Annotated in this window: 38 protein-coding genes and 3 tRNA genes (2 of these 41 running past the window's edge); 11 read left to right on the top strand and 30 right to left on the bottom strand. The window is 67.5% G+C overall.

From position 1 onward, the window contains the following. From V9L20_RS12185 to V9L20_RS12225, 9 genes are all read right to left on the bottom strand, one after another. A protein-coding gene (locus tag V9L20_RS12185; RefSeq protein WP_337296793.1) for an amino acid adenylation domain-containing protein crosses the window boundary here: on the bottom strand, window positions 1-1,973 show its beginning. It extends 5,896 nt beyond the left edge of the window; the window shows 1,973 of its 7,869 coding nt (coding positions 1-1,973); it begins with the start codon at window positions 1,971-1,973; its stop codon lies beyond the left edge, outside the window. After that, window positions 1,973-5,305 (bottom strand): amino acid adenylation domain-containing protein, encoded by a 3,333-nt coding sequence (locus V9L20_RS12190; RefSeq protein WP_337296794.1) that lies wholly within the window; start codon window positions 5,303-5,305, stop codon window positions 1,973-1,975. The genes V9L20_RS12185 and V9L20_RS12190 overlap by 1 nt, the downstream gene beginning before the upstream one ends. Continuing rightward, on the bottom strand, window positions 5,302-9,909 hold the full coding sequence (locus V9L20_RS12195; RefSeq protein WP_337296795.1) for a type I polyketide synthase: 4,608 nt from the start codon (window positions 9,907-9,909) through the stop codon (window positions 5,302-5,304). The genes V9L20_RS12190 and V9L20_RS12195 overlap by 4 nt, the downstream gene beginning before the upstream one ends. Beyond that, the gene (locus V9L20_RS12200; RefSeq protein WP_337296796.1) at window positions 9,909-15,203 is read right to left on the bottom strand and encodes an amino acid adenylation domain-containing protein; all 5,295 of its coding nucleotides are present in this window, start codon (window positions 15,201-15,203) and stop codon (window positions 9,909-9,911) included. Before V9L20_RS12200 ends, V9L20_RS12195 begins: the two co-directional genes overlap by 1 nt. Continuing rightward, a complete protein-coding gene (locus tag V9L20_RS12205) occupies window positions 15,200-15,862 on the bottom strand; it encodes a 4'-phosphopantetheinyl transferase family protein (protein ID WP_337296797.1) in 663 nt (220 codons plus the stop codon). The genes V9L20_RS12200 and V9L20_RS12205 overlap by 4 nt, the downstream gene beginning before the upstream one ends. A 4-nt stretch (window positions 15,863-15,866) precedes the next feature. After that, window positions 15,867-16,604 (bottom strand): thioesterase II family protein, encoded by a 738-nt coding sequence (locus tag V9L20_RS12210; RefSeq protein ID WP_337296798.1) that lies wholly within the window; start codon window positions 16,602-16,604, stop codon window positions 15,867-15,869. 5 nt (window positions 16,605-16,609) lie between these two features. Then, window positions 16,610-16,861, bottom strand: coding sequence for an MbtH family protein (locus V9L20_RS12215; RefSeq protein WP_258501613.1), 252 nt, complete (start codon window positions 16,859-16,861; stop codon window positions 16,610-16,612). Window positions 16,862-16,963: 102 nt separating this feature from the next. Further along, window positions 16,964-17,191 carry a DUF4880 domain-containing protein gene (locus V9L20_RS12220; RefSeq protein WP_337296799.1) on the bottom strand — a complete coding sequence of 76 codons (228 nt, stop codon included), beginning with the start codon at window positions 17,189-17,191 and terminating at the stop codon, window positions 16,964-16,966. A gap of 105 nt (window positions 17,192-17,296) precedes the next feature. Beyond that, window positions 17,297-17,842, bottom strand: coding sequence for a sigma-70 family RNA polymerase sigma factor (locus tag V9L20_RS12225; protein WP_432445558.1), 546 nt, complete (start codon window positions 17,840-17,842; stop codon window positions 17,297-17,299). A gap of 307 nt (window positions 17,843-18,149) precedes the next feature. Here V9L20_RS12225 and V9L20_RS12230 point away from each other — a divergent pair, with 307 nt between their 5' ends. After that, the gene (locus V9L20_RS12230) at window positions 18,150-19,004 is read left to right on the top strand and encodes a plasmid replication/partition related protein (RefSeq protein ID WP_337296800.1); all 855 of its coding nucleotides are present in this window, start codon (window positions 18,150-18,152) and stop codon (window positions 19,002-19,004) included. A 33-nt stretch (window positions 19,005-19,037) separates the two neighbouring features. On the opposite strand, the gene V9L20_RS12235 is transcribed toward V9L20_RS12230, so the two are convergent. Next, window positions 19,038-19,991 carry a LysR family transcriptional regulator gene (locus tag V9L20_RS12235; protein ID WP_337296801.1) on the bottom strand — a complete coding sequence of 318 codons (954 nt, stop codon included), beginning with the start codon at window positions 19,989-19,991 and terminating at the stop codon, window positions 19,038-19,040. 71 nt (window positions 19,992-20,062) lie between these two features. Between V9L20_RS12235 and V9L20_RS12240 the strand changes: the two genes are divergently transcribed. From V9L20_RS12240 to V9L20_RS12255, 4 genes are all read left to right on the top strand, one after another. Beyond that, window positions 20,063-21,205 (top strand): DSD1 family PLP-dependent enzyme, encoded by a 1,143-nt coding sequence (locus V9L20_RS12240; RefSeq protein ID WP_337296802.1) that lies wholly within the window; start codon window positions 20,063-20,065, stop codon window positions 21,203-21,205. Between the two features lie 11 nt (window positions 21,206-21,216). After that, window positions 21,217-21,603 carry a RidA family protein gene (locus V9L20_RS12245; protein ID WP_337296803.1) on the top strand — a complete coding sequence of 129 codons (387 nt, stop codon included), beginning with the start codon at window positions 21,217-21,219 and terminating at the stop codon, window positions 21,601-21,603. Between the two features lie 205 nt (window positions 21,604-21,808). After that, a complete protein-coding gene (locus V9L20_RS12250; RefSeq protein WP_337296804.1) occupies window positions 21,809-22,780 on the top strand; it encodes a hypothetical protein in 972 nt (323 codons plus the stop codon). 5 nt (window positions 22,781-22,785) lie between these two features. Further along, window positions 22,786-24,492, top strand: coding sequence for a hypothetical protein (locus tag V9L20_RS12255; RefSeq protein ID WP_337296805.1), 1,707 nt, complete (start codon window positions 22,786-22,788; stop codon window positions 24,490-24,492). 23 nt (window positions 24,493-24,515) lie between these two features. On the opposite strand, the gene V9L20_RS12260 is transcribed toward V9L20_RS12255, so the two are convergent. From V9L20_RS12260 to V9L20_RS12270, 3 genes are all read right to left on the bottom strand, one after another. After that, window positions 24,516-24,758 (bottom strand): hypothetical protein, encoded by a 243-nt coding sequence (locus V9L20_RS12260; protein WP_337296806.1) that lies wholly within the window; start codon window positions 24,756-24,758, stop codon window positions 24,516-24,518. Between the two features lie 26 nt (window positions 24,759-24,784). Continuing rightward, a complete protein-coding gene (locus V9L20_RS12265; RefSeq protein ID WP_337296807.1) occupies window positions 24,785-29,038 on the bottom strand; it encodes an OmpA family protein in 4,254 nt (1,417 codons plus the stop codon). A gap of 65 nt (window positions 29,039-29,103) precedes the next feature. After that, entirely contained in the window at window positions 29,104-37,065 is a 7,962-nt protein-coding gene (locus V9L20_RS12270; protein ID WP_337296808.1) for an SdrD B-like domain-containing protein, read from the bottom strand. A gap of 307 nt (window positions 37,066-37,372) precedes the next feature. Between V9L20_RS12270 and V9L20_RS12275 the strand changes: the two genes are divergently transcribed. From V9L20_RS12275 to V9L20_RS12290, 4 genes are all read left to right on the top strand, one after another. Further along, window positions 37,373-38,200: a helix-turn-helix domain-containing protein gene (locus V9L20_RS12275; RefSeq protein WP_337296809.1), complete on the top strand. Its 828-nt coding sequence runs from the start codon at window positions 37,373-37,375 to the stop codon at window positions 38,198-38,200. A 7-nt stretch (window positions 38,201-38,207) separates the two neighbouring features. Further along, window positions 38,208-40,535, top strand: coding sequence for a sensor histidine kinase (locus V9L20_RS12280; protein WP_337296810.1), 2,328 nt, complete (start codon window positions 38,208-38,210; stop codon window positions 40,533-40,535). Window positions 40,536-40,634: 99 nt separating this feature from the next. Continuing rightward, window positions 40,635-41,831 (top strand): phosphatase PAP2 family protein, encoded by a 1,197-nt coding sequence (locus tag V9L20_RS12285; protein ID WP_337296811.1) that lies wholly within the window; start codon window positions 40,635-40,637, stop codon window positions 41,829-41,831. Between the two features lie 8 nt (window positions 41,832-41,839). Then, window positions 41,840-42,721: a LysR family transcriptional regulator gene (locus V9L20_RS12290; RefSeq protein WP_337296812.1), complete on the top strand. Its 882-nt coding sequence runs from the start codon at window positions 41,840-41,842 to the stop codon at window positions 42,719-42,721. On the opposite strand, the gene V9L20_RS12295 is transcribed toward V9L20_RS12290, so the two are convergent. The 8 genes from V9L20_RS12295 to V9L20_RS12330 all read right to left on the bottom strand — a co-directional run bounded on the left by V9L20_RS12295 (window position 42,718) and on the right by V9L20_RS12330 (window position 49,083). Continuing rightward, window positions 42,718-43,704, bottom strand: coding sequence for a tripartite tricarboxylate transporter substrate binding protein (locus V9L20_RS12295; RefSeq protein ID WP_337296813.1), 987 nt, complete (start codon window positions 43,702-43,704; stop codon window positions 42,718-42,720). The genes V9L20_RS12290 and V9L20_RS12295 overlap by 4 nt on opposite strands. Further along, window positions 43,701-44,612, bottom strand: a complete 912-nt coding sequence (locus tag V9L20_RS12300; protein WP_443098572.1) for an amidohydrolase family protein — start codon at window positions 44,610-44,612, stop codon at window positions 43,701-43,703. Before V9L20_RS12300 ends, V9L20_RS12295 begins: the two co-directional genes overlap by 4 nt. 91 nt (window positions 44,613-44,703) lie before the next feature. Next, window positions 44,704-44,904, bottom strand: a complete 201-nt coding sequence (locus V9L20_RS12305) for a hypothetical protein (RefSeq protein WP_157614971.1) — start codon at window positions 44,902-44,904, stop codon at window positions 44,704-44,706. A gap of 20 nt (window positions 44,905-44,924) precedes the next feature. Next, complete coding sequence (locus V9L20_RS12310; RefSeq protein WP_258501632.1) at window positions 44,925-45,482, bottom strand: type 1 glutamine amidotransferase domain-containing protein; 558 nt, start codon at window positions 45,480-45,482, stop codon at window positions 44,925-44,927. Between the two features lie 99 nt (window positions 45,483-45,581). Further along, window positions 45,582-46,883: an NAD(P)/FAD-dependent oxidoreductase gene (locus tag V9L20_RS12315; RefSeq protein WP_337296814.1), complete on the bottom strand. Its 1,302-nt coding sequence runs from the start codon at window positions 46,881-46,883 to the stop codon at window positions 45,582-45,584. Beyond that, on the bottom strand, window positions 46,880-47,635 hold the full coding sequence (locus tag V9L20_RS12320) for an amino acid ABC transporter ATP-binding protein (protein WP_337296815.1): 756 nt from the start codon (window positions 47,633-47,635) through the stop codon (window positions 46,880-46,882). Before V9L20_RS12320 ends, V9L20_RS12315 begins: the two co-directional genes overlap by 4 nt. After that, entirely contained in the window at window positions 47,632-48,300 is a 669-nt protein-coding gene (ehuD, locus tag V9L20_RS12325; protein ID WP_337296816.1) for an ectoine/hydroxyectoine ABC transporter permease subunit EhuD, read from the bottom strand. Before ehuD ends, V9L20_RS12320 begins: the two co-directional genes overlap by 4 nt. Before the next feature lie 12 nt (window positions 48,301-48,312). Beyond that, window positions 48,313-49,083 (bottom strand): ABC transporter substrate-binding protein, encoded by a 771-nt coding sequence (locus tag V9L20_RS12330; RefSeq protein WP_337296817.1) that lies wholly within the window; start codon window positions 49,081-49,083, stop codon window positions 48,313-48,315. A 181-nt stretch (window positions 49,084-49,264) separates the two neighbouring features. Here V9L20_RS12330 and V9L20_RS12335 point away from each other — a divergent pair, with 181 nt between their 5' ends. Next, a complete protein-coding gene (locus V9L20_RS12335; RefSeq protein ID WP_337296818.1) occupies window positions 49,265-50,068 on the top strand; it encodes an IclR family transcriptional regulator in 804 nt (267 codons plus the stop codon). Between the two features lie 52 nt (window positions 50,069-50,120). Here the strand turns inward: V9L20_RS12335 and V9L20_RS12340 are convergent. From V9L20_RS12340 to folC, 9 genes are all read right to left on the bottom strand, one after another. Next, window positions 50,121-50,197 (bottom strand) — tRNA-Asp (locus tag V9L20_RS12340). 69 nt (window positions 50,198-50,266) lie between these two features. Further along, window positions 50,267-50,342, bottom strand: a tRNA-Glu gene (locus V9L20_RS12345). A 54-nt stretch (window positions 50,343-50,396) separates the two neighbouring features. After that, a tRNA-Ala gene (locus tag V9L20_RS12350) sits at window positions 50,397-50,472 on the bottom strand. A 36-nt stretch (window positions 50,473-50,508) separates the two neighbouring features. Further along, entirely contained in the window at window positions 50,509-51,897 is a 1,389-nt protein-coding gene (gene gltX, locus V9L20_RS12355) for a glutamate--tRNA ligase (RefSeq protein ID WP_157614973.1), read from the bottom strand. Window positions 51,898-51,905: 8 nt separating this feature from the next. Continuing rightward, on the bottom strand, window positions 51,906-53,126 hold the full coding sequence (locus V9L20_RS12360) for an O-succinylhomoserine sulfhydrylase (protein WP_337296819.1): 1,221 nt from the start codon (window positions 53,124-53,126) through the stop codon (window positions 51,906-51,908). A gap of 8 nt (window positions 53,127-53,134) precedes the next feature. Further along, window positions 53,135-54,637, bottom strand: a complete 1,503-nt coding sequence (gene purF / locus V9L20_RS12365) for an amidophosphoribosyltransferase (protein ID WP_337296820.1) — start codon at window positions 54,635-54,637, stop codon at window positions 53,135-53,137. Window positions 54,638-54,649: 12 nt separating this feature from the next. After that, window positions 54,650-55,135, bottom strand: a complete 486-nt coding sequence (locus tag V9L20_RS12370; RefSeq protein ID WP_281148075.1) for a CvpA family protein — start codon at window positions 55,133-55,135, stop codon at window positions 54,650-54,652. An 18-nt stretch (window positions 55,136-55,153) separates the two neighbouring features. Further along, a complete protein-coding gene (locus V9L20_RS12375) occupies window positions 55,154-56,059 on the bottom strand; it encodes an SPOR domain-containing protein (protein ID WP_337296821.1) in 906 nt (301 codons plus the stop codon). Window positions 56,060-56,120: 61 nt separating this feature from the next. Continuing rightward, on the bottom strand, window positions 56,121-57,428 hold the full coding sequence (folC, locus tag V9L20_RS12380) for a bifunctional tetrahydrofolate synthase/dihydrofolate synthase (protein ID WP_337296822.1): 1,308 nt from the start codon (window positions 57,426-57,428) through the stop codon (window positions 56,121-56,123). A gap of 57 nt (window positions 57,429-57,485) precedes the next feature. On the opposite strand from folC, the gene V9L20_RS12385 reads away from it, so the two are divergent. Then, window positions 57,486-57,671: the 5' portion of an ArsC family reductase gene (locus tag V9L20_RS12385; protein ID WP_157614979.1), read on the top strand. Its footprint extends 174 nt past the window's final position; 186 of the gene's 360 nt are visible here — the first part of the coding sequence; its start codon is at window positions 57,486-57,488; its stop codon lies beyond the right edge, outside the window.

The following is a 57,671-nucleotide window of genomic DNA, read 5'->3' on the forward strand; positions in this document are numbered from 1 at the left end:
TAGGCGAGATTGCCGGCATGCACCGCAACGGCGGGCGAATGCACGGGCTCGGCTTGCAGATCGAGCGTGTCGAGCTGCAGAACGCGCACGTGCTCGCCGGACGGAATCCGTGCCCTCACATCGCTTTGCGTCACGAGCAGGTCGATGCCGCTGTCGGAAGCCATGTACGCCAGCCGGTCCGCGGGGTATTCCGGGTCCAGTGGCACGTAGGCACCGCCGGCTTTCAGGATGCCGAGCAGGCCGACCACCATGTCGAAGGAGCGCTCCACGGCAATGCCGACGCGCGTGTCGGGCTTCACGCCCAACGCGATGAGCCGGTGGGCCAGGCGATTGGCGCGGCGGTCGAGCTCGCCGTAGCTCAATGCTTCGTCGCCGAACAACAGCGCCGCGGCATCGGGGCGCTCATGGGCCCACCGCTCCATGAGCCGGTGCACCGGCTCGCTGCCCTGGGTTGCGGGTGCGTTGACGCCCCACTGCGCGAGCCGTTCTTTCTCGGCGGGCGCGAGCAGGTCGATGTCGCCCACCGCCTGTGCGGGGTTTGCGGCCAGCGCGCCGAGCACGGCCAGGTAGTGCCCCGCCATGTGCGCCACGGTCTTTGGATCGAACAGCTCTTGCGCGTAATGGAAGCTGGCCTGCGCACGGCCTTGCGCGTCTTCGATGACACTCAACGTGAGTTCGAACTGCGCAGCCTGGCCGCCCAGTTCATGGTCTTGCAGGCTCAGCCCGGGCAGCTCTTGCAGCGCGCGAAGGTCGCGCCGCTGGTGGTTGAACATCACCTGGAACAGCGGCGCGGTGCCAAGGCTGCGCTCGGGCTGCAGGGCTTCCACCAACTGCTCGAAAGGCAGGTCCTGGTGCGACTGGGCACCGAGCGCTGCATTGCGCGTGGCTTCCAATGCCTGCAGCAGGCTCGTTCGGCTGTTCAGCACATTGCGCAGGACCTGCGTGTTGACGAAGAAGCCGATGACCTTTTCAGCCTCCACACGATGGCGGTTGGCAATGGGCACGCCAATGCGAATGTCTTGCTGCGTGGTGTAGCGGTGCAGCAGCACCTGCAGTCCCGTGAGCAGCACCATGAAGAGCGTCGCGCCCTGGGCCTGCGCGCGCTTGTGCAGCGCGTCGGCCAGTGGCTGCGGCAACGCCACGTCATGGCGCGCCGCGCGGTACCGGCCGTCCGGGCGCCGCGGGTGATCCGTCGGCAGCTGCAGCACCGGGTGCTCGGTGCCGAGATGCGCCTTCCAGTAATCGAGTTGCCGCTCTTTCTCGCCGGCCTCCAGCCAGTGACGCTGCCATACGGCGTAGTCGGCGTACTGGATTGGCAACGCCGGCAAGCGCGGCGGCTGCTCGTTGGCGCGCGCGCGGTAGTGGGCCGCAAACTCGTCCACGAGGATCTTGAGCGACCATCCGTCGGACACGATGTGATGCATCACGACGACGAGCAAATGTTCCTTGTCACGAAGCCGGATCAACGCCACGCGAAGCAGCTGGTCGGCGGTCAGGTCGAACGGAGTTTCGGCGATGCGCCGCGCTTCTTCATCCGCCCTTGCATCGCGCTCGCCGGCCGGAAGCGCCGCCAGGTCGATGAGCGGAATGTCCAGCCCCGCACGCTGCTGCACCACCTGCTCGACCAGGCCTTCGGCATTCGCGCGGAACACCGTGCGCAGCGATTCATGCCGCTCGACCAGGGCATCGAAGCTCGCCTGCAGCGCGTCCCGGTCGAGCGTGCCCTGGAGCCGCAGCGCGCCCGAGATATGGTAGGCCGAGCTGCCCGGCTCCAGTTGCCAGAGAAACCATTGGCGCATTTGCGCATACGAGGGCGCGCAGGCAATGCGCGCTGCATCGTCGCGCTGGAGAATCGGAAACTGCCCGATGGTCAGCCCCTCGGCGCGGATCTTCTGGTACACCGCCCGGCGCTGCGCCGGGTTGAGGCGCGAAAAGCGCTTGCCGATCTGGTCGTGCGTGGCCGCGATGTCCATCAAGCGATCTCCAGGCTGTCCATGAAGGCGTCGATGTCCGAAAGAGACTGGGCCACGGGTTTCCTTTCGCCGGCATCGGCAATGAGCGCAGCCATGTCCATGAGAACCGGCTGCCTGAAAATATCGGAGACCGTCAGGTCCGCATGCATGGCGCCCTGCACCCGGGCGACCACCTGCACGGACATGAGCGAATGCCCGCCGAGTTCGAAGAAGTTGTCGTGGCGGCCCACGCGCTGCACGCCGAGCACCTCGGCCCATATGGCTGCGAGCGCTTCTTCCCTGGCACCCTGCGGCGGCTCGTAGGCCTGGGCGCTCGCGCGCTCGGGTTCGGGCAGCGCCTTGCGGTCGACCTTGCCGTTGGCGTTCAGCGGCAGGGTCTCCAGCACCATGAAGAGCGCCGGCACCATGTAGTCGGGCAATGCGCGGCCGAGTTGCTCGCGCAGGCACGCCGCATCGATGGCGGGCTCCGCCTGCGCCGATACATAGGCCACGAGCCGCGCGCCGCCCGCGCCCTGGCTTGCCACGACGACGGCCTCGCGCACCTCGGGTTGCGCAAGCAGCTGCGCCTCGATCTCGCCCAGCTCGATGCGGAATCCGCGGATCTTCACCTGGTGATCGATGCGGCCCAGATAGTCGAGCTGCCCCTCGCTGTTCCAGCGGACCAGGTCGCCGGTGCGGTAGAGCCTTGCACCGCCTTCGCTGTCGAACGGGTCGGCCACGAAGCGCTCGGAAGTGAGCGCGGCACGGCGCACGTAGCCGCGCCCAAGCCCGGCGCCGCCCAGGTAAAGCTCGCCCGCGGCGCCCGGTGGCACCAGGTTCATTTCGGCATCGAGCACATAGGTTTGGGTGTCGTCGATCGGCCGGCCGATGGGCACCTGGGTGCGCCCGTCGTCACGGCAACTCCAGTGCGTCACGTCGATGGCGGCCTCGGTGGGGCCGTACAGGTTGTAGAGCGCGGCTTGCGGCAATCGCCTGAAGACCTCGTTCTGCGCTTCTGCGGCCAATGCCTCGCCGCTGCAGACGATGCGCCGCAGGCTGGTGCAAGCCTCCACGCCCTGGTGCGCAAGAAAGGCCTGCAGCATCGAGGGCACGAAGTGCAGCGTGGTCACGTCATGCGCGCGAATCAGCTGCATGAGCCGCGCCGGTTCGCGATGGTCGCCGGGGTTGGCGACGGCCAGCCTGGCGCCGAACATCAGCGGCCAGAAGAATTCCCACACCGACACGTCGAAGCTGAACGGCGTTTTCTGCAGCACGGTGTCCGCTTCGCCGAGCGCATAGGCCTGCTGCATCCACACCAGCCGGTTGTAGAGCGAGCCATGGCGGTTGGCCGCACCCTTGGGCTTGCCAGTCGAACCCGAGGTGTAGATCACATAGGCCAGGTTGTCGCTGCCGAGCGCCACCGCCGGGTCGTCTTGGGGGTAGCCGCCTAGGTCCAGCGTGTCGAGCGCAAGCATGGGTACGCCGGCCTGCAATTGCAGCCGCTCTTTCAGGCGCTCTTGCGTCAGTACCAGCGCAAGGCCGCTGTCCTCGGCCATGTAGGCAATGCGATCGGCTGGGTACTCCGGGTCGAGCGGCACATAGGCGCCGCCCGCCTTCAGGATTGCGAGCAGGCCGACCACCAGTTCGATGCTGCGCTCCAGCGCCACTCCGACCTTCACTTCAGGGCGCACGCCGGCTTGCAACAGCCGGTGTGCCAGTTGGTTGGCCCGGCGGTTCAGTTCGCCGTAGCTCAGCACTTCATCGTTGAAAACCAGGGCGACGGCATCGGGAATTTCAGCCGCCTGCTGTTCGATGATGCGGTGCACCGTTTGCGCTTCGCCGCGGCGATGCGTGTTGACGCCCCACTGCGCGAGTTGGGCGCGATCTGCGTCGGAGAGCAGCTTCAGCTCACCGAGCTTCGCTGCAGGCAACTTCACCAGCGCTTCGAGCACGCGCTGGTAATGGCCCGCCATGCGCGCGATGGTGCTCGGCTCGAACAGTTCGGCCGCGTAGCGAAAGTTGGCCCGAATGCCGCCGTCTTCGCGCTCGATGGTTTCCAGCGTCAACTCGAACGGGGCGGCGCGCTGCTCCAGGTCGATGCGCCGCACGCTCAGGTCGGGCCAGCCCCGCAGCGGCTGGTCCCCTTGCCCCAGGTGGTTGAACATCACCTGGAACAGCGATGCGGCGCCGTGCCCATGCTCCGCGCGCAGGGCCTGCACCAGGCGTTCGAACGGCAGGTCCTGGTGGGCTTGCGCTTCGATCGAGGCGTCGCGAACCTGCGCCAGGAGCTCCGCCAGGCTGGTGTGCGCGGCAAGGCGCGCATCGAGCACAAGTGTGTTGATGAAGACGCCGATGACGCCCCCAGTTTCCGGCCGGCCGCGGCCCGAGGCGGGCACGCCGACGCGAATTTCGTTCTGGCCCGTGTAGCGGAACAGCAGCGCATGAAAGGCCGCGAGCAGCGCCATGAACAAGGTGCCACCCTGCGCACGCGAAAGCTGCCTGAGCCCCTCTGCAAGGCCGGCCGGTATGTCGAGCGAGTACTGCGCAGCGCTGTAGCGGGCTTCGGCGGAACGCGGCCGGTCGGTGGTCAGCGCCAGCACCGGCTGGCTCGCGCCGAGGCGCTTGCGCCAGTAGGCGAGCTGCCGTTCGCCTTCGCCTTCTTCGAGCCACTTGCGCTGCCACAGCGCGAAGTCGACATAGCCGATTTCGGGCTGGGCTCGGGTGTCCGGCAGGCCCTGCACTCGCAAGGCGTAAGCCTGCGCAAGGTCGTCCAGCATGAGCTGGACGGACCATGCATCGGAAATGATGTGATGCATCATGAGCAGCAGCTGGTGCTCGCCCTGCGCCATCTTCAGCAAGGCGCAGCGCAGCAAGGGGCCGGCCGTCAGGTCGAAAGGCGTGCGGCAGACCCGGGCCACCGCTTCGTCGTAGCGGAATTCGCGCTCGGCCGCATCGAGCAGGCTGAGATCGGCGAAAGGAATGTCGATGTGAACGTGTTCCAGAACGCGCTGCTCCGGCAGGCCTTCAGGGTCGGAAGCGAACACGGTTCGCAATGCGTCGTGGCGTTCGGCGAGCGACTGCATTGCAGCCTGCAGCGCCCCGACATCGAGCGGGCCTGAAAAACCAAGCCCGCCGCCGACGTGGTACGCCGTATTGGCGGGGTTCAGCTGCCACAGGAACCATTGGCCCTGCTGCGCGAAGGAGACGGGCACGGGGCCGGCGTTGTGGCCGCGCACGATGCTCTCGCGCGCGGGTGCCGCATTGCCGCCCTGCTTCACCCGGCTTTGCAGCAGTCTCAGCTGCTCGGGCGACAGGCGCGCGCGACGTTCGGAAAGGTGAGATGTCTCGCTCATGATGAAAAACTTGCGGTGATGCGATCGGTTGCCGGTTGTGGGTCTGCAGTGGCCTCGGCCTCGCGCTCGATCTCTTCGATCAGCCGCAGCTCGATCAATGCGGCCAGCTCGGCCACGGTCGGCGCCTTGAAGAAATCGGCAGGCTGCAGCTCGACGCCATAGGCCTTGCGCACGCGGGACAGCAGTCGAATGGCCAGCAGCGAATCGCCGCCGAGTTCGAACAGGTTGTCGTGCGCGCCCACGGGCGAGATGCCAAGTGCCTCGGTCCACAGCGCAGCCAGGCCTTCTTCCAGTTCGCCTTCAGGGGCGGCATACGCGGTGGGCAGCGCGGGGCGTGAATGGCTGGCACGGGCTTCGCCCACCGATACCACCGATGGGGCGCCCGCTGCATCCTGGGCCTCCACCGCATCCAGGAGGTTGCCCAACGGACGAAGGCGCGGTGCGAGAGCCGAAACGGACACCACCGTCTGCGGCAGGTCGGGGCCGTTGACGATGCGTTCGAAGGCGAGCACGCCGGTGCGCTCGTCCAGGCCGACGCCCTCCGGCAGGTCCATGTCGGCCGCTGAGCCGACATCGCGCCACGCATCCCAGTTGATCGAAAACACCGGCAGCGCCGATGTGCGGCGGTGCGCCGCCGCGAGTGCATCGAGATAGGCATTGGCAGCCGCATAGTCGCTGCGGCCCAGCCCGCCGGCGAGCGTGGCAATGGAAGAACAGAAGAGCACGAAGTCCAGCGGCTCTTCGCGCAGGGCTGCAAGCAGCTCGCGCGTGCCCGCCACCTTGGGAGCGAACGCCGCTTCCACCTGGGCGCGGGTGCGCTGGGCGATCATGCCCAGCCCCGGGTCCATCACCGCGTGAACCACTCCGTTGACGGCGCCGAAGCGCGCATGCGCCGCCGCGAGGGCATCGCGCAGCTGCGCGGCGTCGGTCACGTCCGCCGTGACCGTCAGCACTTGCGCGCCGGTCGTCTCGAGTTCGATCAGCTGCCGCAGCTTGCGCCGCAGTGCAGCGGGCTCACTGGACGATGAGGCAATGCGCTCCCAGTCGCCGCGCGCGGGCATCGGCGTGCGGCCGAGCAGCACGAGGCGTGCCTTCCATGCGCGGCTCAGGTGCCGCGCGAGCGCAAGACCGACACCGCCCATTCCGCCGGTGATGAGGTACACACCGCCTTCGCGCAGGCGCTGCGTGGCGGCCTGCTTGGGCAACGGCTCGTAGCTCTTGAGCCAACGGTGGGGCCCGCGATAGGCCACCACGAAATCGTCTTGCGCAGACTCCGCCTCGTCGGCGACGCGGCGCACCAGATCGCTTTCGGCCGCGCTTTCCGGTGCGGGCACCACCACGTCGATCACGCGGCAGGAGACCGACGGATATTCCTGGCCCATGACCTTGGCGAGGCCCAGCAGGGTTGCCTTCTCGGGCACCAGCGCCTCGGTGCCGGAGACGTCCTCCAGGCCATCGGTGACGATGGTCAGAGCCGTTGGAGCACGGCCCGGCAAGCCCAGGGCGTCGAACGCATGCACGAGCGCGAGCAGGCTGAAGTAGCCATTCTCCAAAGCGTCCGCATGCGGCGGCGCGAGCCGGCCGCCGTCAAGGCTCCACAGATGGTGGATGTGCCGCACCGGGCCTGCCTCGGCTTCCACTTCGCGCAGCAGCGCTTCATGGTCGGCGCGCTCGGTTTGCCGCAGGGTGTATTGCCGCGGCGCGGTGCGCGCGAAGCGCGGGCCTCGCAATGCCAGCACCACCTGTTCGCCGCGCTCGCGCAGCGTGCGTGCGAGCCGGTCGGTGAAGCTGTCGGCATCGCCCAGGATGAGCGTGCTGCCTGTTCGCTCCGCAGGTTTTTCGGAGGGCGCTGGCGGTGTGCTTCGCTGCCAGTGGGGTGCATAAAGAATGTCGGCGTCTGCGCTTGGCGAAGAAGGCGGTGCGGTCTTGCCCGGCTCCACCCAGTAGCGCTGGCGCTGGAAGGCATAGGTCGGCAGAGGCAGGCGGCGGCGTTGGCCTCCCTCCTGATTCGCAGCCCAGTCGATGTCGACTCCGGCCGTCCACAGGCCCGCAACCGCATTTGCTAATTGCTGGCTGTTGCGCGCGGTCTGCTGCGCATGGGCCTGGCTGGCCCAGATGCCTGCGGCTGCGCTGGCGCCCGGATGCTGGCGGGCGAGCCCGGCCAGCGTTTCGCCGGGGCCGACTTCGAGCACCGCACGTCCGGGCTTGCTGAAGATATGGCCCAGGCCTTCGGAAAAGCGAACCGTGTTGCGCAGATGCCTGCCCCAGTACGCGGGGCTGGTGGCCTCTTGTGCGGTGATCGGCAGGCCGGTGAGGTTGGAGATGAACGGAATGCGCGGTGCATGGCGCGGCACCGATGCAATCAGCTGTTCCAGTGCGGCGACGGCCGGATCGACGAGCCGCGAATGGAACGCCACGGCAACATGCAGGCGGCGCGCCGAATGCTGGCGCGCGCGCAGTTCTTCCTCCGCGCGCGCAATGGCTTCGGGCGTGCCCGCCAGCACGCAGAGCTGCTCTCCGTTCACCGCCGCAAGGTCGCACCCCATCTCGAGGAAAGGCGCGAGCGCGGATTCGGCCAGCGGCACCGAGAGCATGGCACCGGCCGGCAACGCCTGCACAAGGCGCGCACGCTGCGCGACGATGCGCAGCGCATCTTCCAGCGAGAACACGCCGGCCACGCAGGCCGCGACGTATTCGCCAAGGCTGTGCCCCATCATCAGCGCCGGCTTCACGCCGCAGTGCAGCCACCATTGGGCCAGTGCATATTCGACGGCAAAAAGCGCTGGCTGCGCGACCTCGATGTGGAACAGGCGCTCGTTCGCCGATGCTTCTTCATCCGCTGCCGCGAAGAGCAGCGGCTGCAGGTCGATGCCGCTCTGCGTGCGCAGCAAGTCGATGCAGCGATCGAGTGCCACGCGGAACACGGCGCTTTCGCTGTGGAGCGCAGCGCCCATGAAGGCATGCTGGCTGCCGCTGCCCGGAAAGAGAAACACCACCTCGGGCGCGGTGGCCGGTGCCTTGCGGAACGTGCCGCCTGGCGAAGACAGCATTTGCACGGCCATCTGCGTATCGCTTGCGACCACGGCGCTGCGCCATGCGAAGGTGCGGCGCCCGGTTTGCAGGGTGTGCGCCACGTCGTGCAGGGCCAGTGCGGGCTGTGCCTGCAGGTGCGCCGCAAGTTGGGTTCGGCCTTGCGCCAACGCCGTTTGATTTTTTGCCGACAGGGGCAGGACCTGCCAGGCCGGCACCCTTGCCGCATGCGCTGCGACGGCCGGCGCTTCTTCGAGCACCACGTGCACATTGGTACCGCCGATGCCGAAGGAGCTCACGCCCGCACGGCGAGGCACGCGGCCCTCGGCCCAGGCGCGCGCTTGGGTGTTCACGTAGAACGGGCTCGCCGCGAAATCGATCTGCGGATTGGGCTGTTCGAAATTGAGGCTTGGCGGCAGCACGCGGTGCTTGAGCGCCATCGTCGCCTTGATGAGCCCTGCCACGCCGGCGGCTGCGTCGAGATGGCCGATGTTGGTCTTTACCGAGCCTATGGCGCAGAAGCCGTGCCGCTCGGTATCGGCGCGAAACGCCTGGGTCAGTGCGGCCATCTCGATCGGGTCGCCCAGCGTGGTGCCGGTGCCGTGCGCTTCCACATAGCCGATGGTGTCTGCCGCCACGCCGGCGATGAGCTGGGCCGCGCGAATGACTTCGGCCTGCCCGTCCACGCTGGGCGCTGTAAAGCCCACCTTGCCCGCACCGTCGTTGTTGGCGGCCGAGCCCTTGATCACCGCATGGATGGTGTCGCCGTCGCGAAGCGCATCGTCCAGCCGCTTGAGCACCACCACGCCCGCGCCGCTGCCGATGAGCGTGCCCGCGGCTTTTGCGTCGAAGGCGCGGCAGTGGCCGTCGGGCGAGAGGATGGCGCCGGACTGATAGCGGTAGCCGCCTTCCTGCAGCAGGTTGAGCCACACGCCGCCGGCCAAGGCCATGTCGCAATCGTGGCCCAACAGGGCCTGGCACGCGGTGTGTACTGCGACAAGCGATGTCGAGCAGGCGGTCTGCACGGTAACCGCGGGGCCGCGCAGGTCGAGCTTGTAGGCCACGCGCGTGCAGAGCGACCCGCCGGAGTTGCCGTTCATCAGCCCCAGCAGGTCTGCAATGCCGCTCTCCGCGCCAAGGCCGAACGACGGAAGCAGGTTGCGGATGAGGTACAGGTTGGTGCCCTCGCCCGCATACACGCCGACCTTGCCGGGCCAGCGCGCGGTGTCGCAGCCTGCGTGCTCGAGCGACGCCCAGGCGCATTCCAGGAAGATGCGCTGCTGCGGATCGAGAGTCTCGGCTTCGCGCGGCGTGTAGCCGAAGAAGCCGGCGTCGAACTGGTCCACGCCGTCGAACTTGACGCCGGCCTTCACGTACTCGGGGTCGTCCAGCAGGGTCTGCGGCACGCCGCGCGCTCGCAACTCATCGTCCGTGAAGCGGGACACCGACTCCACACCGCCCTGCACGTTGCGCCAGAAAGCATCCACATCGTCGGCGCCCGGAAAGCGACCGGCCATGCCGACGATGGCGATCTCGATGCCTGTAGCTTCGGAGCGTTCTTGAAAGGCAGACATCAGTTGACTCTCTCTGTGGCCTTGCGGCGTTGAAGCATGGCGGCGCGTTGGCGCAGCGCCCTGTCGTCGCCAGCTGCGGCAGCGGCCGCGGACGACGCGGCACCGGCCGGTGCCTGCTCGATCCAACGGGCGAGCGATTCGATGGTGGGGTACTTGAAAAGGTTGACAACCGGAATTGCAATCTGCAGCCGGTCTTCCAGCAGGCGATGCGCGCGAATCAGCAGCAGCGAATGGCCGCCGAGATCGAAGAAGTTGTCGTGCTGCCCGACCTGCCCGACCTTCAGCACCTCGGACCACACGCCAGCCAGGGTCTGCGCCACATGGCCTTGCGGTGCTTCATAGGCCAGCTCGCCGGCGAACACAGGCTCCGGCAGCGCCTTGCGATCGACCTTGCCGTTGGCGTTGAGCGGCAGGCTGTCGAGCACCGCGAAGGCACGCGGGACCATGTAGTCCGGCAGCACCTGTGCAAGGCGCTCCTTGAGCCCGGCGGTGTCGATGATGTGGTCCGCATGCGCCGCGAGGTAGGCCACGAGGCGCAAGCCGGCAGGGCCTTCCTTCGCCACGACCACGGCTTCGCGCACGGCAGTCTGCGCGAGAAGCTGTGCCTCGATCTCGCCGAGTTCGATGCGCAAGCCGCGGATCTTCACCTGATGGTCGATGCGGCCGAGGTACTCCAGCTGCCCTTCGGCGTTCCATCGCACGAGATCGCCGGTGCGGTAGAGCCTTCCGCCGCCTTCGCTGTCGAAGGGATCGGCCACGAAGCGCTCCGCACTCAAGCCGGCCCGCTTCAGGTAGCCCCGGGCCAGGCTGATGCCGCCCAGGTACAGCTCGCCTGCAACGCCCTGCGGCACGAGGTTCAGGCTGGCATCCAGCACATGGGTGCTGGTGTGGCTGATCGGCCGGCCGATGGGTACCTGGCTCTGGCCATCATTGCGGCAGGCCCAGTGCGTGACATGGATGGTGGTCTCGGTCGGGCCGTAGAGGTTTTGCAGGCCCGCGCCGTGCAAGCGCTCAAGCGTTTCCTTCTGCGTTTCGGCCGGCATCGCCTCGCCGCCGCAGATGATGTGGCGCAGGCGCGTGCTGGCTTCGATGCCCTCGTGCGCCAAAAAGGCCTGCAGCATCGACGGCACGAAGTTGAGCGTAGTGACCTGGTGGCGCTGGATCAGTTCGACCAGCCGGGACGGGTCGCGATGGTCGCCGGGGTTGGCCACCACCAGCCGCGCGCCGGAGGTCATCGGCCAGAACAGCTCCCACACCGACACGTCGAAGCCGAACGGTGCCTTGTGCAGCACGGTGTCATCGCGCGTCAGCCGGTAGATGTCCTGCATCCACATCATGCAGCTGTGCAGCGCGCCGTGGCGTATGGCCGCACCCTTGGGCTTGCCGGTGGAGCCCGAGGTGTAGATGACGTAGGCAAGGTTCTCGATGTGCAGGGCAACGTGCGGATCGCTGTCGGGCTCGCCGCCGAGGATGGCAGCATCGACTTCCAGCACGGTCAATGCGCGACGGTCGGGCACGCAATCGGCAAGGCTGCACTGCGTGAGCAGCAGCCCGATGCCGCTGTCCTGCACCATGTAGGCCAGGCGTTCCGCCGGGTATTCCGGATCGAGCGGCACATAGGCGCCGCCGGCCTTGAGCACGCCGAGGATCGCCACCACCATCTCGACGGAACGCTCCATCGCAATGCCCACCAACACTTCGGGCTTGACGCCGAGCGTGATCAACCGATGCGCGAGGCGGTTGGCCCGGCGGTTCAGCTCGGCGAAGTTCAGCGACTCGTCGGCGAAGAGCAGTGCGGTGGCCTCGGGCTGCGTTCGCGCCTGCCGCTCGATCATGCGGTGCACGGGCTCGGGTTGCGGCTCGCGGTGCGTGTTCACACCCCATTGCGCCAACCGCACCTGCTCGGGTGCACCGAGCAGTTCGATGTCGCCTACCGGCTGATCGGGGCGGTCGGCCAGCGCTTGCAAGATGGCGACATAGTGGCCGGCCATGCGCTCGATGGTGTCCGGCTCGAACAACTCAGCCGCATAGATCACCGACAGCGACAGCTGGCCTTCGGGCCTTTCGCGCGCTTCTAGCGTGAGATCGAACTGGGCCGCGAGATCGGGCAATGCATGGTCCTCTGCCGCGATGCCGGGCAGTTTCGAGAATGCGCGGAAGTCCTCGAACAGGTGATTGAACATCACCTGGAACAAGGGCGTCTGGCTCAGGCTGCGCTCCGGTTGCAGCGCCTGCACCAGCTGTTCGAAAGGCAGGTCCTGGTTGGCCTGCGCGCCCAGCACGGCCTCGCGGGCCTGCGCCAGCACGCGCGATGCGCTCAGGCGCCCGTGAATGGAATTGCGCAGCACCAGGGTGTTGACGAACAGCCCGACCACGCCTTCGGCTTCCATGCGGTTGCGGTTGGCAATCGGCGCGCCGATGCGGATGTCCTGCTGCCCCGTGTAGCGGTGCAGCAGCGACTGGAAGCCCGCGAGCAGCACCACGAAGAGCGTGGCACCCTGCGCGTCGGCCAGCCCGCGAAGCTTGGCCAGCAGGCTGCCCGGCAACTCGAAGGCATGCCGCGCGGCGCTGTAGCCGGCCTGCGGCTTGCGCGGATGGTCGGTGCGCAGGTCCAGCACTTCATGCGCGTCGCCGAGTTGCGCGCGCCACCAGGCCAGCTGCCGTTCGCCCTCGCCGGCCGCAAGCCAGTCGCGCTGCCAGAGCGCGTAGTCGGCGTACTGGACGCGCGGCGCGGGCAGGCGCCTGGCCTCTGCGCCCAGATGCGCGGCGTAGCCCGCGGCCAGCTCATCAATGAGCAACTGCATCGAGGCGCCGTCGGAAATGATGTGGTGCATCACCACTGCGAGCACATGGGTCTCGTCGGCAGTGCGGATCAGCGCGGCGCGCAGCAGCGGGCCCTGCGTGAGGTCGAAAGGCTCGGCCTTGAGGCGCCGTGTTTGTTCTGCCAATTGCCTGTCGCGCTCGCCGACATCGAGGCGGCGCAAGTCGAGGAGCGTCATCGGCAACTCACCGGCAGGTCTTATCCATTGCTCCGGGTTGCCGTCGGCGGCAGCGCTGAACACCGTGCGCAGCGATTCGTGGCGTGCAACGAGGTCGTCCGCCGCGGCGCGCAAGGCATCGGCGTTGAGCGCTCCCGTGAGGCGAAGCGCGCCGCTCACGTGGTACGCCGCACTTTGCGGGTCCATCCGCCAAAGGAACCACTGGCGCTCTTGTGCGTGCGAAAGCGGCATGGGCAACAGCCGGCGCTCTGCCGAAAGCACCGGCAGCGGCGCGTGCTTCGGGCGCAGGCCCTGCGCCTGCAGTTGGCGAATGGCCGCTGCGCACGCCTGCAGGCGCGGCTGCTCGAACAGCATTCGCGCCGGAAAGTCGATCTGCCAATGCGCCGAGATCCGCGATGCTGCCTGCGTGGCGGTGAGCGAGCTCCCGCCCCGGTTGAAAAAGTGCGCATCGCGCCCGAGCGGGCGATCGTCGCCATGCTTCCAGACCTCCCGCCAGATGGCGGCGAGCACCATTTCGACCTCGTCGAGCGGCGCTTCGATGGCTGCTTCGGTGGGGCCGCCTCGCACGAAGGCTCCGAACTGGTAAACGGCGTAGGCATCGGCCGTGCCGTCCTTCCAGCCCGCGCGGCACGCGCTGCGCTGCAGCTTGCCGCTGGTGGTCTTGGGCAGGCCGCCCGGGTTGAGCAGCAGCACCACCGACAGAGGTTCGCCGAACACTTCGCTGACCGCGGCGCCCAGCGCATCGACCAGCGCCTGCGGCGGCACCAGCTTCTGCATGCTGCGGGACACTTCGGCCGCGACGCCGATACCTTCGCCGTCCGCGCCCTGCACCGCAAAGACGGCGACGCGGCTCTTGCGCACCGCGTCGACCTCGGCTTCTATGAGCCGCTCGATATCTTGCGGATAGATGTTGTGGCCGCGGACGATGATCAGGTCCTTGATCCGCCCCGTGACGTAGAGCTGGCCCTCGTGCATGAAGCCGAGGTCGCCGGTGCGCAGCCAGCGATCGCCGTCACGCTCCACGAAGGTTTCGCGCGTTTCGCGCTCCTTGCCCCAGTAGCCGAGGCAGATGCTCGGGCCGCTGGTCCAGATTTCGCCGATCTTTCCAGGTGCCGCGGGCAAGAGCGTTTCTACATCGACGATCTCGACGCGATGGCCTGGCGCCGCCACGCCGCAGCCGACCAGCACCGTGCCTTCCCCGGCCGGCATGCCGGCTCCTTGTGCCAGGGCATCGGAAGAGAAGGTGCGTGCCACCATGCCGCCGCCGCGCACGCTGCCGGTCACGTACAAGGTGCCTTCGGCGAGGCCGTAGCAAGGGTAAGCCGCGTTCGGGTCGAATCCTGCGGGCGCGAAGCGTTCGATGAACTCCGTCTCGGTGTCCGCGCGCACCGGCTCCGCGCCCGTGTAGGCCACGCGCCAGCTCGAAAGGTCCAGCTGCGCAAGCCGCGCATCGTTCACGCGCTCCAGGCACAGGCGAAACGAAAAGTCGGGCCCGCCGCTGTGAGTGGCGCGGTGGCGCGAGATGAGCTCGAGCCATCGCACCGGGCGCTCGAGAAAGTAGCCGGGCGAGGTGAGCACCAGCGGAATGCCGTTGAAGAGCGGCAGCAGCAGCCCGCCGATCAACCCCATGTCGTGATAGAGCGGCGCCCAGCAGACGAACTTGTCTCCCGGCCTCACGTCCATGCCGTGCGTCATGGCGATTTCGTTGGCAACCAGGTTGCCGTGCGTCACCATCACGCCCTTGGGCGCAGAGGTCGAGCCCGAGGTGTATTGCAGGAATGCAATGTCGCTGTCGGCGGGGTCGAAGGGTGTCCATGCATCGGCGAGCGCCGCGTCCACCGCGTCGACGGCGATGACTTGCGCATCGGCAAATTCGCTGGCTGCATTCATCGCGTGCGAAATGGCGGTCGAGGTCAGCACGCAGCGGGCCTGCGAATCCGCGGCAATGCCGGTGAGCCGCGCAAGATGCTGGGGCCGCATCGACTCGGGCGGGAACACCGGCACCGCGATCACGCCGCTGTAGAAGCAGGCCAGCATGCACACCGCGTAGTGGTCGCCGTTGTCGAGCATGATGAGCGCGCGCTCGCCCTTGGCCAGCTGCTGCTGGAGCCGCGCCGCAAGTGCGCGCACGCGGCGCTCGAACACGCCATAGCTGATCGGCTCTTCATGCAATTCGCCGTTCACCGTGCCGGCCACGGTCAGCCAGATGTCGTCCGGCCGCGTGCTCGCGAGCGTGCGCAAATGCGTCACGAAATTCTTCGGCAGCGTGTTTGCCTTTTGCGGTATTTCAGTCATCTCGATTCCTTTGCGCGCCACGCGAGGGCGGCTGCATAGCCGGGCGGCGCCTGGAGCGCCACGGCTTGAAAATTTGTCCATCCGGGAACAGCAGATTCGAGGGCGATCCGCCCCTCCGCATCAAAGTGGATGCCGATGGATTTCAGGTGCTCGGCCACGCCAACGCCAATGGCCTTCAGCACCGCCTCCTTCGCGACCCAACGGCTGTAGAGCGCGCGCGGCCGATCGGCGGCATTGCGCACTTGATTGAATTCGCGATCGCTGAAAGCCAGCGATGCAATAGCCTCCATGTCGACTTCGGCCCTGCACTCTTCGATGTCGACACCCACCTCGCTCACCGTCCGCGCATCGCCCAGAGCGATGAGCGCGTGAGCACCCGAATGCGAGATATTGAATGGCGGCGCAGCACCGGGTGCGAGCTCGATAAACGGTTTGCCGTGCGCGCTCGATGCGAGCGGCACATCGGCGGGCTCGCAGCCCACGCGCTCCGCAAGCAGGCTTCGGAGTGCGGCCCGGCCTTCCGTGAAGCGCACCCGGTCGGCGGTTCTTGCGAACCTGTCAGCCTTGGCGCGCTCGGCGGGGGTCAGCAGTTGCCGCGCCGCCTCAGGCTCGGCGGCCAGGTCGAAGTCGAGGCGATAGACCTCGATGCCCTCGGCCAACGGATCAGGCCAGGGCATGAGTCGCATGGCGATCTCCCGCGACGGCCTGACCGAGGCGCTGCGAGAGCGCAGCCAGAAAGGCCGCCTCTTGCTGCCGGATGAAGAAGTGGCCGCCGTCGAACCACTCGAGCGTGAAGACGCCGCCCGCCTCGGCCGACCAGGCGTGAATGCGCTCGGCTTCGATGTCGTCGTGATGACCCGCAAACACATGCAGCGGCACCGGCAGCGGCGCTTCGTCCGCATGGCGAAAGCCTTCGCACACGCGGTAGTCGGCACCGAGCACGTCGAGGGTGATGCGCATCAACTCCGCGCTGGCAAACACTTCTTCGGGCGTTCCGCCCTGCTTGCGCAGGTCGGCAATCAGCGCCGCGTCGTCGGTCTTTCCGGCAAAGCGCGCAGGGTCACGCCGGCTCGGCGCCGAGCTGCCCGAGGCAAGCAGCGCCAGGGGCAATTCGCGCCCCATCGTGCGCAGCCGGCATGCGATGCCGTAGGCCAGCAGCGCACCCATGCTGTGGCCGAAGATTGCGAAGTTGCCGCGCATGGCGTCGGCTTGCTCCGCGCAGACATGCGCAACGAGGCCGTCGAAATCGCGGAGCGCGCTTTCTGCCGAACGGCTCCCGCGGCCGGGCAACTCCACCGGCACGACGCGGATCCAGCTCGGCAGCAGGCGGCGCCAGCGCAGGTACATCGTGGCGCTGGCACCCGCGCACGGCAGGCACAACAGCGAGACGCTCGTCTCCACGCGCGTCAACCGGCCGCAGGTTCGGTGGTCGGGTTTTGTTCTTGCCGCGCCATCCATTCGCGCAGCGACCGGGGCCGCATGTCGGTCCAGGCTTCTTCGACATAGGCAAGCGCGGTCTTCTTGTCGCCCTTGATGCCCTCGACCGCAGTCCATCCCTTTGGCACGGCCTTCCAGTGGGGCCAGATGGAATACTGGTCTTCGTGGTTGACCAGAACAATGAAGGTCTCGTCTTCGCGATCGAAGCAGCTCGTCGACATGGATGCGTCCTTATGCGGTTGAACAGGTTCTGGCGATCAGGCGGCCCGGCGGGCCTTCTGTTCGCTCCTCTGTTCAACAAGACGTTTCAGGACGCGATCTGTTCACTCCGAAGAAGCCGGGGGAAAAGCAGGCGGAGACTCAGGCGGTACAAGGCCCGCGAGCAGCCACAGGCGGGCCGCCTTGTCGTAGGCCCTGCGATTCAGGGGGTCGGCAAGAAGCCAGGCAGTCATCTCGCTGCGCGCAGCGGCATCGAAGCTCTCGCGGTCGTACTCGCGCTGAACCCATTGCCATGCGGCGTTCCAGATGGGATCGTCCTGTTCTTGTGTCATGTGCGTGAAGATGTGTGGCATTGCGCGGCAGCACAATGCATCGGCGCTAAGGCTTTTACCTTACACCAATCTCGCACGCGTTCAGGGGCCTCGGATGCCCAGGGCTCAATCGTCGTCGAGCAGCCGGCCGCATTCCTTGATTGCTTGTGCCGCCTCGGCGATCAAACCGTTCACCAGCCCAAGCGCGCAACCCAGGCGCAATGCAATTTCGCGCTGTGTGAGGCCCTCGAGGCGATAGAGCTCGAACACCAGGCGCGTTCGCGCGGGCAGTGCGGCCAGCACCTTGTCGATCGCGTGAATGGCCTGGCGCTCGCGCATCAGGCGATCGGGCGAAGGCGGGCCCGCCACGTCCAGCGCCTCGACATCGACGTCGAAGGTGCGGTAGTTGGCTTCCACGGTATGCCGCCGGCAGCAGTCGAGCGCCACGTTGCGCACCACCTGGCAGCAATAGCCGATCGGCCTGTCGGCCTTGCGCACGCAGGGGCCGTCGGTGATCTTCAGGTAGGCGTCCTGCAGCACGTCGTCGGCGAGTTCCGCGGTGCGCACGATCCGCCGTGCCACGCGCAAAAGCTGCGGACGGTTCGCGATAAAGACTTCGGCGAGCGTGGGCTCGGAAAGAGGCAACGCCATGTCGATGGGCTCTCTCATCATGCGAGGCGCAGCGCAAACGGCGCGAAAGAACGTTGACGAGGTTGAAGACACATGAACATGAGGGAGGTACTCCTGAAGTGCTCAATACAAATGAGAATTATTACTACTTGTGGATACAAAAATGCCCCATTTCCCGATCCCTTCATGCTCCATACCCAGTAGACGTTCGAGCGCACCAAAGCGAGACAGCCGCGCGCCGGATTTAGCGCAACCAAACGTTCGGCGATGGTGGGCCGCTTGCATGACAGCCAGATGATCGCGTGCGGCCGCCAACTAGAATTCCGCCCCTTTCCCCGATCCCTGCCTCATGAACATCGTCGTCAACGAAGAACTCAAAGCCTATATAGATCCATTGACTCCGGAGGAGCACGAGGCGCTGGAGCGCAGCATCCTCACCGAGGGCTGCCGCGATGCGCTGGTGCTGTGGGGCGACGTGCTGGTGGACGGCCACAACCGCTACGGCATTTGCCAGAAGCACGGCCTGCCTTTTCAAACGGTGCAGAACACGCGCTTCAAGACGATCGAGGACGTGCACCTCTGGATGATCGACCAGCACCTGGGCCGGCGCAGCATCTCCGACTTTCTTCGCGGCGTGCTGGCACTGCGAAAGAAAGACATCGTCGACGAGCGCCGCGCGCGCGCAATGGCCGACACGGCGCCGTCCGACGACGGCGCGCCGTTCGATGCCGACCCACCCGCCGCCGGAACGTCCGCTGACGACACCCCTGCGCTGCCCCCTCCCGCACCGCTGAGCAGCCGCGAAGCCATTGCACGCGCAGCGCGGCTCAGCAGCAACCAGGTGGTGATGATCGAGAAGATCCAGAAACAGGCCGCGCCCGAATTGGTCGCAGCCGTGAAGTCGGGCGTGATTTCCATCAACACCGCGGCGGCGGTGGCCAGTCTGCCCGCCGAAGAACAGGTTTCCGCGGCAAACGCGGGCAAGGACGAACTCAAGCAGGCCGCCAAGCGGGTTCGCGAAGCCAAACGCAAGCCGCGCGAGGAAGCGGCCGAGGCTGCTGAGTCGGCTGAATCGAACACGGCCGACCAGCCGGCAAAGGCCGACGCGCTCCTGCTGCTGGAGCAGCGCGTGGCAGAACTCACGGCCGAGAACGACGCCTTGCGCAAGCAGGTCGCCGAACTGCAGGCGCAACTGGCGAGCTGATCAGAACGTGCCGGCTGCCTGCAGCCGGATCTCTCAGCGCCGCTGAGCCGGCAGTTTTCCGAGCGATTCCTCAAAGAACTGGAGCAGCGCCTGGACGCGCGCGGTGCGGCCCTGCCGCGTGGGCACCAGCGCCGTCACGGGCGCACTGTCGAGCGCCCAATCGGGCAGCACCCGCACCAGGGTTCCGCGGGCAATCGACTCCGCGGCATCCCACTCGGAGCGCAGCACCAGGCCAAGGCCCTGCTCGGCCCACTCGCGCGCCACGGTGCCGTCGTTCGAGGTGTAGCTGGGCACGATGCGCACGGTCTCGCGCGGCTTCTGCCGCCGCGCGGCATCGAGCACCTTTGCCTTTCCCGTCGCCTTCGCAGCGGGCCGCTGGAAATGCCACAGTGTCACGTCTTCCTCGTTCTCGCGGATGCTGATGCAACAATGCTTCAGCAGGTCGCGCGGCTCGCTGGGCGTGCCGTGCGTGCGCAAGTAACCCGGGCTCGCGCATAGCCAGCGCTCATTGAATGCGAGCGTGCGCGCAACCCACGACGAATCGCGCACCGTGCCGATGTGGATCACCACATCCGAATCGTGCCTGTCGGGCCACGGCGTTTCCCTCAGGTCGAGCTGAAGGCCCAGCGAGGGATGCAGCCGCGCAAAGCGCGCGAGCATCGGCGCGATGCGCTGCCTTCCATAACCGAAGGGCGCCGCGATGCGCAGCGTGCCGGTCAAGCGGCGGTCGTTGCGCTGGAACGATTGCGGCAACGCCTCGAGCCCGGCCAGCAACGCCGCCGCCTCGCGCGCAAAGCGCTCGCCCTCCGGCGTCAGGCTCAGGCGCCTTGCGGTGCGAACCGCCAGAGCCACATCCAGGGTGGCTTCCAGCTTGCGCAGCCGCATCGACAGCGCGGGCGGCGTGACGTTCAACGCGCGCGCCGCGGCACTCAGCGAAGGCGCCTGCGCGAGCGCCGCGGCAAGTTGCAGGTCTTCGATGCGGAGCATTCAGCTGGGCTTAACGATAGTTGTAGTTTCATTAAACCACGCACGCCCCTCGGATGACTACAGTCAGGCCCATGAACCCACCTTCGCACCTGGCCGCGCTCGACACGCCGGCCGCGCTCATCGACCTGCCGCGCATGCAGCACAACATCGACCGGATGCAGGCGCACATGAACGCGTTGTCCACGCGGTTTCGCCCGCATGTGAAGACCACCAAATGCACGCCGGTCGTGCGCGCCCAGCTGGCCGCGGGTGCGCAGGGCATCACCGTTTCCACGCTCAAGGAGGCGGAACAATTTTTTGCCGACGGCATCACGGACATCCTCTATGCGGTCGGCATGGCGCAGCACCGGCTGCCGCAGGCACTCGCGCTGCGCCGCAAGGGCTGCGAGCTGAAGATCATTACCGACAGCGCGGCTTCGGCGACGGCAATTGCCGAGTTCGGCCGCGCGCATGGCGAGGTGTTCGAAGTTTGGATCGAGATCGATACCGACGGCCACCGCTCCGGCATCAAGCCCGGCGAGGCGGCGCTGCTCGAAGCGGGAAGCGCCTTGCACGCGGGCGGCATGCGGCTTGGCGGTGTGCTCACGCATGCGGGCTCCAGCTACGAGCTCGACACGCCCGAGGCACTGGCGGCCATGGCCGAGCAGGAACGCGCGGGCTGCGTGCGCGCGGCCGAGCGCCTGCGCGCCGCGGGCCTGCCCTGCCCGGTGGTCAGCGTCGGCTCCACGCCTACTGCGCTGCATGCGCAACAACTCGACGGCGTGACTGAAGTGCGTGCCGGCGTGTATGTGTTCTTCGACCTCGTGATGAAGAACATCGGCGTCTGCACCACTTCGAACATTGCGCTGAGCGTACTCACGACGGTGATCGGCCACCAGCCGGACAAGGGCTGGGCGGTCGTCGATGCGGGCTGGATGGCGATGAGCCGCGACCGCGGCACGCAGAAGCAGAAGCGCGACTACGGCTACGGCCAGGTCTGCGGCCTGGACGGTGAGCCGATCGAAGGCTATGTGCTGAGCGGCGCCAACCAGGAGCACGGCATCCTGTCACGCGAAGGCACGCCCGACACGGACATTGCAGCGCGCTTTCCCATCGGCACGCAACTTCGCATACTGCCCAACCACGCCTGCGCCACCGGCGCGCAGTTTCCGCAGTACCACGCGCTGGCGCAAGATGGAACACTCGCAACCTGGAGCCGGTTCCACGGCTGGTGAGAAAGAAGCGCATGACAAACACCGTTCAACACATCGCGCCCGAAGGCCTGGCCGCACCGGGCGGGCACTACAGCCACGCCACCGTGGCCAACGGCTTTGTCTTCGTTTCCGGCCAACTGCCCATTGCGCCCGGCGGTGCCAAGCTGACCGAGGCCTCGTTCGAAGAACAGACGCGCCAGGTGCTCGACAACCTGAAGGCTGCATTGGTTGCGGCCGGTAGCGGCATCGATCGCCTGGTGCAGGTTCGCGTCTACCTTGACGCCATCGAGAACTGGCCGGCCTTCAACACCCTCTACGCGGAATGGGCCGGCGATGCGCGGCCGGCCCGTGCCATCGTGCCGACGGGGCCGCTGCACTTCGGGTTCAAGGTCGAGATGGAGGCGGTCGCGCTGGCGTAGTGCAGGCAGGCAAGCACCAGACGCGCCGCCATTCTCGCCAATGGCATACTGGCGCGCGGCCACGCTGGCCGCGGCGATGGAAGAGCCACGGTCCACCCGAAGTACCGCCAAGGGAAGCGCCATGAAACACTCGCGAGATGCCGTGCCTGCGCCATACGGTCAGCGGCACGGCTTATGGAAAGCGGCTCTTCTCTTCGTCGGCTGCATGATCGCCACCGCTCTTCCTTCGGCGGCGCAAGAATGCGGAACGGCGCGCAAGGCAAATCTTCCGCGCCTGGATCGCAGCCATGTGCGCGACGAGTTCCGCATCTTCTACACACTGCACGGCGAGCATGCGCTGCCCGACGCCCGCGACGCCAACCGCAACGGCGTGCCCGACAAGGTCGAGGACGTGGCCACGCAGCTCGTGGCGGGGCGGCGCATCTTTTCCGAGGTGATGGGGCTCACGCATCCGATGCGGCCGGCGCGCAATGCGCACACCGCGTCGATCGACGTCTTCCTGTTCAAGATGGAAAAAGGCAACGGCCGCTCCTACGACGAAGCGACGAACTACCGCCTGGGAACCGACGGCCCCAAAGGGCACTGCGCGCTGCGCATCGACCTGCTGAACAGCCATTCGAACCAGAACGTGACGCCGGTTCACGAGCTCTTCCACCAGTACCAGTACGGCTACACGATGTTCAAGGCGCGCTGGTTCCTGGAGGGCACCGCGCGCTGGGCCGAGTACGCCTTGCGCCCGGGCATGGGGCCCGAGCGGCCGCTGCCCGGCACCTTGCAGGCCCTCCAGGCGCAGGTGTTTGCCGAAACCTACGAGGCCAGCGCCATGTGGAACCGCGTTGCCGCGCTGCTGGACCGCGATGGCCGCCTCAAGCTCCCGGCCGACCTGGCACGGAGCACTTATGTCGACGGCAGCCCGGTCATCCATGACGGCCTGCTGCGCGGCGCTGCCTTCATGAAGGCGCTGTTCGAGGCGCTCGGTCCGCTGGACCGGCAGGTCTCGGCGCGCAACGGCTGGCCTGTCTTCGGCTGGAAGGAAGAAGACCAGCGCTCCCCCGCGCATGACGCCGAGATCTTCCGGGAGGTGCTGCAGGTGGTGCGTGCGCAGGCCAGGCGCTCGGGCACCGCCGCCACCGCGGAGATGGACGCCTTCCTGGCGCTGCAGTCGGCATTGCATTGACCGGCATGGGCGCCATTCGCAGTTGCCTGCCGGTCTATCGCGCGTTGATGGCCCACACGCCGGGCCATGTGGTCCTGGTGGTGGGAGCGGTGCTGGCATCGCAGCTGGGTTTGCTGCTCACGCTGTGGCTGCCGTGGAAGCTCGTGGTCATGCTGGCCGGGCCGTATGTGCCCACGCTTGTGCCGCACGCCATCACGGTGCTGCCGCAGAAAACCCAGGTGCTGCTCATCGGCGGAGCCATCGTGGCGGCCTACGTGCTGCATCTGGCGGTCGAGAAGCTGATCGACTGGCTCTGCGAGCGCGGTGCACGGCGGCAGTGGCGGGCCAGCGAAAAGACAGGGCTGTTCAACAACCAGTCGAAGACCGCGAGGCAGGCCTACCAACGCTTGCTGCGCAGCATTGCCGCCGTGGTTTTTGCGGCCGTGGCCATGGTGGCGCTGGCGGTTCTCCATCCTCAGCTGCTGCTGGTCTGCCTGCTGTGGTGCGGGCTGGTGCCGCTGGCATTGCACGCCTCGACCGCATGGCGGCCACAGCTGGCGCACGCATTGCGCAGCTCGCTGAACCGGTTCATGGGCGGGTTCGTGCAAGGAGGATTCTTCTGCGCGCTGGCCTACATCGTCTGGCAATACTGGCGCGACGCCCTGCCGCCCCTGCAGCAGGTGCTGGTGGCACTGATTCTCTTGCGGCAGGCGCTGCAGCAGATTGCCCAGGCGGTGCTTCATGTGGCTGCGCTCGACGGGCAGCGCAGCCAGGTCCGCGCCCTGTTTTTGCCCGATGTGCAGTGGCAGGCACCGGCGGCGGTTCGCAGCCCGTTCGACGAGTTGCTGGAGCCGGTGCGCCGCGAAGAATGGATGCTCGACCTGCTCGGCAGGCAGCTCGGTGTTTCGTTCGACCTGCACCTCGACGGCGGGCAGCTGGATGTGCAAACTCGCACCATGGCCGCCGGCAACATCAAGGCGCTGTTCGTGAAAGTGCTCGATGCCGACGGCGCCGTGCAACAGGGCTTTCTCTTCAAGCTCTTCGATCATGCGCGCGATGCTGCGGCCCAGCAGGAAGCCGATCTTCTGGGCGGTGGCACTGCGGGGTTGCCGGCTTTCGAATGGCTGGGCAGCATGCGCGTGGGCGGCTATGCCTGCCACGCGATGCGCTGGAACCCGCGGGCACGCCGGATCGACGGGGCGGAACTCGCGCGAGGCGTCTTGGCGCTGCGCACCCAGTTGATGGCCTTCGAGCCGCCGCCGGAGCTGGTGGAGCGGTACCGCCGTTCGCGCGTCGCCCTGCCCGAGCGGCTCTTGCAGGTGCGCTTCGATGCGCTCGCACAAGCTGCCGCCGACACATCGCAGGCAAACGATATCGAGACACTGCGGCTCGCCTGGCCCGGGCTCCTGCAAGCTGTGCATGCCATGCCGCTGCAACTGGTGCTGCCCGATCTTTCCGGCAATGCCATCTACCGCGAAGAGGACGGCAGTTTCAAGATCCATCACTGGGCCGACTGGCGGCTGGAGCCGCTGGGTGCCGGTTGGCCACTTTCGCAGCGGATCGGCACGGACTTGGCGCATGCCTTGGCGCAGGCATCGGCTACGCGGGTCCTGCCAGCAGGCGCGACCGCGAAGCATGCCGAACTCGCCGCCCGGCTGCACGAGTTCGAGCGCCGCCACGCACGCCAGAATTACCAGGGCGCGGCCAACATGGTGGCCGGCCTCCTGCGCTGACCCCTTCGCGCCTCGGGGCCCCGCTAGGCCGCAAACCCGTATGCCGCGGCCTTGCGAAGCGCGAAGTCGGTGATGTCCTGCCGGTAGGTTTCCTCGGGCCTTCGCCCCGCGGCGGCGCGCGCGGCAAAGTCCACAAGGAAGTCTTGCGCCCACTCCTCGTAGAGCTTGTAGCGTTGGCGGTTGTCGCCCGGATAGTGCCTGGGGACAAGCGCTTCCGCGATGTCCACCAAGGGCACGATCAGGTCGAATTCCTGTCGTTCATGCATGCACCGTTTCTCCCTTGACCGGTGCTTCAGAATTTTCCGAGCACGTTCAGGAACCATCCCTTGCTGCGATAGCTCATGTCGGTCAGGTTGTCGGAGTAGTCGGTGAAGTTGTAGCCCACGCCCACCTTGAGGTTCTCGTTCACGTGGTAGTAGGCGGCCGTGACCCAGCCGCTCTTGCGGTCCTTGAGCTCCTTGGCGCGCAGCGAGCGCCACTCGACCATCCAGTCCCAGTTGCGCACCAGCTTCCAGTCGACGCGCAGCACCGCCAGTTCGGCCGAGCTCTTGAACCACGGCGACGAGTTGTCGCGGCTCGCGCGCAATTCGCCGCGGCGCCATGCGTATTTGCCGCCGACGGTCCAGCGCTCGTTGATGTCGTAGGTGGCGTCGATCGCGAACACGTGGCTGCGCTGCTGGTAGTCGATGCCGGTGGTCGACACGGTGCCCAGGCTCGAATCGAGCCCGCCCGCCGACACCACCTGGCCCGGCGAAGAGAGGTCGTACAGGTAGGTGTACTTGAAGAGCAGGTTGAGGCGGTCGTCCAGTGCCGGGCGCAGTGCGTAGCCGAGCATTGCCTCCGTGTACTTGGCCGCGGCCAGCGCGCCGGTGCTGCTGTCGCTGTCGGCCCAGTTGAACTTGCCGACCCAGCGCGCGTCGTCGTTCACCTTCCACGAGAACGAGTTCTTCACGAGCCAGCTGGTGCGCGCTTCCGCCGTGGTGCGGTCCTTGCGGTACTCGAGGCCGCCGCTGTACTTGAGGCGCTCGCTCGAGTATCCGGCCGTCAACGCCACCGCTTCGCGGCGCGTGGCGCCCAGCGTTTCGGCGCCGACCCAGCCGTTCTCGAAGTTGACGCCCAGCGTCCAGTTCGTGTCGGGCGCGTACTGCACGCCGTAGGCATGCGTGAGGCCGGGTTGCGTGCCGGTGGCATGGCGGTGCTCGGTGAACATGGTGAGCCCATCGGCCACGCGCGAGCGCACGCCGGTCACCAGGCTGCCGCCGCGGCCGATGAGGTTCTCGTCGGTGCGGCCGGTGTCCGCCACATAGGTCATGTAGAGGTTGGAACGGTCGTCGAACTGGTAGTCGACACCGGCCTTGCCTGCCAGGCCGCCGTCGCCGGTCGAAAGCTCGCCGCGCAGCGCGAGCTTGTCGCTGACGCGGTAGCGCCCGCCAAAGCCCAGCCGGTCGTTGTCCAGCCGTGTGCCGGTGCGCCTCAGCGTCTTCTGCGCAAAGCCGTAAAGGCTCCAGCGGTCGTTGCCGGTGTATTCCAGCTGCACGGCGGCGTCGGCGCGCTCGCCGGAGACCGCTTGCGTGCTGGGCAGCGAGGGGCTGGTGATGAGCGAGTCGCCGGTCTTGTCGTCGTAGCGCATGCCGAGGCCCAGCTTCCAGTCGGGCGACAGGCGCAGGCCGTATTGCGCGTCGAGCACGCTGCTGTTGTAGCCGTCGCGTTCGTCGCGGCGGTCGGCCTTCAGGCGCAGCTCGCCGCCCTCGCCCGTTTCGCCGAAAGGCACGGCGGCCGACAGGCCCACCTGGCGCGTCGCGTTGCTCGCGTACTGGCCCGGTGCCGAGAAGCCGGCATCGCGCGACTGCGCATAGGCGCTGATGCGGCCGCCGCCCTTCATCTCGAAGTCGGCCAGGTCCGCCTGGCCTTCGAGGCGCCATGCGTTCGCATTGCCCGTGGGGCCATTGCCAAGTGTCGTGCCCAGGGCGCCGTTGCGCCCGCTGAAGCTGAAGCCGCCGTCGAGCGAGTCGAGTTGCGCCGTGCCCGGGCCCTTGCTGCGCGCGAACTCGCCCTTGAGGTAGGTGTTCTCGGTCTTGCGCAGCGTGATGTCCGCGCCCGCCAGCCGCTGGTCGGCGCCGATCTGGTCTTGGCGCGACGCGGTCACGCCGACGCCCACGTGGTCGTTGGCCCACCACGACACGCGTCCGCCAATGGCGAGTGTGTCGAGCGAGCTTGCGATCGGCGTGTATTCGTAGTCCACCACCAGGAAGGTCGGCATGCCCGTGAGGCCGCCGGCACGCACCAGCGAGCCGTCGTCCGACAGGCTGGGCAGCGGCGCGGAGAGCAGCACGCGGCCCTGCAGGTAGTCGATCTCGTAGTCGGAGCTGGGCACCAGCTGCGTGCGCTTGAGCACGAAGCCGGAGTCGCGGTCGCGGATTTCGATGTTCACGCGCTCGGCGCCGCGCGTGATGTCCTGGTTGCGCAGGTAGTACAGCGAGCCACCGGTGCCGCGAAATTCTTCGCGCGCCGCCAGCGTGCCCGGCTCGGCCGCGAAGGTATCGACCTTGAGGCGCGCCTCGCCGAACGAGGTCGATTCGTCGCCCAGGTACCGGCCATGAAAACCATAGAGGCCGCGGCTCACGCGGGTGAGTTCGGTGTCGCCGAAGTTGAGCTTGAAGTTGCCCCACATCGCCTGCGAGCGGCCGTCGTCCACGCGCAGGTAGAAGCGGCCCTGCGTGGGCGCGTCCTCGATGGTGGTGGAGTCGTCGCCGAAAGTGGTCCACGAATCTTCGGGGTCGAAGCGGCGGAACAGCGAGGTCGGGTCCTTGCGGTCGAGGTTGCGGAACAGGTCCTTGAGCGGACGCTCCTCGGTGTCGACGCTGGCCGTGAGCGTCCAGCGGTCGTTGAGCTGGCCCTTGGCATAACCCGCGATGCGGCCTTCGCTCCAGCCGCCACCGCCGTAGCGGTTCTTGTCGTTGGTCATGATCGCGGCCGGGCCGCTCACGCTGTTGCTGCCGACGGTGAGGTCGGCCTGGCCCACGAAGAACCAGTCGCTTGCGGGCAGGTCGAAGTCGCGGCGGTACGAGCGCGTGGCGCCCTGCGCATCGGTGACTGCAATCTCGCCGGTCTGCACGCGGCGCGGCACGAGCTGCTGGAACACGAAGCGGCCGTTGTCGTCCACCGGCACCGCAAAGCCGAGCGCGCGCACCTTTTCGCCGGGGCGAATTGCAGCGCCGCTGGCGGTGACGGTGCCCGCCGCCAGCGGAATGTTGGCAATGGCGACGTTGTTCTGGCCGTAGGCGCGCAGCAGTTCGCGGGCCGGGTCGGGCGTGGTGGTCTCGGGCGCATGGCGCTCAGCCACGGTGAGCGAAAGATCGTCCGTCTCGTCGAACCGGCCTTGCCGGTCGTACACGCGCAAGCGGTAGTAGAGCTTGCCGCCGGCGCCATTCGCGCCGTCGGCCAGCCGATCGAGCAGGCCCGCGGGCACCTGCCATTCGCCGCGCATTTCGGTGTCGAGCGGCAGCGTGGCCAGCAGGCGGCGCTGCATCACGTCGTTGGCCGTGAAGAGGCGCAGCTCGGCCTTGGCGGTGAACAGCAGGTAGTTGCTGTAGCCCGCAAAGCGCACGGTGTCGCCGGCCACCACGGTGGTTGGCCAGGCGGCGGCGCTCAGGCGGCGCGGCTGCGAAAGGTTGTCGTATTGCAGGCGCAGCTGGTTGCGTTCGAGCTGCACGTCGACGCAGCGCTGGCGGTCGGCGCTGGTGGCACCCTCCCCGCCCGGTCCCGCGGCGCCCTTGCCGTCGAGCAAATGGCCGTCCACGCTCAGGCGCAGCGGCGTATCGTCGGTGCCGATGGCGGTGAAGGTGCGGCACACGCCGGGGTCGGCCGGCGCCGCGGCAGGCGCACTTGCCACGGCGGGCGTCGCATCGGTCCAGTACACGCGCACTTCCACGCGCCGGTTGGCGGGCCAGTTGACCGGATCGGACGCGGGCGCCGCAACGGGTTCGTCGGGGCCGCGGGAGCTTGCGGCTGCCGCGGATTCGGGCAGGCCAAGGCGCTGCGTGAGATAGCGCGCCACCTGCTGCGCACGCGCCAGCCCCAGCGCATGGTTGTCGGCAAAGCGCTCGCGCGATCTGGCGCTCAGCGGCTGCGCGTCGGTATGGCCCACGATCTCGAAGCGCAGCTTGTCGCGGCCCTTCACCAGGCCCGCGATGCGGTCGAGCTGCGCCCGGTCCGCCGCAGCCAGAAGATCGGAGCCCGACGCGAACTGCGGCGTCTCGGTTTCGCTGCGCTCCGTGGCCGCGGGGGCGGCCGGTGCGGCAACAACCGCCGGGGTTGCCGCCGGCTCGCGCGCATCGCCGAGCACGAAGGTGGCCTTGGGCAGCTCGCGCTCGCCGCTGCGCGGCAGGTGGCGCGTGCCGTCGATGTCCACCGCGCGCGGGTCGGCCGCGGCATGGTCGAGCATGCGGCCGCGCATGGCGGTTTCCTGTGCCGCGGCAAGCCCCATGGCCATGCATGCGGCGGTGACGGCGCCCGCAAGGGCGATACGCTTCGGAAGCTTTCTCATATCGGCTCGCTTGAACGGGTTCTTCGGTGTCAGGTGGCTTTTCATGGCGTTCACTCGTTCTCGCGTCATGGCTTCACCGCGGGCGTGGCGGCGGGCACCAGCTCGACTTCGATGTCCAGGTTGAAGAGCGGCGGCTCCTTGCGGCTTTCGCGCTGTTCGCCCAGTTGCTTCCAGCGCGAGAGCACGGCGGCCTTCACCGCATCGGTGCGCTGGCGGCCGAGCGATTCGGCTTCGCCGGGCGCGGCCTTGTAGGCCAGGCGCAGCACCGAGGCCTTCTCGGCCAGCACGTTCACCGTGCGGTCGAGTTCGGGCACGAAGCCGGCGCGCAGCGCGGCGTTGCCGTCTTCGAATGCAGTGCCTTGGAGCGCGAGGCGGACCACGCGGTGCACCGTGGCGCCGAAGTTCACCTTCAGCACCTTGCCGCGCGTTGCGCGCTCGGCGGCCGGGTTCTCGCTGGTGGTGCGGTAGCCCGAAGGCAGCGTGCGGTCGTCGAGCTTGAGCACCAGGTTGCTGCCGGTGCCTTCCTTCGGAATGGCGGCGCAGGCAATGTGGTAGCGGCCCTCGGCGTCGGTGGTCACCAGCACGCCGTTCACGGTGGCAATGCGCACGTTGGCGAGGCCGGGTTCGCCTTCGTCCTGGTAGCCGTTGGCGTTCTTGTCGTCGTAGACCTTGCCGATCACGTCGGTGCAGTCGAAGAGCGCGTCGGGCACCACGCGCACGGTGGCCGTGGCCAGGTTCGACAGCACGCGGCCGCCCACGCCCTGCGTCGCGATGACCTGGTTGACGAACTCGCCTTCGCCCACGCCGACCCCCACGCCCGCGACCATCAGGTATTCCTTGGTCTCGTTGGGCGCGAAGTTCTGGCCGGGCACCACGACCTGGCGGCCGTTGATCTGCGGCACCACCGGCAGCGCCACGCCACCCGGCATGGTGCGCACGGTGAGCGAGCCCTGCACGTAGCGGAAGCCCGGCGGCAGCGTGTCGACCACGGCCACGCCCGGCACGGGGTTGCCGCGGGTGTTGCGCGCCGTGATGCGGTAGGGCAGCAGCTCGCCCTTCTTCACCGTCAGCTTCGAGCTGGTCTTGCGCAGCTCGATGAGCGTGGCGTCCGACGGGTCGAGCGGAATGTTGTTGGCCACCACGTGCTGGCCGCCGCCGCCCGGCATCTGGAACGCCAGGTAGTAGCCGGCACCGGGCACCAGCCCCGCGCCCGGGCTCACCACGCAGGGGTTGCTCTGCGCGGGTGCGGGTCCGTTCGCCGGTGCGGAGCACGACTGCGTGCCGAGTCCGCCCGCCGCCGGCGGGTAGATGGACGACGGCAGGTAGCTGCCCGGCGGTGTGACCGCCAGGCGGTACTCGCCCGCCGGTGCGCCCGGCAGCACGAAGAAGTCGTAGTAGCCGTTGGGGCCGGTGGTGTAGGTGTCGCGGCCGTCGAGCAGATGCTGTGCCGGATCGAAGCCCGGCGGGCCGACCAGGCGCACCACGGCGCCGGGCACGGGCGTGCCGCTCACGCTGTCGTACACCACGCCACCCGGGTCGTACGGCAGGTCTTGCCGCTGCACGTTGGCGCCGGCGTTCACGCGCACCTTGATCGAGAAGCGCGGATCGCTCGCGGCCGGCGTGGGGTACGGGCCGCCCGCGCCGTTCTGCGCCGCATCGGTGGGCCACACGCCGCCGACAACGCGGCCGTCGGGCGAGCGGAAGCGCACGCGGTATTCGCCCGGCGTGAGGTCGCCGAAGCGGTAGCTGCCGTCCGCGCCCGTGGTCACGGTGTAGAGCACGGTGGCCGCGGTTTCCGGGCAGGCGTTGCCGCCATCGGCACAGCGCATCAGCTCCACGGTCCAGCCTTCGCCCTGGCCTTCGCCGCTCTCGCGGCCGCGGTTGTGGTTCTGGTCGAACCACACGGTGCCGGTCAGCGAAGCAGGCAGGTTGTTGTGCTCGTTGAAGTCGTAGCCCGTGCCGTTGGCCGCCAGCGTGGTGAAGTTCACGCGGATCTGGTTGGTGCCCTGCGTGGAGCCGCCGAGCGTGCCGGGAATGGCAATGCCCTCGTCGTAGCCGCTGGGCTGCGTCTCGGTGACGGTGTAGCCGCCGGTGCCGGGCAACGGCAGGCCCGCGAGCTCGTAGCGGCCATCGGGGCCGGTCACGGCGGTGCGCGTGACGGGGTTGCCCGCGGCGTCGGTGCCGGTGAGCGTGACGGTCACGCCGGCAATCGGAAGGTCTTGCGGTTCGCGCGTTCCGTTGCGGTTCGCGTCGTTGTAGACGGTGCCCGCAATGGATGCGCCGCGCTCGCCGAAGTTGTAGTCGTCGCCGTTGCCGCCGCGGTACATGATGCCGGAGAGCACGTCGTTGCCGGGCTTGCCGACGGCCGTGCCATCGAGCGTGCCGACCGCGTCCAGGCCGTCCGCATATGTGACGGGCTGCGTCTCGCGCACGGTGTAGCCGGTGGCATCCGCCGGCAGCAGGCCGGTGAAGACATAGCGGCCGTTCGCATCGGTCACCACGGTGGCGTTCACCGCCAGCCCGCTGGCCGAGCGGCCGGTGAGCGTGAGGCTGACGCCCGGAATACCCGGCTCGCCCGCCTGGCGAATGCCGTCGTTGTTGCTGTCGACGTAGACCCAGCCCGCGATCTGCCCGCCGCGCTCGCCGAAGTTGTAGTCGATGCCTGCGTCTTCCGATGCGAGCACCAGGGCGCCGAAGCGGTCGTTCACGCTGCCGGGGTTCAATGTGCCGCGCGATGCGCCACCCACGGTGCCGAGCGACTCGGGACCATCGGCCACACCGTCGGGTTGCGTCTCGTCGATCTGATAGGTGCCGGGCAGCAGCTTGTCGACCAGATAGCGGCCATCGGCGGCGGCCTGCACGGTGTGCGTGACCGGGTTGCCGAGGAAGTCGGTACCGGTCACGCGCACCGTGGTGCCCGCAATGCCGGGCTCCGCGGTGTCGCGGGTGCCGTTCGACGGTGCGACGTCGGCATACACGTAGCCAGACACGCTGGCCGGGCGCACGGCCGAGAAGTTGTTGGCGGCCGAACCCGCACCCGCCGCGGCGAGCACGATGTTCTGGATGACGTTGGCATTGGAGCCGTTGGGCCCGTTCAGCACGCCGTTGCCGGCCGTGGGCACGGAGCCCGGCGTGCTGCCGGCGCCGCTCACATTGCCGGCGCGCGTGATGCCGGGTTCGTAGCCCGCGGGCCGCGTCTCCGTCACCGTGTAGGTGCCGGGGGCGAGGTTCGCGAAGTTGTAGTCGCCGCTGGCGTCGGTGGTGGTGGTGCGTGTCACCGGCTGGCCGTTGACGTCCGTGCCCGTGAGCGTGATGGCCACGCCCGCGATTCCGGGCTCGGTGGCCGGCGCACCCTGCGCGCCGCTGCCGTCGCGGTCGTAGTACACGCGGCCCGAGATGCCCGCGGGCAGCAACTCGCCGAAGTAGTACTCGCCCTGCGTGAGCGGCGGGTTGGTACCGGCCACGGTCACGCCCGTGATGCTGTTGCCGCCGCCCTGCGCCGCGCCCGGTTGGCCGTTCGCGTTGGCCTTGCCCGGTGCGTAGTTGGTGGGCTGCGTTTCGGTGATGGTGTAGCCGCCGGGCGCCGAGGGCGGCACATTGCGGAACTCGTAGCCGCCGTCCGGGCCCGAGGGCACGGCGACGATGTTGACCGGGTTGCCCGCGGCATCGGTACCCGTGAGACGCAACTCCACGTTGGGAATGCCGGTGTCGCCCGCCTGCGGCACGCCGTCGTTGTTGCCGTCGACGAACACGCGCACCGGAATGCGGGTGAGCAGTTCGCCGAAGTCGTAGCCGGTGCCGTTCACGTTCGAGCGCAATGCGATGGCGCTCACCACGTCGTTGCCCGCGGTGCCGCCGGCCGTGCCGGCCGCATCGCTGCCGTCCGCGAAGGCGGCGGGCTGCGTCTCGGTTACGGTGTAGCTACCGGGCGTGAGATTGTTGAATGCGTAGCTGCCTGTGCCGCTGGCGGTGGTGGCCGTGGTGGACACGGCATTGCCGAACATGTCGGTGCCGGTGAGCGTGACTGTCACGCCCGCGATGCCGGGGTCGCCCGCGCTCGCGGCATTGTTGTAGTCGGCATCGCGGTACACGCGGCCGGCAAGGCTCGCGGGGCGCACTTCGCCGAAGTTGTTGTTGGTCGAAGTGCCGCCCGCGCCGAGCACGATGGTGTCGATGCGGTTGGCGTTGGAGCCGTTCGGCCCGTTCGAGGTGCCCGCCGGCACGGTGCCGGCGGTGCTGCCCGCGCCGGTCACGCCGCCTGCGCGGGTGATGCCCGGCTGGTAGGCGGCGGGCTGGTCCTCGGCCACGCTGTAGGTGCCCGCGGGCACGGTGAAGCTCCAGCGGCCGTCGGTGGCCGTGGTGGTGGTCAGCGAGACGGCGTTGCCCAGGCTGTCGGTGCCGGTCAGGCGCATCGTGACGCCGCCAATGCCAGGCTCGCCGGTGTCGATCTGGCCGTCGCCGTCCAGGTCTTCATACACGCGGCCGCTCAGCGCGCTGCTCTGCACGGTGATGCTGCCCTGGTTGAAGTTGTTGCCCGCATTCGGATCGGAGCCGCCGTCGGTGTCGCCCGAGCCGGTGGTGACCAAGTGCGCGCGGTTGGTGAACTGCGTGCCGTTGGCCGGCGTGGTGCCCGTGGTGGTGCGCACCGGAATGCGCACGGTGGCCGTGCCGTTGGCCGGCATCGAGGTGATGGCGCAGCTCACGCTGTTGCCGCCGGCCGCGCCGGTGCAGGTGGGCGCGGCGGGCGTGAAGCTGCCGCCGGTCACGGTGAACACCGGCGTGCCCGTCAGCACGAGGCCCGCGGGCAGCGTGTCGGTGAAGCTCGTGGTCTCCGCGCTGTCGGGGCCGTTGTTGCGCAGCTGCACGAGCCAGTCGAAGCCCTGGCCGATTGCCACTGTGGTGAGCGGCGTTGCGGTGCCGGTGGAGACGGCCGTCTTGGAGGCCACCTGCACGTCGGCCTTGAAGCGGAACGTGGTGTTCTCGGCGACGGTGTTGTTGCCCTGGCTGGTGTCGAAGGCGTTGCGCGAGGCATCCACGAAGTCGACCGCGGCGCGGTTCTGGAAGGTGCCGCGCGAAACGCCGCGCAGGACCACCTGGAGTTGCAGCGTGTTCGGCTCGCCCGTGGCCCCTGTGCCGGTTCCGCCAATCGCCGGGATCGTGAACACGATCTGTCCGCCGGACGAACCGACCGCGGGTGTCGTGACGCCGACTCCGGCCGGCGCGCTGGCCGACACGAACGTGGGCGCAGGTTCACCGTTGGTTCCCGCGGTGGGCAGGTTGTCGATGAGCCGCACGCCCTCGGCCGTCGATGCGCTGTTGTTCGAGACCGTGATCGTGTAGGTGACGTCGTCGCCCACGTTCACCGGGTCGAGGTCGTCGCGTTTGGTCACCACCAGGTCGTACACAGGCGCAACCACGCTGGCACCTGCCGCTGCCTGGTTGTTGGCGGCGTTGCCTTCCGGCGTGGTGGTGCTGACGGCGACGTTGTTGGTAATGGTGGTGCCGTTGATCGCATAGAGCGGGCGCACCTCCACCGTGACCGTCTGCTGCTCGTTGCGCACGAGCGAACTCCAGGTACACACGAGCTGGTTGTTGCCAGGACCCGTCGGCTGCGTGGGATTGGGCGGGGGCGTGCAGCTGCCGCCGTTCGAGGCGATGGCCCTGATGAACATCAAGCCCGAGGGCAGCGTGTCGGTCACCTGCACGTTGTAGGCGCGGCTGAAGCTGTCCTCCTGCACGGACCGGTTGCGCGCGGTAAGGGTGTAGGTGAGCACCTGCCCGACGGGAACCGAGCCCGGGCTTGCGGTCTTGGTCACCGTCACGTCGGCTACGGCATTGAAGAAGCCGGTGGCGGAGCCGCTGTTGGTCACGCCCGCGTCGTCGAGCACGGGGTCGGCCGGCATGGCTGCGATGGCGCTCGCCTTGTTGGCGATCTGGAAGCTGTTGTCGGCAGCCGAAGCGCCGTCGCCGAAGTGCCGGGCCTGCACGCTGATCACAGGGCACAACGGCACCGCTGTCACGGGGTCCGTGCTCGCGCGGCACACCGGCAGCTGGGTGATGTTGCAGTTGGCGAGCGATGTGTCGCCCGCGCCGCCCGATGGTGGGGGCAGCGTGCAGGCGCCGGCAAAGGTCGCGGCATTGGCGGTCTGCGACACCGTGGGCGTGCCTACCACCTGCAGGAAGCGGTCGCTGACCGCAACGTTCTGCGCCACCGAGGGACCGCTGTTGACCACCTCGATCTCCCAGGTGATCGCCTGGCCCGCGGTCTGGCGGTTGCCCGCGCTGTTGCCGATGCCCACCACGCGCTTCAAGACCTTGACATCGGCATAGTTGGCGCTGTCGTCCACGCCGGTGCCCAGGTTCACGCAGTCGTTGCCTGTGTTGGCGTCGGGGTCTGCGCCCGCAGTGGGCGCGCTCGCGGGCAGCGCCACGTTCACGCACATGCTGTTGACAATGGGGGCATTGCCCGCCGGCACCGCGGGGATCGTGACGTTCACGGTCACGAAGCCGGCATTGCGCGCACTGCCGCCGCTCGAGGTGTCCACGGGAATGTCGGAAGCCAGCGTGCGCGTGCAGTTCACCGTGGCAGGCCCGTCGACGGGAGTCGTAACGGCGGAACCGCCCTTGGTGATCGTGCAGGTATAGCTCCCCGAATTGAAGCTGTTGATGCGCACGCCGGCCGGCAGGTCGTCGACCAGGTTGACGGTGCTGCCCGCCAGGAGGCGCGTGCCGCCCAGGTTGGTGGCGCCCACCTGGTAGTCGAAGGGCTGGTTGATCGGCACGTTGTTCTGCGGCCAGCCGCGGCGCTTGTCGGCGCGGAAGTCGGTGGCGGAATTCGCCACGTCGGCGGGCACGCTGCCGGTGGCCGACGTCGCTACCGGACCGGCGGCGTTCACGGTCGCTTCGTTGACCACGCCGATGCCGGCGGTCACGGCAGTGACGGGAACGACGATGTTGCCGAGCGACTGGTTGGCACCGCCCGCGCCGCCGACGTCGGTGCGCGCGCAGCTCACCGTCTGGCCGGACACCGAGCAGGTCCATCCCGGTCCCGCGGTCACCGGGACATTGATCTGGAAGTTGGCCGGCAACGTATCGGTCACAGTCACGCCCGTGGGCGCGCTGCCGCTGTAGCGCGGCGTCAACGTGAAGTTGAAGCGCTGGCCCACCAGCAGCTGGCCGCCGTTGTGCGTCTTGGTCATCGAGAGCACGGTGCCCGCGGTGACCGTGGTGTTGGCGGTGGCGTTGTTGTTGGCGGGCACGCCGTCGCCGATCGAGCCTGCAGGCGCAATCGCCGGCTGGTGCGTGATGGTGGAACCCGCGGCCCCGGTGACCACGCCGTTGACGGTGATCGTGCGGCTGCCGTTGAGCGAAAGGACACCGACGTTGCAGGTCAGCTGGCTGCCGGCAATCGAGCAGCCCGAAGGCAGGCCGCTGCCCGAGACCGACAGGCCTGTTGGAATGTTGTAGGTCAGCGTCGAGCCCGAGCTCGCATCCGGCCCGTTGTTGGTGAGCGTGAAGGCAATCGGTACCGTCGCGCCGCTGGAGGCGGTGGCAGGCGCCGTGATGACCACGGCCACGTCGGCGCCCTGGTTCACGGTGATGGTCTTGGTTTCGCTTGCGCCGCCGCCCGCCGGAGTTGCGGTGACGCTCAACGTGCCTTGCGAGACTGTGCGCAGCCGCAGTTCGAAATCGCGGGTCTGGTTGGCCGCGAGCGTGATGCCCGAGCAGGTGACCGTGCCGGGCCCGGCCTCGCCCACATTGACGGTCGAGCTGCAGCTACCCACCGGCACCGCACCCGTACCCATGTAGATGCTGTTGGCCGGAACGGTGTAGGTGAACGAGGTACCCGGCGCGCCGATCGGCAGGCTGTCGGTCTCGGCGATGGTCACCGTGCTGGTCACCGTGCCGCCGGCCGGAACGATGTTGGGCACATGCACCAGGCTGGAAACCTGCGGTATTGCATGGGCCGCCGTGGCAAGCAGCAAGCTTGCGAGCGGAACGGCGACGAGCGCCGGCATCCGTGCCATGCGACCGCGCACTGCCTTCCGCGCAAGCTTGAAGAAATCGCTCGGCGCTTTCGCGCCCGACAAGATCGTTGGGGTGTTGGGCATCCCGTCCCTCGTAATGGCTCTGATGGCCCTGGCACCGTGCGTTCTGGCGCCGCGGAATGCGGCGCAGGTGTCCAGGAAAGAGCGCGATTCTTCGAGGGGGGGCCCTAGCAGGCTTTTGCCGCTCCGGACGAAATGTTTCCCCGAACTGACATTTGTTTACGATTGCAAAGGAACGTGAATTCCGTCACACGCGTTTTCCCGGAGGTCGCCCTACGCTAGACGAATGTCTTACTGGTCCTCCATTCCACCGCGGCGTGCGCACATCCTGCTGGTGGACGACAACATCGACGAGCTGCAGCTTCTGCTGGCTGCCTTGCGGGGTGAGGGGCATCGCATCAGCATGGCTTTCGACGCCATGCAGGGCTACAGGCGGGCAACGGCCCTGCAGCCCGACCTGATCCTGCTGGACGTGCGCATGGGCGGCGCTGACGGCTTTGCCGCGTGCCGGCTGCTGAAGGCCGACCACGCCACGGCGCACATCCCGGTAATCTTCGTGACGTCCTGCTGCTCGGTTTCGGAAAGACTGACGGGCCTGCACGAAGGCGCGGTCGACTACATCCTCAAGCCCTACGAGCCCGCCGAAGTGCTGGCGCGCGTTTCAGTGCACCTGGTGCTGGCCAGCAGCAAGCACGCGCACGCGGCCGCCTCAGGCGAAGAAACATCGCCCGATGCGCCAAGGGAAGCCGGTCCCGACCGGGTCATCGCATTGGCGGCCCAGCGTATCGTGACGTCGGACCTGGCGAACGTGCCCCCGCTGCCCGAACTGGCCGCACGCGTGGGCACGCATGAAAAGCGCCTCTCGCGCGTGTTTCGCGAATTGACCGGCCGCACGGTGTTCGAGTTCGTGCGCGAGGCCCGGCTCTCCGAGGCGCGCCGGCTGCTCGCGGAATCGGCGCTGAGCGTCGAGGAAGTGGGCCTTGCGGTCGGGTTCTCTAGCGCCGCCAATTTTTCGACTGCGTTCCGCGAGCGTTTCCAGACGACGCCGAGCGGCTTTCGCAGCACGCTTGGAGCCAAGGCGGCGCCGCTGCCCCTGCCTGTCTCCGAGGCCTGAGGCGGCCGTGACTGCGGTGCGCAACGTTCTGCTGTTGTGCGCGGCTTTTTTCATCTGCTTGTGGATGCACCCTGCGCAGGCCGCCACGCTGCATCTGCGCAATGCTGCGCAACCGCCCATTGCGCTGGACGACAAGGTCGAGATCCTCGAAGACCGTAAGGCGGAACTCTCGCTCGAAGCCGTGGAGGCCATGCAGGCGCAAAGCGGCAACTCGACGAGCGGCTTCGTGCCGGGCACCAAGGCGCGCATGCGCCCGGGCTTTTCGAATTCCGTGTTCTGGCTGCAGCTTTCGATTGCGAACGACAGCAACGCGGTGCGCCCGCTGCGCCTGGTGCTGAACACCACGTGGCTCCAGTACGTCGACTTTCATGTGCAGCAAGGACAGCTCGGCAAGGCACCCCCGAGAGCATGGCTGCATGAGGCGGCCGGCGTCTCCATGCCCGACAACCGTCGTCGCAAGGCCGACCGTGTGCCCACGCTCGCCTTGAAATTGCAGCCGGGCGAATACGCGAACGTGCTGGTGCGCGTGCAAAGCCACAGCAGCGTCAAGCTGGCGCCCGTGCTGCACAGCCCCGACACCTGGCGCGAGTACGAGAGCAGCCACGCATTGATCGATGGCCTGCTGATCGGCGGCCTGCTGGTGCTTGCGGTGTATTCGCTGGCGGTGTGGGGCATCTCGCGCAAAGGGGCGATGGCCTCGCAAAGCCTCGGGTTCGCCTTGGTCGCGCTCTACGAAGCCACTTACCGCGGCTATGCGCGGCTGCTTCTCTGGCCCGACGGCACCGAATGGAGCTACCGCGCAGCGGGCTTCATTGCCGGATGCTGCGTGCTGAACATGGTGCTGTACCTGCATACGCTCTCGCGCGGCGGCCCGGTGCGCCGACCTGGCCTGTACATGCTGGTCGGGCTCACGGCGGCGCAGGCGCTGGTGACGCTCGGAACCCTGCTGGGCAGCTATCCGCTTTTCGCGCAGGCCGGCATCGTGAGCGCATTGGCCCTGGTGCTGGCCCTCACGATCAGCAGCTTCGTCTACATGCGCCGCGCCGGGCCAGGCGGGCGGCTGGCTTTTCCGGTGATGGTGGTCGTCACCATGGGCGTGTGCCTGCGGCTGGCCGAACTCTCCATGCCGGAGCACACGATTCCGGGCTTCGACGCCTATGCGCTGGGCTTTCCCGGCTTGCTGGTCGGGCTGGTGGTGCTGGCGGCATGGACGCACCACCTCTCGCACCAGCAGCACGCCGCACAGCGCAAGCTGGTTCAGTGGCAGGCGCACGAGCAACAGCGGCTGCACAACGAAGTGGCCCGCAAGACGCGCGCGCTCAATGCCGCGCTGGAGCAAGCCGAACAGCGCGCGCGCGAGCAGACGCGGCTCATGGCCTACATCAGCCATGACCTGCGCGCACCGCTGGCCACCATCGTGGGCCATGCGCGCATGCTGCAGGGCGAACTTGCGGCATCGCCGCCGCAGCTGCAGGCCATCGAACGCAGCGCCAACTACCAGCTTGCGCTGGTCGACGACCTGCTCGAATACGCCAAGGGCGAGTTGCTGCCGCTGGCGCTCGACCCGAAACCGATCCGGCTGCCCGCGCTGATCGAAGACATCGCGCAGTACGCATCGGCACTGGCGCAGCGCCGGAACAACCGCTTCATGCTCGAAGTGCGGGGCACGCTCCCGCCGGCCGTGCGCCTGGACAGCAAGCGCTTTCAGCAGTTGCTGCTGAACCTGCTTTCCAACGCCGCCAAGTTCACGCACAACGGGCAGATGGGCCTGCGGGTGCAGGCACATCCCGCCGAGCAGCAATGGCGGTTGAGCCTGGAGGTGTGGGACAGCGGCATCGGCATCGACAGCAAGGACCAGCGGCGCGTGTTTCGCGCGTTCACGCAGGCGGACCCCGCCGCGGCCGGAAGCGGCCTCGGGCTGGCGATTGCGCGGCGCATCGTTCAGCGCATGGGCGGCGAGCTGCAACTCGACAGCCGCCGCCACCTGGGCACGCGGCTGCGTTTTTCAGTCGTGGTCGATGCCGCCTCGGAGGACGAGGCCCCTCTTCCCAACGCCGGCGAAATGCCGGCCGAGCCGCGCCCGCAGGCCGAAGCACCGCGGCGGCAGGTGCGGCCGGTGCCCGAGATCGCACCACTCCCCATGGACGCGCGAAAGGAGCTTGAAGCCCTGGCCCGCGACGGGCGTTGGACCGACCTGCACGAATGGGCCGACCGGCTTGCGGCGGACCCGCGCCACCACGCGCTGGTGAAGGCGGTGCGCCAGGCACTGGAAAGCCTCGACTTCGACCACATCAGCCACCTTGCGCGGGCAACGCCTTGCGCAGCGCCGGACTGACTCAAGCGCCAAGGCGAATGTCGGTCCGCTGTGAGCGGGCATTCGTCGCGGCAAGGCCGCGGATGCTAAATTGGACGGCCAGGATTGTGAAAACGCTGGATGAATTCACTCAACCTCGCGCTCTTCGACACACTCGCCGCCGGCTTCTCTCCCTCCCCCACGTTGCTGTGGTTCGCATCGGCGATTGCGCTGGGCTCGTCGTGGGTATGCGCGGCCATTCTTGCCTGGGTGGCATGGCGCCGCCCCGCGCAGTGCATCTGCGTGCTGGCGGTACTGGCCGCCGGAGGCGCGGCTTCGCTGATCTCGCACGAGATCGCGGCGTCCATCGGTATGCCGCGCCCCTTCATGGTGGGGCTGAGCCCCGCCCATGTGCCGCACGGCGCGCGGGCGGGCCTGCCCAGCACTCACGCGTCGGTGATGTTCACCATGGCTTTCATGCTGCTGCTGCAGCGCGGGCTGCGTGACGTGGGGCTGCTCGTTCTTGCCGTGGCCTCGGTCACGGCTTGGTCGCGCATTTATGCGGGCATCCATTTTCCGTTCGACATTGCGGCAGGTGCGCTGCTGGGCGCGTGCATCGCTGGAGTGCTGGTTGCACTTCATGCCGTGGGGCGCAAGTTTGCCCGCACACCCACTGCCGCACTGGCGTGGCCGCTGCGCGCATTGGCAGCCGGCACCGCGGGGCCTTCGCTGGTGCTGGTGTTCGGCTTTGCCGCGGCATGGATCGGGTTGAACACGCCCGGGTCGATTGGGCCGGCGGTCCTGGAGGAAAGCGGACCGGTCGAGAAGAGCACGGTTCTGCTGTACCTTGCCGCGGCGGCATGCCTGGCGGCGGTGCGCGTGGCGTCGCTGTCGCGGCTGGACAAGACGGCCCTCTGTATCGTGCTTGTTGCCTTTGCCGCGCGCGAAGCGGATGGGCACCTGGGGCACCACGGCAGCCTGGTCTTCGCGCCCATTGCCGTCGCCGGCGCATGGCTTGCAAGGCGCGCCTGGTCTGCGCGCGACGCGTTGCGCGCATGGTGGCAATGGCGGCCGGAAGCCACCACCCTGCTGACCTTTGCCGCAGTGATCGGAACCGCGATCGTTCTCGACCAGTTACCCGCGGTGCTTGCGGACCAGGACGCGTTGAGCGGCAGGTCCACGGGCCTGTACCGCTACCTGGTGCTCAGCTTCGAGGAGGTTCTGGAACTGGCGCTGCCGGTTCTCGCGCTGCTGGGCATCGTGCAGGCAAGGTGGGGCGGGAACCGGGGCGCCGGGCTTTCGGCACGCGCGGCACTTTCCGCTCGGGCCGGTTCATAGAATGCCGCATGGAAACCCGGCAGATGCGTTGTATCGTGGCGATCGCGGAGGCCGGCAGCCTTACCCGCGCCGCCGAAAATCTCGGCCTTGCGCAACCCGCGTTGACGCAGATGCTGAACCGGCTCGAAAGCGAAGTCGGCACCAAACTCTTCACGCGCACACGCCGCGGCGCCGCCCTCACCGAGGCAGGGCTGGCCATCGTCGACGACCTGCGGGCCAGCCTTGCCTACGGTGATGCGGCGGCCGAACGCGTTCGCGCCATGGGCGCCGGACGCGCGGGCCGGCTGACCATCGGCTTTGTGACCCACGCGGTGTATGAAGTGCTGCCCCGCGCGCTGCGGCGGCTGTGCGAGGCCTATCCGCAGCTCGACATTTCTCTGCGCGAGATGAGCAACGCCGAGCAGGTCGAGGCGCTCGAGGGCGGCCGCATCGACATCGCGCTGCTGCATCCGCCCGTGGCCGTGAATGCGCGCGTACACGAGAAGCGGCTCGGCGAAGAACTGCTGGTGGCGGCCGTGCCCGCCTCGCATCGGATCGGGGCCGACGGCTGCGTTTCGCTGGCGGACATTGCCGCGCACGGGCTGGTGTGGTTTCCAAGCCTGCAGATGTCGGCATTGCGCACCCAGGTGCTGGCGGCTTTTCGCGCGGCCGGGCACGAGGTGCGCATCGTGCAGGACGCCAACCGCACGCTGACCGTGCTGTCTTGCGTGGCGGCGGGGCTGGGCTGGTCGCTGCTGCCGAGTTCGGTTCGCGCGCTTCGGCATGAAGGCGTGCGCTATGCCGAAGTGCGCGACGGTGCGGGGCTGCCGCCTTTCGAGCTTGCCGCGATGTGGCTCGCGCGGTCGCGCCCGGCTTTTGCGGACGCCTTCGCCGAGATGCTCGCCGCCTAGTCCAGTTCGATCTTGTTGGTCTTGGCGACCTGGGTCCACTTGGCGATTTCGGCGCGCCGGAACGCATCGAGCTCGGCCGGATTGGAACCGATCACTTCGGCCCCCATGCCTTCAAGGCGGGCGCGGACTTCAGGGTCGCGCACCACGGCGGCCAGTTCCTTCGACAGCCTGTCGACCACGGCCGCGGGCGTCCCGGCGGGAACGAACACACCGTTCCATTCATAAACCTCGTAGCCCGCAAGCCCGGATTCGGCCACTGTCGGAATTTGCGGCATGACCGGCGAGCGCGCCTTGCCCGTGACCGCCAGCGCGCGCAGCTTGCCGCTCTGGATGTACTGCAGGCTCGACGCAAGGCTTGCGAAGAACACCGGCACCTGGCCGGCCATGACATCGGTGAGCGCGGGACCGCCGCCCTTGTAGGCCACGTGCGTCATGCGCACGCCGGCCATGGCGCTGAAGAGTTCCGCCGAGAGGTGCTGCGCCGAGCCATTGCCGGAAGACGCGTAGTTGATGTGCTCAGGCTTGGCCTTCGCCTGTGCGATGAGATCCTTCACGCCCGTGATCGTCGCGGAGGGGTTGACCACGAGCACGTTCGGCACGCGGACCAGCAGCGAGACCGGCGCCAGATCGCGCAGCGTGTCGAACGGCATCTTGCTGCGCAACGCGGGGTTCTGCGAATGGTTGGAAGCGTCGAGCATGATCGTGTAGCCGTCGGCCGGGCTCTTGGCCACAAGGTCGCCGCCAATGGCGCCGCCCGCGCCGGCGCGGTTGTCGATCACCACCGGCTGCCCGAGCCGGGCCGAGAGCTTGGGCGCGATGATGCGCGCCACCACGTCGACCGTGCCGCCCGGCGGGTAGGTCACGATCATCTTCACCGGCTTTGCCGGCCACGCCTGCGCCGCGGCGCTCATCGCAGTGGCGAGAAGTGCCGTGCCGACGCAGGCAGCCGGAATCCATGCGCGCAATGCGCTGTGTGCTTTCATGATGTCTCCTTGGAAAAACGGAACAGCGCCGCCGGGGTCTCGGCCAGGATGCAGCGCCGCGCTTCGGGGTCGGGAATCCACTCGTCCAGCACCGCCAGCGTGTGCGTGTAGCTCGTGTGCTCCCGGTGTTCGGTATGGGGCCAATCGCTGCCCCACAGCAGGCGCTGCGGACCCGCGGCTTCGAGCAGCGAGCGCACCGCCCGTCGGGCATCGGCGCCGGCAGGGTCTGGCCAGTTGCGGTAAGCGGCCGACAGCTTCACCCAGGTGCGGCCTTTTGCCGCCGCGCGCAGGAGCCAGTCGAAACCGGCATCCGCAGCCGTGCTGCCACTGGGCCGCCCAAAATGATCGACAACGAGCCTGCAGCCGGCATCGAGCACCCGCTGGCCTGCCGCCGCCAAGTCGTGCGAAGGCCGGTGCACCTCGACATGCCAGTCGAGGCTTCGCACATGCTGCAGCAGGGCCTGCCACGCGGGCTGCGAAAAATCGGGCAGGGGCAGGCCCATGAGGTTGAGCCGGATGCCGCAAATGCCGGCCTCGGCAAGCGCGCGCAGTTCGGCAACGGGCGTCTCGGGTTCGACCACGGCAACGCCGCGCAAGCGATCCGGGCAGGCGCGCAAGGCGCCGAGCATGAAGCTGTTGTCGGTGCCCAGGAAGCTGGGCTGGACCAGCAGCGCATGCGAGATGCCATGCGCATCCAGCAGGCCCAGGTATTCAGCAGGCGGGGCGTCGTAGTCCGGCGCATGCCGGCGTTGCGGGGCGAGCGGCAGGCTGCTCAGGAAGACATGCGCATGGCTGTCGACGGCACGCACGCCGCCGCCCGCTGCGGTGCGGGGTTGCGGTGCTTCTTGCGGATACTTTGGCGTGAACAGGTGCGTCTCCTGAGGGGAGACGGAAGTATCGGCATGCAAGCGCGGGCACGGAATGCCTGCGCCTGTTGTTTAGTGATAACGGCAGCTTATGGAAACGCCCTCGCGCATCCATGCGTCGAGCGCGATGCGTTCAGGGCTTCGGGTGTACGAACGGCCGAGCCTTCTGCAGGAAGACCTTGTGCAGCGCATCGAGTTCTTCCAGGTCGCGCTGCAGCGCCGACTTGTCATACGGCTTGCCGGCGGCGATGTCGGTCATCCACCGGTCGTATTTGTCTCGCTGGCTGCGCCACTCTTCGTACGCAACGCGCAGCTCGTCCCATTGAACAGTCATGGCGGCAAGAGCAAGCCCGGTCAGGCGTGCGCGTGGGCGTCGGCAAAGAGCCGGACCATTTCGCGGTCGAACGCCGGCAGGTCCTTCGGGCCGCGGCTGGTCACCAAGTTGCCGTCGACCACTACGTCGTTGTCCACCCACTTGGCGCCGGCGTTCTTCAGGTCGGTGCGCAGCGACGGCCACGAAGTCATGGTGCGGGCCTCGACCCCCTTGGCCTCGATGAGCGTCCACGGGCCGTGGCAGATGGCGGCAATCGGCTTGTGGGCCTTGACGAAGTCCTGCACGAAAACCACGGCCTGCTCATTGATGCGCAGCGCGTCGGGGCTCATCACGCCGCCGGGCAGCAGTAGCGCGTCGAACTCGTGCGCGGCCGCCTGCGCAAGCGGGATGTCGACGGTGAAGGTATCGGCCGGGTCGCCGTGCCTGGAGCCGCGCACGCGGTCATTCTTGGGCGACACGATCTTCGTTTCTGCGCCCGCGGCTTCGAGGGCCTTGCGGGGGTCGGTCATTTCGGACTGTTCGAAGCCGTCCGTCACGAGAATGGCGACCTTCATACCTTCGAGTTGGTGCTTGTTCATGTGAATTCCTTTCGTCGGTGAGCAAACGCCCAAGCTACAGGTGCGCGCGCACCGGCCGGTCGGCACGCGTCGGCTCCCCGTGTCGGACAATTCGCGCTATCAGGCCAACCGGTCGAGAAGGCTGTACCAGGCCACCCCTCCCGCCACATAGAACCGCTGCAGGCCATGCAGCGGTATTGGCTGTATCGCAGTCACCGGGTACGGAAACTCCGCCTTCGCATCCACTAGCCGAGACGCCAGGTGCTTTCCCATGCTCGTCGCCAGCGCGATGCCTCGCCCGTTGTAGCCCAGCGCAATGGTCAGACCCGGCGCGGGCGTGTGCACATGCGGCATGAAGTCGCGCGTGACGGCGATGCGGCCGGCCCAGCGGTACTCGTAGCGCAGCGGGCCCAGCGTGGGGAACAGCAGCGCGAGCGAGCGTTCGAGGTGCGAGAAGTCCGAGGGACCGGAAGGATCGGCGAAGTGGCCGCGTCCGCCCATCAGCAAGCGGCCTTGCGCATCCTTGCGGAAATAGAGCAGCAGGCGCTGCGACGTGGAAGCCGTTTCGCCGCGCGGCAAGATCGCATCGGCGGCGGCGCCCTCGAGCGGCGTCGTGGCCACGATGAAGCTGTTGGCCGCCAGCACGGTGCGCGACAGCCCCGGCCACAGCGGCCCTGTGTAGCCGTTGGTGGCGAGCACCACTTGATCGGCCGTGACGGTGGCACCGGTGGACGTGGTCGCGTGCCAGTGCGCACCGCGGCGCTCAAGTGCCGTGACCTTCGTGCCGCCGTGCACCGCTGCGCCCGCGCCTTGTGCGGCCCGCACCAGGCCGCGCGTATAGGCCAGCGGCTGGATGCCGCCTGCGCGCGGGTCGAGCCAACCGCCCGCGAAGGCTTCGGTGCCCAGGCGCGCGCCGACTGCTGCGCGGTTCAGTACTTCCGTCTTCACGCCGCGGCTGGCCCACTGCTCCGCACGTGCCTGCAGGCCCGCCACCTGCCGGGGCGAATAGGCCACCTGTAGCCAGCCGTTGCGTACTGGCTGGCAGTCGATGCCGTGGCGCGCGATCAGGTCGAACACCACGTCGGCCGAACGGGAAACGGCATCGATCAACGGCTCAGCACGCTCGGGGCCGTAGAGCCGGACCAGGTCTTCGGGGTCATGCTTCAGCGTGGGATTGACCTGCCCGCCATTGCGCCCCGAGGCGCCCCAGCCGGGTTCATGCGCTTCGAGCAGGCAAACCTGCACGCCTGCCTCAGCCAGGTGCAGCGCGGTCGACAGGCCGGTGAACCCGCCGCCGACGATCAGTACATCGGCCCTGCGCGATTCGGAAAGCGGCGGCGTTGGAGGCGCGGGCGGCGCAGTGGCCGCCCACAGCGAGGGCGGTAACGGCAAAGGCTGCAGCGAGGGCTGCGGTGAGCTCATGAACGCACCTCGGCAGGCACGGCCGACGGATGCAGCACCCGGCGCAGAAAGTCTTGCGTGCGCGGCTGCCGCGGCGCGCCCAGCACTTGCGCCGCCGGGCCTTCCTCCACGATGCTGCCGCTGTGCAGGAAGCAGACGCGGTCGGCCACCTCGCGCGCAAAGCCCATCTCGTGCGTGACCACAATCATGGTCATGCCCTCGTCGGCCAGGGCCCGCATCACGCCGAGCACGTCGCCGACCAGTTCGGGGTCGAGCGCCGAAGTGGGCTCGTCGAACAGCATGGCTTCGGGCTTCATCGCGAGCGCGCGGGCAATGGCCACGCGCTGCTGCTGGCCGCCCGAGAGCTGGGCCGGATAGGCCTGCGCCTTCTCGGCAAGCCCGACCTTGGCCAGCAGCGCGAGCGCTTCCTCGCGCGCCTTCGCGGGCTTGTGGCCCAGCACGTAGACCGGGCCCTCCATCACGTTCTCCAGCACGGTGCGGTGCGGAAACAGGTTGAAGCGCTGGAACACCATGCCCATGCGACTTCGCAGCCGGTGGATGCTCTTGCCGTTGCGGTCGACGCGTTCGCCGAATGCGCGCACCTCTCCGCCTTCATACGATTCGAGCCCGTTGATGCAGCGAAGCACCGTGGACTTACCGGAGCCCGAGGGCCCGATCAGGCACACCACCTCGCCGGCATCGACATGCAGGCTCACGCCCTGCAGCACGCGGTGCGCGCCGAAGCACTTCTCCAGTCCGTCGACGCGGATCATGGGTGCTTCCTTCCAGCGCCGAAGCGCTTTTCGAGCCGCCGCAGCCCGTAGACCAGCGGCAGGCTCATCAACAGATACAGCAGCGCGACCAGCGTGTAGACGGTCATGTTCTGGAACGTCGACGAAGCAATGAGCTGGCCGGCGCGTGTCATCTCGGCCACGGTGATGGTCGAGACCAGCGAGGAGTCTTTCAGCATCATCACGAGCGTATTGCCGTAGGGCGGCAGAGCGATGCGAAAGGCCTGCGGCAGGATCACGCGCCGCATGATCAGCGCCGAGCGCATGCCCATGGCCTGGGCCGCCTCGCGCTGGCCCGCATCCACGGCTTCGATACCGCCGCGGAAGTTCTCGGCCTGATAGGCCGAGTAGGCAATGCCAAGGCCGATGACGCCGGCCTGGAAGGCCGTGAGCTGCACCCCGAACTCCGGCAGCACGAAGTAGATGTAGAAGAGCTGCACGATGATGGGCAAGCCCCGGATCACGTTGACGATGACCGTGCCCGCCCACGAGAGTGCACGTATGGGCGAGAGCTTCATCAGCGCGAGCCCGAGGCCGAGCACGCTGCTGAGCAGGAAAGAGAGCACGGTGACCTGCACGGTGACGACGGCACCCTGCAGCAGGATCGGCAGGAAGTCCTGCGCGTTCTGGACGAAAGAAGCAGCCATGGGTGCAATGCGTCAGATGCCCCATTTCTGGACGATCTTGGCGAGCGTCCCGTCGGCCTTGACCGCCGCAATGGCCTTGTTGAGGCGGGCCAGCGTCTCGGTATCGCCCTTGCGCACCCCCAGGCATACGTCGCCGACGTTCACGGGCTTGTAGCTCTCGACCAGCTTCACGCCCGGAAAGTTGTTCTGCCGCAGCTGGTAGGCAATGATGGGTTGGTCGCCAAGGCCGGCCTTGATGCGGCCCAGCGAAAGGTCGCGGGTCATGTCGGCCACCGAGTCGTAGCTGCGCACCTCCTTGAAGATCCCCTTTTTGGTGAGCATGTCCAAGAACACGGTGCCGACCTGCGCGCCGACCACTTCGCCCTTGAGTTCGTCGAGCGATGCATAGGCGCGCGTGTCGTCGCTCTTGACGATCAGGCCCTCGCCGTAGGAATAGACCGGGTCGCTGAAGTCGACCACCTCCTGGCGCGCCGCGGTCTTGAGCATGGCGGCCGAGACGATGTCGATCTTGCGGGCGGTGAGCGAAGGAATGAGGGCCGAGAACACCGTCTGCTGCACGTTCACGCCAAAACCGCCGGCCTTGCCGACGGCGGTGACCGTGTCGACCATCATTCCCTGGATGGTGTTGGTTTTCACGTCCAGGAAGGTGAACGGCACGCCGGTCGCCGTAGCGCCCACGTTGTAGGTAGCCGGCGCGGCCCCATGCGCACCGGCCAGCGAGGCGGCGCCTGCGACACACAGGCCAAGGGCAAGGCGATGAAGGTGGCGAACGATGCGATTCATGGAAGCACTCCTCGAAGAAGAAGATGGAATGGACAGAAAGGAATAAAGCCTCAGCGGGCAACGCAACATGCGTGCCAATAATCGATTCTTTTGAATCTCATATCAATCAATACAAACCACTATTCGCCTTCGGAGTATCGATATACGATATTTTTAATCCAGGTGGCTATACTCTGCATCCATGGACGCCACACCCGACATTGCCCGCGAAGAAAGCCCCAGTCTGCTGTTCAACCAGTCGCTGGAGAAGGGCTTGGCCGTGCTGCAGGCCTTCAGCGCCCGGCGCCGCACCATGACGTTGGCCGACGTGGCCGAGGCCACCGACATCACCAAGAGTTCGGCGCAGCGGATGATCTTCACGCTCGAGAAACTCGGCTACGTTCGCAGGCACCCGAGAACCCGGCGCTACCAGCTCACACCGCGCGTGATGGAGATCGGGTTCAACTACCTGGCAGCGAATCCGCTCATCGAGGTGGCGAATCCGTTTCTGTCCGAGCTGACCAAGGTCACCACGGAAACCTCTTGCCTGACGGAGCCTGACGGCGTGGACATGGTCTACCTCGCGCGCTTTGTCAGCGCGCAGTTCGTGCCGGTTCACATGCCGATCGGCAGCCGCATCCCGATGTACTGCACGGCTTCGGGGCGTGCCTACTTGAGCGCGCTGCCTGAAGACGAGGCGCGCACGCTCATCGAAGCCTGCGACCGCGTGCCCCACACGGCCCACACACGCACCGGTGTCGATGAAATCCTTGAAGAGTTGCGCCAGGCGAAGCTGCAGGGCTTTGCCACCAATGCCGAGGAGCTGTTTCTCGGCGACATGACGATTGCGGCGCCCGTGATGGGCAGCCAAGGCCGGCCGGTCGCATCGGTGCACTTGGTTGCGCCGACCAGCCGATGGACTCTGGAAGACGCCGTGCGCAAGCTGGCACCAACGCTGCTTTTGTGCGCGCGCTCTCTCACCAATTCCGCGCGCAGCATCGACTGAGCCAAACAAACAAAAAGCCCCTGTAGCAAGAACTGCTACAGGGGCTTGTGTTTGGCGGAGTGGACGGGACTCGAACCCGCGACCCCCGGCGTGACAGGCCGGTATTCTAACCAACTGAACTACCACTCCTGGTAGACAACGTTCACTCCTTGCGGAGCCGAGTGTTGACAACTCGTGCCTGCTTCACTTGCATGAAACTGGCGACCCTACGGGGATTCGAACCCCGGTAGCCACCGTGAAAGGGTGGTGTCCTAGGCCTCTAGACGATAGGGTCAAAACCTTAGGAACCGTGCTGCGATCAGCACTTATCTTCTTCTCGACACTTTGATGGTGGAGGTAAACGGGATCGAACCGATGACCTCTTGCATGCCATGCAAGCGCTCTCCCAGCTGAGCTATACCCCCGTGTGGGTGTCGAGCCTCGAATTATAGACCGAAAAATCAGGCCCTTTTCAGACGCTCCACAACTTTTTCACGAGAAAAAATTGCGAGCACCGAATCGAGGGATGGCGTCTGCGGTGTTCCCATCACGAGGACGCGAACCGGCATGGCCAACACAGGCATTTTCACAGAATGTGCGGCCAGAACTTCCTTGATGGCCGCGGCGATCGAAACTTTTTCCCACGGCACGCTCGCGAGCTTCTCGGCGAGCGTGGCGATGACGGGCTTCACCGCATCGGTGACGTGCTGCGTGCGATCGGCTTCGCTTGGCGTCACGTCCGTGTAGAACGCGGCGGCCCAGTCGGCGAGTGCCACCGTGGTTTCGCAACGGTCCTTGAAGAGCGCGCAGATGGCGGCAAGGCGATCGTCGGCCTCGATACCGCGCTTCTTCAGCTGCGCAGCCACCAGCGGTGCGAGCTCCGCATCGGGCTTGGCCTTGATGTACTGCGCATTCACCCACGCGAGCTTGGCGGCGTCCCATTGCGCTGGGCTCTTGGAGAGGTGCGAACCGTCGAACCAGCTCACCATCTGCTCGCGCGTGAAGAGCTCGTCGTCGCCATGGCTCCAGCCCAGGCGCGCCAGGTAGTTGAGCATGGCCTCGGGCAGGTAGCCGTTCTCTTCATACGCGGTAACGCTCACGGCGCCGCGGCGCTTGGAGAGCTTTTGCCCGTCGTCACCCAGGATGACCGGCACATGGCCGAACTGCGGCAGCGGCGCGCCCAGTGCGCGAAAGATATTGATCTGCCACGGCGTGTTGTTGATGTGCTCGTCGCCGCGGAACACGTGCGTGATGGCCATGTCCCAGTCGTCGACCACCACCGCAAAGTTGTAGGTAGGCACACCATCGGGCCGCAAGATGATGAGGTCGTCGATCTCGCGGTTGTTGATGGTGATCTCGCCCTTGACGAGGTCGTTCCAGGTCACGTCGCCTTCGGGCGGATTGCAGAAGCGCACCACGGGCGGCACGCCTTCCGGCACGGGCGGCAGCACCTTGCCCGGCTCGGGGCGCCAGCGGCGGTCGTACAGCGTCTTTTCGCCGCGCGCGCGTTGCGCTTCACGCATTTCATCGAGCTCGGCCGGCGTGCAGTAGCAGTGGTAGGCCGTGCCGGCCGCAAGCATCTGAGCAATGACTTCGCGGTAGCGCTCCAGGCGCTGCATCTGGTAGATCGGGCCTTCGTCGTAGTCGAGGCCAAGCCAGTGCATCGAAGCCAGGATCTGGTCGGTCGAATCCTGCGTGGAGCGGGCCACGTCGGTGTCTTCGATGCGCAGCACAAATTCGCCGCCATGGTGGCGCGCATAGGCCCACGAATAAAGCGCGGTACGCGCGGTGCCCAGGTGAAGAAACCCGGTAGGAGACGGAGCGATGCGGGTGCGAACTTTGCCGGTCATGGGATCGATCAGGATTTCAGGGTGCCAAGGCCGCGAAGCAAGTCGGCCTTGATGTCGTCGATGTACTCGAGGCCCACCGCCACGCGAATGAGCCCCTGGCTGATGCCGGCGGCCTGGCGCTGCACTTCGGTCAGGCGCCCGTGCGACGTGGTGCCGGGGTGCGTGATGATGGTCTTGGTGTCGCCCAGGTTGGTGGCAATGCTCACCACGCGCGTGCTGTTGATCACGTGGAAGGCGTTGGCGCGCGCCGTTTCGGGGTCGTTGCCGACCACGTCGAACGACACCACCGCCCCGCCCTGCCCCGACTGCTGGCGCATGGCCAGTTCATGCTGGGGATGCGAGGCCAGGCCAGGGTAGTAGACGCGAGCAACGCCGGGCTGCGTTTCGAGCCACTGCGCCACCGCCAGCGCATTGGCGCACTGCGCCTGCATGCGAATGCCGAGCGTTTCCAGCCCCTTGAGCACCACCCACGCATTGAACGGCGACAGCGCCATGCCGGCGGTGCGCACCACCGGGCCGAACACATCGACGATGAGCTTCGACGGACCGCAGATTGCGCCGGCCATCACGCGGCCCTGGCCGTCGAGGTACTTGGTGCCCGAATGAATGACGAGATCGGCGCCCAGTTCGGTCGGGCGCTGCAGCGCGGGCGTGCAAAAGCAGTTGTCGACCGCGAGCAGCGCGCCGGCGCCGTGCGCCAGGTCGGCCAGCGCACGGATGTCGCACACCTCGGTCAGCGGATTGGTCGGCGTTTCGGCGAACAGCAGCTTGGTGTTGGGCTTCAGGGCCGCGCGCCATTCGGCCACGTCGGTCTGCGAGACGAAGGTGGTCTCGACACCGAACTTGGCGAACTCCTTGCCGAACAGGTTGAGCGTGGAGCCGAACACCGAGCGCGAGCAGATCACATGATCGCCCGCCTTCAGCAGGCCCATGCACATCATGAGGATGGCGCCCATGCCGGTCGAAGCGCCGATGGCGGCCTCCGTGCCTTCCATGGCCGCAAGGCGCTGCTCGAAGCTGGTGACCGTCGGGTTGGAAGTGCGCGAGTAGGTAAAGCCCGCTTCGGTGCCGGCAAAGCGGCGCGCCGACGTTTCGGCGTCGGGCTGCACGAAGCCGCTGGTCAGGAACAGCGCTTCGGAGTGCTCGCCGTGCTGGCTGGGCGCCAGCCCGGTGCGCAGCGCGAGCGTGTCGCGGTGCAGTCCGGGCGGCAGGGTTCGTTCATCGGTCAATTCAGCTCTCACTCGCTGTGATTGGGAAGCGCAAGGCGCGACGAATCTTCTTCGGTCTCTTCGATGCGCGGACGGTTGCCGTTCATGCGCGAGATGGCTTCGGTGTCGATGTCGCCGGTCACGTACACGCCGTCGAAGCAGGAGGCATCGAAGCCATTCAGCTTGGGGTTGAGCGAGCCGATGGCGCGCTTCATGGCATCGACGTCCTGGTAGATCAGCGCGTCGCAGCCGATCAGCTCGCGGATCTCGTCGACCGTGCGGTCGTGCGCCACCAGCTCGTCCTTGGTGGGCATGTCGATGCCGTAGACGTTGGGATAGCGCACCGGCGGTGCGGCGCTGGCGAGGTAGACCTTGCGTGCGCCGGCATCGCGGGCCATCTGCACGATTTCGCGGCTGGTGGTGCCGCGCACGATCGAGTCGTCGACCAGCAGCACGTTGCGGCCCTTGAACTCGCTGCCGATCACGTTGAGCTTCTGGCGCACCGACTTCTTGCGCACGCCCTGCCCCGGCATGATGAAGGTGCGGCCCACGTAGCGGTTCTTCACGAAGCCTTCGCGGTACGGTACGCCCAAGAGGTGCGCGAGCTGCGTCGCACTCGGGCGGCTCGACTCGGGAATGGGGATGATCACGTCGATCTGGTTCGGCGGCACGGTCGACACCACGCGCTTGGCCAGCGTTTCGCCCAGGTTGAGCCGCGCCTGGTACACCGAGATGCCGTCGAGCACCGAGTCCGGACGCGCCAGGTACACGAATTCGAAGATGCAGGGGTTGAGCGTGGGCGCTTCGGCGCACTGCATCGAGTGCACGTTGCCCTGCAGGTCGATGAACACGGCTTCACCGGGCTCGATGTTGCGCTCGAACACATGGCCCGAGCCTTCAAGCGCCACGGATTCGCTGGCCACCATCACGGTGCCGTCGGCGCTGCGGCCCATGCAGAGCGGGCGAATGCCATAGGGGTCGCGGAAAGCGAGCAGCCCATGGCCGGCGATCAGCGACACCACGGCATACGAGCCGCGCAGCCGCTTGTGCATGTTCTTGACCGAGGCAAACACTTCGGCCGGATTCAGCGGCACGCCGCGCGATGCGCGCTCGAGCTCGTGCGCCAGCACGTTGAGCAGCACTTCGGAGTCGCTCTCGGTGTTGGTGTGACGGTGGTCGGTGGAGAACAGCTCTGCGCGCAGCGCATGCGCGTTGGTGAGGTTGCCGTTGTGCACCAACACGATGCCGAAAGGCGCATTCACGTAGAAGGGCTGCGCCTCTTCCTCGCTGTAGGCGTTGCCGGCGGTCGGGTAGCGCACCTGGCCCAGGCCCACGCTGCCGGGCAGCGCGCGCATGTTGCGGGTGCGGAACACGTCGCGCACCATGCCCTTGGCCTTGTGCATGAAGAACTTGCGTTCGAGCAGGGTCACGATGCCGGCCGCATCCTGGCCGCGATGCTGCAGCAGCAGCAAGGCGTCATAGAGCAGCTGATTGACGGGTGCGTTGCTGACAACGCCGACGATTCCACACATGAACGATTCCTCTCAGGGCAGGTAGCTTGCCAACTTTTCAGGCAGCGCGGGTTTCAGGCCCTGCAATGCCGCATCGAGAACAATGGCGCTGTGCGATTCGTGCCACCAGGCACTGTCGCTCAACGCCAGCAAATGAACAATGACCGCCAGCACGAGCAGGGCAACCGCACCCCGCGCCGCTCCGAAGGCCCCACCCAAAATCCGGTCCACCGGCCGGAGGCCGACAGCCGCAATCAGCTTTCGCGTCAGCGCGGCCACCAGGCCCACGCCGAACGCCACCGCCACGAACACCAGCACAAAGGCCAGCGGATAACGCCAGGTGGCCTGCGGGTCGCCGAACGGCAGCCATGCCGCCACGTCCGACGCCAGCCATTGGGCGGCAATGAAGGCAGCCACCCAACCCGCCAGCGAAATCACTTCGAACACCAGGCCCCGCCACAGGCCGAACAGCATCGACACCACGATGAGCGTGACGGCAATCCAGTCGAGCAAGGCCACGGCAGCGAGCGATGGCTACTACAACGTGAGGATGGCGGCCGACAAAGACAAGCCCTTGACCTTATCCGCGGCCTTGTCCGCCTCGGCGCGCGAGCTGAACGGGCCGACACGCACACGCGTGCGCTCGCCGTCGGCCGTCTTGGCCACGTGCACATAGGTCTTGAGGCCCGCCTTCTCGAGTTTCTGCCGCACCTCGCGTGCCTTGTCGGCATCTGCAAAGGCACCGACCTGCACCACGAAGCGGCCGCTGTCTTCGGACGCGGCGGGCTTGGTGCTGGTGTTGGAAGGCTTGCCTTCGAGCAAGGCGCGCGCGCGATTGCCGTCGTCGGCCGCAGCGGGCTTGGGCGCCGCGGGCTTGGGCTCGGGTTTGGCTTCCGGCTTGGCTTCCGGCTTGGCTTCGGGCTTTGGCTTCGGCTCGGGCTTGGGTTCCGGCTTGGGCTCGGGTTTAGCTTCAGGCTTTGGTTCGGGCTTGCGCTCCGGCTTGGGTTCGGCCGCGGGCTTGGCAGGGGCCGTGGCAGCTGGCGGCGTGCTTGGCGCCGGCTTGCTCGGGTCGATTTCGGTGCCGTCGGCGGTCTCGGTGATCATGCCGCCCGAAGACGAAGGCGATGGTGCGGCCGCAACGCGCGAGCTGCCGTCGGCTGCGCCGGTGGGTGCGGCAGGCGCGGGCGTGGCGGGCACCGGCAGCGGCTTGACCTTGTTGCGGTCTGGAATCTCGATGGGAATGTCTACCGACACCGGCCGCGGCTGGGTGTCGAACAACAGCGGAAAGCCGATGACGCCGAGCAGCACCAGAACGGCCGCGCCCACCAGCCGGTGCCGCGCGCGGCGGCGCATGGTTTCGACACTTTCCGCGGGGACGGCAGCCGGTGCGCTGCGTCCTTCGTTGCCTTGCGGGCCGCGCGTGCGGAACTTGAAAAACGCCATGAAGTTCGATCCCTGGAGGAGTGCAGCGAGGTGGTGCCAGATGGTGCGGACGGTTCGGCGATCAGCCGCCGGGCAGCAGGTGTTTGGCTTGCAGCCGCGGAGTGCCGTGCTCCAGCACGCCACCCACGGTGAAGAACGATCCGAAGACCACGATTCTATCAGCGGGGTCTGCGTGCTCGATGGCCGCGCGGAGCGCTTCCATCGGCCCCGCATGCACGCTGCCGGAGGCGTCGCCGCGCGTGTTCTGCGCCTGCCAGCTCGCGAGCAGATCGCTCGCCTTGGCGGCGCGCGGCGTCGGCAGATCGGTGAAGTACCAGCGGTCGATCATCGGCCCGATGCGCGCGAGGATCGGGGCCAGGTCCTTGTCGGCCATGACACCGAACACGCCGTGCGTGGTGGGGTAGAAACCCATCGCATCGAGGTTCTCGGCCAGCGCCGCGACGGCGTGCGCGTTGTGCGCCACGTCGAGCACCAGCGCGGGCTCGCCCGGAACAATCTGGAAGCGGCCGGGCAGCTCGACCATGGCAAGCCCCGTGCGCACCGCCTGCGCGGTAATGGGCAACTGCTGGCGCAACGCCTCTAGCGCCGCGAGCACGCCCGCGGCATTGAGCAACTGGTTGGCGCCGCGCAGCGCCGGATACGCCAGCCCGCTGTAGCGCCTGCCTCGGCCCGACCAGCCCCACTGCTGCTTGTCGCCCGACACGTTGAAATCGTGCCCGAAGCGCCACAGGTCGGCGCCGATGGCGGCCGCGTGGTCGATCACGCTTTGCGGCGGCATGGGGTCGCTCACGATGGCGGGCTTGCCGGGGCGCAGGATGCCGGCCTTCTCGAAGCCGATGCTTTCGCGATCCGGCCCGAGGTAGTCCATGTGGTCGAGGTCGATGCTGGTGATGACCGCGCAATCGGTGTCGATGATGTTGACCGCGTCGAGCCGGCCGCCGAGCCCCACTTCGAGAATCGCCACGTCGGGCTTTTCCTCGATCATGCAGCGCAGGATGCCGAGCGTGGTGAATTCGAAGTACGTCAGGGCCATGTCGCCCCGGGATGCCTCCACCACCTCGAAGTTTGCTATCAATTTAGAAGCATCAACCGCCTCGCCCGCCAGCCGCAGCCTTTCTTCGAAGCGCACGAGGTGCGGCGACGTGAAAACCGCCGTGCGGTAGCCCGCATGCGTGAGGATCGATTCGAGCATGGCGCAGGTCGAGCCCTTGCCATTGGTGCCGGCCACGGTGATGACCGGGCAGTCGAAGCGCAGGCCCATCCGGGCGGCCATTTCCTTGGCGCGCTCGAGGCCGAGCTCGATGTTCTTCGGATGAAGTTGCTCGGCGCGTGCGAGCCAGTCGTTAAGGGTTTCCATGGAGCCCGGCATTGTCGCCGACCCGGAACGCGAGGGCCGCGCCCGGTTTTATCGGCATCATTGGCGTCCATGACAACCCTCTACGGAATTCCCAACTGCGACACCGTCAAGCGCGCCCGCGACTGGCTCGACGAACACGGCATCGCCTACACCTTCCACGATTTCAAGAAACAGGGCGTGCCCGAGGCCGAACTCGACCAGTGGCTGAAAAAACCGGGTTGGGAGGCGTTGGTCAACCGCCGCGGCACCACCTGG

It is taken from the genome of Variovorax sp. CCNWLW225 (genome assembly GCF_037204045.1).
In the GTDB taxonomy this organism is placed as follows: Bacteria; Pseudomonadota; Gammaproteobacteria; order Burkholderiales; family Burkholderiaceae_C; genus Variovorax.

Coding starts and splice junctions, on each gene's coding strand:
- V9L20_RS12190 (WP_337296794.1), bottom strand. CDS start 5,305: ATGAGCGAGACATCTCACCTTTCCGAACGTCGCGCGCGCCTGTCGCCC.
- V9L20_RS12195 (WP_337296795.1), bottom strand. CDS start 9,909: ATGTCTGCCTTTCAAGAACGCTCCGAAGCTACAGGCATCGAGATCGCC.
- V9L20_RS12200 (WP_337296796.1), bottom strand. CDS start 15,203: ATGACTGAAATACCGCAAAAGGCAAACACGCTGCCGAAGAATTTCGTG.
- V9L20_RS12215 (WP_258501613.1), bottom strand. CDS start 16,861: ATGTCGACGAGCTGCTTCGATCGCGAAGACGAGACCTTCATTGTTCTG.
- V9L20_RS12220 (WP_337296799.1), bottom strand. CDS start 17,191: ATGACACAAGAACAGGACGATCCCATCTGGAACGCCGCATGGCAATGG.
- V9L20_RS12225 (WP_432445558.1), bottom strand. CDS start 17,842: ATGATGAGAGAGCCCATCGACATGGCGTTGCCTCTTTCCGAGCCCACG.
- V9L20_RS12230 (WP_337296800.1), top strand. CDS start 18,150: ATGAACATCGTCGTCAACGAAGAACTCAAAGCCTATATAGATCCATTG.
- V9L20_RS12235 (WP_337296801.1), bottom strand. CDS start 19,991: ATGCTCCGCATCGAAGACCTGCAACTTGCCGCGGCGCTCGCGCAGGCG.
- V9L20_RS12240 (WP_337296802.1), top strand. CDS start 20,063: ATGAACCCACCTTCGCACCTGGCCGCGCTCGACACGCCGGCCGCGCTC.
- V9L20_RS12245 (WP_337296803.1), top strand. CDS start 21,217: ATGACAAACACCGTTCAACACATCGCGCCCGAAGGCCTGGCCGCACCG.
- V9L20_RS12250 (WP_337296804.1), top strand. CDS start 21,809: ATGATCGCCACCGCTCTTCCTTCGGCGGCGCAAGAATGCGGAACGGCG.
- V9L20_RS12255 (WP_337296805.1), top strand. CDS start 22,786: ATGGGCGCCATTCGCAGTTGCCTGCCGGTCTATCGCGCGTTGATGGCC.
- V9L20_RS12260 (WP_337296806.1), bottom strand. CDS start 24,758: ATGCATGAACGACAGGAATTCGACCTGATCGTGCCCTTGGTGGACATC.
- V9L20_RS12265 (WP_337296807.1), bottom strand. CDS start 29,038: ATGAGAAAGCTTCCGAAGCGTATCGCCCTTGCGGGCGCCGTCACCGCC.
- V9L20_RS12270 (WP_337296808.1), bottom strand. CDS start 37,065: ATGGCACGGATGCCGGCGCTCGTCGCCGTTCCGCTCGCAAGCTTGCTG.
- V9L20_RS12275 (WP_337296809.1), top strand. CDS start 37,373: ATGTCTTACTGGTCCTCCATTCCACCGCGGCGTGCGCACATCCTGCTG.
- V9L20_RS12285 (WP_337296811.1), top strand. CDS start 40,635: ATGAATTCACTCAACCTCGCGCTCTTCGACACACTCGCCGCCGGCTTC.
- V9L20_RS12290 (WP_337296812.1), top strand. CDS start 41,840: ATGGAAACCCGGCAGATGCGTTGTATCGTGGCGATCGCGGAGGCCGGC.
- V9L20_RS12295 (WP_337296813.1), bottom strand. CDS start 43,704: ATGAAAGCACACAGCGCATTGCGCGCATGGATTCCGGCTGCCTGCGTC.
- V9L20_RS12305 (WP_157614971.1), bottom strand. CDS start 44,904: ATGACTGTTCAATGGGACGAGCTGCGCGTTGCGTACGAAGAGTGGCGC.
- V9L20_RS12310 (WP_258501632.1), bottom strand. CDS start 45,482: ATGAACAAGCACCAACTCGAAGGTATGAAGGTCGCCATTCTCGTGACG.
- V9L20_RS12315 (WP_337296814.1), bottom strand. CDS start 46,883: ATGAGCTCACCGCAGCCCTCGCTGCAGCCTTTGCCGTTACCGCCCTCG.
- V9L20_RS12320 (WP_337296815.1), bottom strand. CDS start 47,635: ATGATCCGCGTCGACGGACTGGAGAAGTGCTTCGGCGCGCACCGCGTG.
- ehuD (WP_337296816.1), bottom strand. CDS start 48,300: ATGGCTGCTTCTTTCGTCCAGAACGCGCAGGACTTCCTGCCGATCCTG.
- V9L20_RS12330 (WP_337296817.1), bottom strand. CDS start 49,083: ATGAATCGCATCGTTCGCCACCTTCATCGCCTTGCCCTTGGCCTGTGT.
- V9L20_RS12335 (WP_337296818.1), top strand. CDS start 49,265: ATGGACGCCACACCCGACATTGCCCGCGAAGAAAGCCCCAGTCTGCTG.
- gltX (WP_157614973.1), bottom strand. CDS start 51,897: ATGACCGGCAAAGTTCGCACCCGCATCGCTCCGTCTCCTACCGGGTTT.
- purF (WP_337296820.1), bottom strand. CDS start 54,637: ATGTGTGGAATCGTCGGCGTTGTCAGCAACGCACCCGTCAATCAGCTG.
- V9L20_RS12375 (WP_337296821.1), bottom strand. CDS start 56,059: ATGGCGTTTTTCAAGTTCCGCACGCGCGGCCCGCAAGGCAACGAAGGA.
- folC (WP_337296822.1), bottom strand. CDS start 57,428: ATGCCGGGCTCCATGGAAACCCTTAACGACTGGCTCGCACGCGCCGAG.